The organism is Ruminococcus sp. D54t1_190329_F1, from assembly GCF_015551645.1.
Lineage (GTDB): Bacteria > Bacillota > Clostridia > Lachnospirales > Lachnospiraceae > Blautia_A > Blautia_A faecis.
Genome location: NZ_JADNDC010000020.1, coordinates 1 through 57,671 on the forward strand (window position 1 = coordinate 1; position 57,671 = coordinate 57,671).

Sequence of the window (57,671 nt, forward strand, 5' to 3'; positions counted from 1 at the left end):
CTCCAGAACTGTTTTTTGAATGGAGTATAGCAAAAAAGCAAGTAACTGTAAACTATTATTACTAGATGGATACTATACTAGAGCCTGTTTGAAAATCATTCCCGCAATCTGCACGCCCCACTTTGCGGGAGATTTCACCCGAATTCGGTTGCCGTAGCCCGCTACGGCGCCCTCATCCGAGCGAAATCTCCCACAAATTGTGACGCACATCTTGCAGAAAGCCTTTTTCAAACACGCTCTAGGAAGAGATGAATAGGATTGCAAAATCGGCATAGTATGATAAAATAATAGAAAAAAATTAAAAATAATCTGATTATAAGGTTCTTAGGAAGCCTGTTTTCCAGGCTGGTTATTACTAAGAAGTTACTAAATTTGGATAAGAAAATATACGAATTTATGCTGTGATATACAGGAAAATGACAGGATTGAGGATTATCGGAAAATACCTGTAAACAGCGTAAATACAGCATTTCAAGGAGTTTTAAGCAATGATAAGTGTGTTATTTGTTTGCCACGGCAATATACTAACCTTGATTAAAAATACTTGAGTTTACAGTGTTTTGGGGATGTTACAGTAGATTTTACCAACGATTTACCAAAGCTATTTGAGTAGTGGATAAACTACTCAGGATATGTAAAGAGAAGTATTATAAAAGAGTCCTAGCAAAGAAAAATCCGCAATTTAGCGGATTTTTTTAATACGTTCATTAAATAAAAGCAATCTGTTAATCTTATCATCATAAAATTCTTTTTGCTGTTCAATCACAGCTTTATCATTATCCTCATAGGAAATTAAATCCATCTGTTGTTTACAATTTAGATAAGAACAAATAGCTTCATTTATTTGTGAATCTTCAAATGTCATGTGTATGCTGCTGGGGATGTAGTTGCCATCTTTATCCTTATCAGCAGATATTTTCAATGAAGATTGTTCATTAAGCTTCATAACCAAAGAAAGAACATCACTAACGGTATTAATATCGTAATCAAGAAATACAGTTACGCTAATGCCAAGAGCTTCAGCTATTTTTTGAAGTTGATCTGGTTTTGGATTGCGTTCACCGCTTTCATATTTCTTTATGGTAGATAAATAAATACCGGACTGTTTTGATAATTCGTCCTGTGTCATATCTTTTAATTTTCTATATTTTTGAATTTTACTTCCAATTGAATGTCTATTATCCATTAATAATCACCTCAAACAAATTGATATGAATATTTTAACACAGAGTTCACAAAAGTGGTACATTATTTTGAAAATATATTGACAACCACAAATGTGGACTATATAATAAAAATGCGAACAGACCACAAATGAGGACTAACATAAAAAGAATAGATATGTTGAAAATACTTCTTTTGGCGAAGTTCAAGGATTCAAAATTTTGCTATATCATAATCCTGCGAGTTGCAAAGCAGCTCATACAATTGAATAACAATTACAGATATAGTGATAATTCCGGTTCAGATACCTGATGGAAATCAAATATACTTGCGAAGAGTGCTGAAGGATTGAGAAATGAAAGTGGAGCGAGTAAGGGTAGTCAATACTGTTGCGGAAGGATAATAAACTATGAAGGTGTTCAAAGGGAACTTCCTGGCTCTCGAAAAGGCGGTAGAGAGGATAGCATTATTTAATTTAACTTAATGCGTCGTAAACGCAGATGCGGCTTATCTGTAATTCCTATGTGTGCAGGCAAATGGGAAAAAAGCACACCTACATGGCATGAGCCGTGTAGAAAGCAGGTAAGTAGTGAATGAAATTAACTTTTAAAGGTGTGGATATAAGCACTGAGGAAAAGTTCGTCAGCTACATTAATTCACTGAACACAGCGATAATGAAGCAAAATGCCATGAATGAAATCAAGCAGGATTTATATGATGTTTCTTATTTGAAAAAGCGTTACCGAAAGATTGTAGCCAGAAATGAGAAAGCATTATTTATGGCAGAGCACGAATGTTTGAAATGTGTTTATTTCCAAAGACTGGCACGAAAATGTCAGGCAAATTGTAAGTGTCTCTTAGAAGAATCTACGGAAGGAGGCGTATTTACATGAAGCTATGTTGGATTGTAGTGTTGGTCGGAATAAGTATCATCCTGGTTTTTCTATATTCATTAGTTGCAATGTCGTCCAGAACAGAGAGGTTTATTGAGCAGCTTATGGAAGAGGAAGGGAGAAAAGATACAGATGAGCAGGATATGGAAGCAAATATTACGGAAGGGAAGGAGAGACAGGAACATGAATAACAAGTTAGAAGTAATCGGCATTGATCATGGATGGTCAATGATGAAAACAATCTCTCAGGTATTTGTCACAGGTGTTAAGGAGATTACAACAACTCCGGCACTTTTCGGCGATGTACTTGAGTATGAAGGAAAGTTCTATAAGGTTGGAACTGTGAGGCAGGAAGTAAAGGATACCAAGGTCGAAGATGACAGCTTTTATCTTCTCACTCTTGCAGCAGTTGCCAAGGAACTTAAAAGAAGAGGTCTTGCAGAGGCAAAGGTATTCCTTGCTGTAGGACTTCCACTTACAAGGTTTGGAGCTGAGAAGAATGATTTTATCAAGTACCTGACAAAGAATAAGCGGGTGAGCTTCAAATATGAGAATGAGCCGTATCATATCGAGATTGATGATGTGGCAGTATTCCCACAGTGTTATGCGGCAGTAGTGGACAAGATTCCTACAATGGCAAAGAAAACGCTGATAGTAGATATTGGTAGCTGGACAATCGACATTATGCCGGTAATCAACAAGTCACCGGATGAATCTAAGTGTGTGACGATTCCAAAAGGTCTTATTACCTGTATGCGTTCTATCAATGAGCAGTGTGTAAGACAGCTTAACGGAGAGATAGACGAGTCAGAGATACAGAACATCATGCGGTATGGCAGGTCAGATATTGATGATGAATACTTTGCCATTATTAAGGCAGAGATAGAGGATTTTGTTGATAAGGTATATAACTCAATCCGTGAGTTTGGGTATAACTTAAAGACTACACCGATTGTATTTGTCGGAGGCGGGGCAGTTGTGATGAAAAATTTTGGGAGTCACGATGCCAGGAACATTTCCTATAACCTTGATGTAAAGGCAAATGCAAGAGGATATGAGCAGCTTGCTACGATGGGTCTTAAAAGCACTAAGCGATTATCATAAGGAGGCAGATGATGGGAAGAAGACTTGAATATGAAGTAAAAACTTCTGTCCGCCTAAACATGAGCAATCCTCAGCATGTGAAAATCAATGATGTAATTCAGAACCTTGATCCGAAGATTTTCAAATCTAAGAACCAGTTCATTATAGAGGCGATTCAGTTCTACATTGATAATTATGGAAAAGAAACCTTTGTTATCAAGAAGAAGGAAAAAGAGAGGGCAGAATATATCCGGTCAGAAGATATTGATGACATTAAGGAAGAAGTCATTGAAGCAGCAACCAATGAGGCTAGGAAAGAGGTCATAAGGTTGTTAGGCGGAGTGATATCCGGGATGAATGTTGGTCAGCCGGTAATAAGGCAGGCAGCCAATAGTGAAGAGGAAGAACCAACAGAAGATGTTATGGATGATGAAGATGTTGCAGGACTTGCAATGGGATGGATGTCGAAAGGAGACTGATTATTATGAGAAGAGTTATGGGAGCCGTAGGAACAGTGATTTTAGAGATACTCAAGTGGATATTAAGGATAATTCTTGGAGCTTTGAAGCTGGTCTTAGGACTTGCCAGAATAATTCTTCTTCTATTCGCTATGGTGGCAAGGGTATTTCTTTCATTCGTAAGAATGGGCACATTCTGAGAGGAGGTGAGCATATATGCAGGCAAAGGGTTTATTCTTGAATTATAAGAAGAACAGACGACTTATGCAGTATTTCTTTAAAATAAGAGAGCTGGTGTAATGAAAGGAGTTTAAGATGCACAGAATACGGGACAGTCCTATGTGTCCCGTGCATTACAGATAAATAGTTCACCGCAAGGGTGGATGGCACGGAACACAAAGCCCGTCCCTCTTGCGGAGAAGGGATGGGTGATTACTATGAAGAAGATAAGTATTATCTTATTATCCGCACTACTGGTCTTTTCAATGGCTGCCTGTAATGGTGGTAAGGAAAAGGCTGATAATCAGACAGAGAAACAGACGGAAAGCGTAAAGCCAACTGAGGAAGCAGAAATGGCAACGGAAGCTGTCACAGAGGTCACAACCGAAGGTGGAAGTGAAGAGACAGACAAAGATATTGCCGAGGTTAAAGATTCAGAAGAGAAGAATGATAAGGAAGATAACCGGTCCGCTGATAATGAAACTGCTTCAAGGCAGGAAGAAAAGCCAAAGCAGAATGACGAGCCGGAACAGAAAGCTTCAGTAAATGATAATGAGGAAGCTGGCGGAAATCAGAGTAATGCAGGTAATGGTGGTCAGACTACAGACAGTCCGAAAGACAATGTGAGCAATCCACAGCCTGCATCCGTGGCATACAGTCCACAGAATGTTGTGTCACTTGCAACAGCAAAGTGTCAGGCAGGAGGGATGATTACCACACAGCAGAATTTACAGAATCATTTGAATGATGGCAGTATCACGCAGGAAGAGTACAATGAGTATTATCCTTACGATGGTATGGAAGGCTCTTATTATAGTGTGTTTGTAGAGACAGACCTCAACAAAGCAAGTACCATTGATGGACAGCGGTTATCCTCTGAGGATGCAATCGCAGAATATATTGCAAGTATGTTACTTTTGGAAACAGATCCGGTATTCTACATCAGTTATGATGGAGTTTACACGACAGGCGGCACAGACTATTACGAGTTTCGATGTCACAGATAAATAAAAACGAATAGAAGCAGAAGGAAGAAAGATGTAAGCCATAAACTTATGTCTTTCTTTTTTTATGCGTAAATTAAGGAGGAAAGAGCACATGAAACAGAAACTAAAGCGTTTTATGGCAGGATTTATGGCTATGCTCACACTGGTTGGAACACTCTTTGCGAATGGTACAACAGCATTTGCAGCCAGTCCGCAGGCAAATATTGCGTTCTGGAATGCGTCAGTCAAAAATTCCGGAGAAGTAAGTGAGCTAAAGCCCGGATTTAATCATGGCAAGATTCTGTATTCAATTCTTGACGGAAATTCGGCGTATTGTATGAATTTCGGATTGAAGGCAGATGGCGGTCAGCTTATGAACAGCTACGATGATGCGAGCACATCAATGTCAGCACAGCAGAGAAAGCTTTTAAGTTACTGCCTTTATTATGGGTTTAACAGTACACAAAAGGCGGCACCAAGCAACAGCCAGTGCGATGAGTATATCGCAACTCAGGCAATGGTATGGGTTATTGTAGCAGATATCTTTGGAACCGGAAGCGGTGATTCAGCAGCAAGAAAGCTCTGTAACACAGCACCAAGTCCTGATTCTTCATACAGCTATTATGAGAGGCTCAGAGACAATATCAGCAGTTCCTACAATGCAACGCTTCCAAGTTTTGCATCACGCAGAACCAGTGAGGCACCAACTTATGAGTTGAAGTGGAATGAGGGAAGTCAGAGATTTGAAACAACATTATCTGACAGCAATGGTGTCTTATCAGACTTTGATTTTGGCATCAGCGGATATTCTGTTGATAAGAATGGCAACAGTATTACAATCTCTTCAACGAGCGTGAATACCACAGCTACAACAGGAACATTCACATCCAATGCTGGCAAGGTTGAGACAACATCAAGCTGTGTATTCTGGCTTACAGGAAAGAGCGGATATCAGGAGTTTATTTCTGAAAGACCGACAGCAGATCCTATCAAAGCCTATATCAAGATCAAGACAGAGAACATCGGATATGGTGAGCTTACAAAGACAGATGAGTCAAGCGGAGTGAAGCTTTCCGGAGCAGTTTATGGAATCTATTCTGACAGCAGATGCACAAACAGAGTACAGACCATGACAACAGATGGAAACGGATATGCAAAGTCAGCTGCACTTGTTGCAGGCACTTATTATGTAAAAGAGATTACCGCTCCAAAGGGATATGTCCTTTCCGGTAAGGTTCATACACTTACTGTAAAAGCAGGACAGACAACGGGAATCTCTGCAACAGATAAAGAGCAGCTTGGAGCAATCACAATCTATAAAGAGGGTGAGGTTCTTAGCTCATGGAATGGAAGCAATTTCACTTATGAGAAAAAGAAGCTTTCCGGAGCAGCATTTAAGGTAACTGCCGGAGCAGATATCTATAAGGCAGATGGTACAAAGGTGTATAGTGCTGGCGATGTTGTGGCAGAAAGCCTTACAACAGGAACTGACGGACAGGTGGTATTATCTGACCTTCATCTTGGAACTTATGTGGTTACTGAGATTAAGAGCATTGACGGATATACAATCAATACCACACCTCAGACAGTTGCAGTTGAGTATAAGGACCAGACTGTGACAGTCCAGTATGAATCAACTACGATTGAGAATACAAGGCAGAAAGCGGATGTATCTGTCGTAAAGAAGGATTCTGACACAGAGAACCCTCTTGATGGCGGCAAGTACACACTTTATGCCGGAAATGACATTAAGAACTATGCCGGACAGGTTATTGTGACAAAGGGTACAGCTCTTGAGACAGTAACTACAGGTGAGGACGGAAAGGCAAGCTATAGCGTGGATCTGCCAATCTCTAATGGATATTTTATCTCAGAGACACAGGCTCCATATGCGTATATCAGAAACAGTAAAGATGTTTACAGCTTCAATTTCAATGTATTACCTGAAACACAGGCAAAGGCATCATTCAGTCACACATTTGCAAATAACAGAACTACAGCAAAGATTCATATCTACAAGGTAGACAAGGAATCAGGCAAGGCAGTTGCCCAGGGAGATGCAAGCCTTGAAGGTGCAGTTTATGGTCTTTATGCGAGAAACGATATCGTGCATCCGGACGGAGCAACAGGAGTCGTATTCAAAGCAGGTGACCTTGTAGCAACACTTACAACAGATAAGAATGGAGAGGCAGAGGTCAATAACCTTTACCTTGGGAATTATTATGTAAAGGAAATCACTCCATCAGAGGGGTATCTCTTAGACGAAGAGGAGCACGATGTAGTATGCGACTATGAGGGAGACCTTGTAGCAGAGGTATCAAGAAGCACAACCTCAGCAGAGCAGGTTATCAAGCAGCCATTCCAGCTTATCAAGGTATCGGACAATGGCGATGATACTGAAGCAGGACTTCTTGCAGGTGCAGAGTTTACAGCTTATTTGAAATCATCTTTACCTGTAAAGGCAGATGGAAGTTATGACTTTGACAAGGCAACTCCTGTGGTAATCGGGGAAAACGGAGCAACAACAATCACATCAGATGATAAGGGACATGCAGTTTCTATTGCAATTCCTTATGGAACCTATGTGGTAGTTGAGTCAAAGACACCGCATAACATGAAAACAATCAAGCCATTTGAGGTGAAAATCAGCGAGAATCATCCTGACAAGCCTCAGACATGGAGAGTATTCCTTGACAGGGAGTTTACTGCAAAGCTTCGTGTAATCAAGAAGGATTCCGATACAAAGCAGACAGTGCTTGTACCAAATGCAGAGTTTAAAATCTTCAATATTGATAAGAACGAATATGTGAAGCAGTACACAACTTATCCGTCAAAGGTAGAGCATACTTCATTCTTTACTGATGAGGACGGAGATTTAATCTTACCGGAGGCACTGAAAATCGGTAACTACCGCATTGAGGAAGTATCTGCACCATACGGATATGTTGTAAATGATAAGTATGTCAGCATATCTGTTGATACTGACACAGCATTTGAAACAGATGGTGATACAAATGATGCGTTCATCACCGTGGAATATTCAGATGCCCCTGTAGTCGGAGAGCTGACTGTAGAAAAGAAGGGAGAGGTACTTGACGGATTCAAGGGTGGACTTCTTGCAAGCTCATATGAGAAAGAGTTTGTTTATAAGGAAGGCTCACTTGGCGGAGCAAAATTCAAAGTTTATGCTGCCGAGGATATTTACACAGCAGACAACCAGAAGGATGCAGACGGAAACCGCATTAAGTATTACAGCAAGGGAGACCTTGTGACAACTCTTACAACTGGTAAGGATGGAAAGGCAACAGCTAAGAATCTTCCTCTTGGACAGTACAGGGTTGTGGAAGTGGAAGCTCCATACGGATATGTATTAAATCCGAATGAGCAGAAAGTGACATTCACATATGTGGATGATAAGACACCTGTTATCAAGGAAAGCCTTACTTTCTCAGATGACAGACAGAAGCTTGATATGTCAGTGACTAAGCTTGATTCAGAAGATAATACACCGATTGCAGGTGCAGTATTTGGTCTTTATGCAGACGAGGATATCAAGAATGTAGATGGCAAGGTAATTATCGAGAAAGGCACACTTCTTGAGAAGACAACATCTGATGAGAATGGAAAGATTGCTTTTGTTAAGGATTATCCATTTGCAAAATATGTTGCAAGGGAGCTTGTAAAGCCTGCCGGATATGTGACAAATGAGGAAGCAGTAAACTTTGATACAAAATATCAGGGACAGGATGTTAAGACTGCTGTATATAACAGCGAGTATAAGAACACTCCTACAACCTTTGAGTTTACAAAGACAGATATCACAAGCAGTGCAGAGCTTACAGGTGCAACACTTACTGTACTTGATAAGGATGGAAATGTGGTAGACACATGGACATCTGATGCTAAGGAAGCACATGTAATCAAGAGACTTGTAGTTGGAGAGACTTACACTCTTCGTGAAGAGTTTGCTCCTTACGGATACCTCAAGGCAACTGATATCCAGTTTACAGTGGAGGATACAGGAAAAGTGCAGCATGTAGAGATGAAGGATGAAGTTCCTACAGGTTCCATCGTTATCAATAAGGACGGTGAATTTGTAACAGACACTACTCTTATGAAGGGTTACTGGTACGACTTTATCTTCAATTTCTTCAAGGACAGCCTTGCAGGAGTAACTTTTGATGTATATGCAAAAGAGGATATCGTGAGTGCTGACGGACTTGACACTGTATATCACAAGGCAGGAGACAAGGTGGCAAGCATCGTGACAAATGATAAGGGGATCGCAAGAATTGATGACCTTCCACTTGGCAGATATTATCTTGTTGAGACAAAGACCATTGATGGATTTGTATTAGATGATACACCGATTGAGGCAGACCTTTCCTATATCGACCAGAATACAAAGGTTGTATTTGCAGGAACGGATGTGACAAATGAGCGTCAGAAAGTGCAGATTACTGTAACCAAGACGGATTCAGAGACTAAGGAAGCACTTGAAGGAGCAGTATTCAGTTTATTTGCGAAAGAAGATATCGTGAACAAAGATGGCAAGGTAATCGTAAAGGCTGATACACAGATTGAGAGAACAGTAACAGGTAAGGATGGAAAGGCTGCATTTACCTCTGACCTTCCGCTTGGACAGTATTATGTCAAAGAGATTGAGGCACCAAAGGGCTATGTGAAGTCTGATAAGATTTTTGATGTGGATGCTTCATATCAGGGAGATAAGGTAAAGGTTATCGAGTTTGAGGCAGCATTTGAAAATGCACCGATTAAGGTAGAGATTTCAAAGACTGATATCACAGGCGAGAAAGAATTACCTGGAGCAAAGCTTTCAGTTATTGATGCTGATGGAAAGCTTGTTGAGAGCTGGACATCAGAAGCAGGAAAGACTCATATGATTGAGAGACTTCCTGTCGGAAAGTACACACTCAGAGAGGAATCTGCACCATATGGATATAAGGTGGCAAGTGATGTAACCTTTGAAGTAAAGGAGACTGCAGAAATCCAGAAGGTATCCATGAAGGACGAGCAGGCAGTCGGAAAGATTGTCATTGAGAAAACTGAAAAAGTAACCGGAAAGCCGATCGAGGGTGTTGTATTTGAAGTAAGAGATAAGGACGGAAAGGTGCTTGACACACTCACTACTGACAAGAATGGTCATGCAGAGAGCAAGGAGCTTCCTATCTGTACTTACAACGAGGATGGATCATTCAAGGAAGATATCCATTATACAGTAGTTGAGACAAAAGCAGCTGACGGATATATCCTCGATGAGACAGCTCACGATGTAACTCTTCGATACGATGACAATGCACCGGATGTTGTTGTAACAACTCTTAAGCTTGTCAATGTACCGACAGAACCTAAGCTTCCACAGACAGGCGACAATGCAAATCCGCTTCTTTATCTTGGAATTGGTGCACTTGCACTTATTACAGGTGTTGGAGTAGGACTTCGTGGAAGAAAGAAAAAGAATAAGCAGTAACAATTAACCTTGCGGGGAATGTAAGCCAGTGACTTATGTTCCCCTGCTTTTTTTGATTTGGAGGACAAACAGTGGTAGGAGAAAGAATCAGATATTACAGAAAACGACAAAAAATGACACTCAGGGAACTGGGCGAGAAAAGTGGTTTTGAAAATAGAGGTGATGTAAGAATTGCCCAATACGAAAATGGTTCAAGAGTTCCAAGGACGGGAACGTTGAACAGGATTGCAAAGGCACTTGGCATTCCGCCGGAAGAATTATTCTGTGAGGACTGTAGAAAGTGCATGTTTCTCAAGAATTATTACAGAAAGAAAAGAAAATCTCATACCACTTTTGATATGGGAATCGAAGAAGACAACAGTTACAGAGAACACAAAAATCCCGAGGATGAAGGGATTTTGTATGACAATTTAGATTAAGGAGGAACCGTAATATGATGAATTACGAGATTTTTAAGGAAGTAGTAAAAGAAAAGTTTATGGATTATATGCCTGAGAAGTTCAAAGGAATGGAGCTTGTGGTAGAACCCGTGGAAAAGGTGAATGTGACTCTTGATGGCATCATCTTAAGAGAGGAAGGCAGGAATATTTCGCCTACGATTTATATCAATGACATGTATAAGAAGTATCAGAACTGTGGTGATCTTGAAGAAACACTTATGGCTGCATGTGACTTCATGGAAAGGGCATATGAGCAGGCTCCGGTTGTTGATGTGGACAGCATTATGAGGGATGCTAACGAGAAGATTGTATTCCAGCTCATCAATACAGAGCAGAACAAGACATTTTTGGAACAGGTGCCTCACAGAGAGTTCCAGGATCTTTCTATTGTGTATAAGGTAATTATCAGTGCCGATAAGGATGCGGTGCAGAGTTCAAAAATTACAAATGAATTTGCGAAAAGACTTGGAATGAGTGAGGAACAGCTCTTTAAGTGTGCTGCTGAAAACACAAGAAGAATCTTCCCACCTGTAGTACGAAGCATGAATGACATTATGAGAGAAATGTTCGCAAGGGATGGGATGCCACAGGAGATTGCAGAGATGATGATAGCCGAGATTCCACCGGAACAGACAATGTGGGTGATTTCCAATGAAAAGGGTATCAATGGTGCAGCATCCATGCTTTATGAGAATGAGCTTCATGAGCTGGCAGAGAGTTTAGAGAGTGACCTTTATATTCTCCCTTCGAGCGTGCATGAGGTTATTGCTGTATCTTCAGATATGGGAAGCCCTGAGATGCTTGCACAGATGGTAGTCGAGGTAAATATGCAGGAGGTGTCTTTGGACGAGAGACTTTCCAATCAGGTATATCACTATGATAAGGATTTAAGAAAACTTACCCTTGCAACTGATACACCGAACAAGAGACTTGATGGTATCGTTGCAGAACCTCCCCTTGTATATGATGCGAAGGAAAAGTCCAGATAGGAGGCAGTTATGGAGCAGGAACTTACAATGGAAGAATTCATTGCTCTCATAAACAGCCAGAAAGGTGACTTTGTTATCCGTGTCGAGTTTGGAGAGGAGGCGGTGTCTGATGCCAAAGAAGAATGACTTCAAGCTTGATGTGGTTTCGGTAAGACTTGTAAAGGATGCTCCGATTTATTCGGAGCACACCTTTAATAATCCAGCTGATATAGCTGCTGTCATGGGAGAATGTATGTGCCAGTTTGACAGGGAAGTAGTGTGTGTGGTCAATCTAAGGTCAGATTTAAAACCTATCAATGTGCATTTTGCAAGTGTTGGCTCTTTAAATGAGGCAATGGCACATCCGAGAGAACTGTTTAAATCAAGTATCTTAAGCAATGCCGCAAGCATGATGTTAATCCATTGTCATCCATCCGGGAACGTATTCCCAAGCAAGGCAGACACGATGATGACAGACCGCATGAACAAGCTGTGTGAGCTGATGGGAATACCGCTCATTGACCATATCATAGTCGGTGGAGACAATCGAGAATTTTTCAGTTTCAGGGAAAAAGGCATGATTGATAATCCTAAGATTACCCTGAGCACAGATTACCGGACACTTGATATCAAGTCACCGCTTGTAGCAGAACAGGGAAAGGCAAGGTGAGAGCATGGATGGAAGATTTACGGATGAAGAGCTTACCATAGCAAAGAGTGTTGACCTGTGTGCAGTGGCAGAAAGCCTTGGGTATACAGTAAAGAGGATTGGCAAATACCACACTTTAAAGGAGATGGATTCCATCCGTATCTATAACAGAAGCCATTGGTACAGATGGTCAAGGCAGTTTGACAAAGGCAACAATGGCGGCTCACAGATAGATTTCTTACGGGTATTTTGTGGAATGAGTGTAAAGGAGGCTGTGTTCTGGCTTTTAGATTTTGCAGGATACAGAAGAATCGAGAATCCTGTAAAGCAGCCACTTGTTCATCAGGTATCGCAGAAGCAGGCAGAGAAGAGAAAGCCATTTGTCCTACCGGAACCGGCAGGAGATAATTCCTATCTTATTTCCTATCTGAATCAGGAGAGAGGAATCAGCAGAGCAGTCATAGATTTGTTTTTAAAAGATGGACTGATTTATGAGAGCAGGCATTACCACAATATTGTTTTCAAAGGAAATGACAAAAATGGAGTGACAAGATTTGCAAGTATGAGAGGCGTGTTTGATAAGCAGGGCAAGCCATTCAAGTGTGATGTCACAGGAAATGATAAGAACTATGGATTTAATGTGGTAAATGAAAACAGTACAGAGCTAGTAGTATTTGAGGCTGCAATCGACCTTATGAGTTATGTGGATATCTTCACGGATTATGAATCAAATAAGCTGGCACTTGGGATGCTCGCAGATGCACCACTTGAAACATTTCTTCGGGAACATCCGCAGATTACTTCCATCCGGTTCTGCCTTGATGGAGATGAGCCGGGGAGAAATGCGGCAGCTGAACTTATGAGAAAGTATTATGAGCTTGGATATGAGGTAGAAGACTGCCCGCCTCCAGCCGGATATAAGGATTACAACGAGTGGCTTGTGGCGGCAAAGCATAATCTGAACCAGATGAATCAGAGAGTTGATGACCCAGTCAGGGCATGAGAAATCGGATTTTGATGTGTGGGGGCAGAAAGCGCCCCCAAAACAGCAAAGTGGGGGCAGAAAGCGCCCCCAAAATGTCAAAGTGGGGGCAAAAAGCGCCCCCGCAATTCGTACACGCCAGAGTCCGAACGAAAGTAAAAATAAAAGTGGGGGCAGAAAGCGCCCCCAAAATAACAAAGTGGGGGCAGAAAGCGCCCCCAAAGTAGCAAAGTGGGGGCAAAAAGCGCCCCCACTTCCATAAACAGAGGGTTTTAGGGAGATTTTCTCCCTAACTAGATGGCATTAGGACAGAGATGTCTCTAATGCGTATCTAGCAGTCGCCGGGGACTAACCGGAGACTGGAGCTTTGGTGAATATTTACTAAACACGGATAAGGAGGTGCAAGGAAGCAATGGATGCAGAAGTTACGTTATTTTCAAAACCAGAAGAACTGATTGCCTGGGCAGACACATTTGATATCTTACTTAACCCTTCGATAGAAGATGCTGCAATTCTGCTTAACTATATGGAAGGTCATGATTATGCTATTGGCATAGATACTGATGGGAAGATGTACAGACAGGATGTGGCTGAGGAGAATGGTGAAATTGAACCATACCCGATAGATGATGTTATAGATACTGTTTGTGAATGGAATTATGAACTGATACTTGATGCTGATGCACATAGGAATGATCCAAAGGATTTTAAAGATTACAGTGAGTATCAGGATAAGTATGACAGTTTGAAAGCAGATGAAAAGAGGCTGGACAGATTGTTTGAAAAGACCTGTTATGCAAAGGAGATTGATGAAATGGCAGCTGCTTTGGTGGAATCATTCATTAGTCATCTAAGTAGCAGGGATGATTTGGAAAAAGCTGCAGTGACAGTTGCAGAAGGAATTAAAGATTATAGTACGGGTAAGAGAGGAAGGTGAGTCTATGGCAGATAAAGTTCATTGTGTTAGGAAAACACTAAGACTAATGCCAGAGGAAGCTAAGATGCTTGCAAAAAAGGCATGTGATAATGGAATGAATGAGGCAGAGTATATCCGTCTTCTTATCAGTCAGAAACCAAATGATTATCCGGAAGTAAGGAAGATTCTGAAAGAACTCATCAATGAGGTCAACCGAATCGGCATTAACATCAATCAGATAGTATTTAACAGCAATGCCGGGCTGTATTCCAAGGAAGATAAGACACAGCTGATAGCTTATATGCGAAAACTGAATCAGAAGGTAGATGAGGCGGTGGTAAAGATTGGCAATCAGTAAAATCCTTAATATGAAGGATTGTGGTGGGCATTTTCACGGAAAACATCTGAAGAGATCTCTTGATTATGTGATGAATCCGGAGAAAACACAGGATGGAAGGCTTATAGGTGCAATCAACTGTCAGGTTGATTCTGCATTTGAACAGATGAAAGCGACCAAACGGAAGTTTGGAAAAGTTGATAAAAGGCAGGGATATCATATCATTCTCTCATTTAAGGAAGATGAAGTGAATCCTGATACGGCATTTGAGATAACCCGCAGATTCGTGGAAGAGTATCTTGGAAAATCATACGAGGCAGTATATGTGGTGCATGATAATACAGCACATGTTCATTCACACATTGTATTTAACAGTGTGAGTTTTGTGGATGGGAAAAAGTACCGCTATGAAAAGGGAGACTGGGCAAAGTATATCCAGCCAATCACGAATAAGCTGTGTCAGGAATATGGTCTTTCAATCATTGATGTTGATGATGGCAATAAGGAAAAAGAGCATGAAAGCTATAAGGACTGGAGCGAATATCGTGAAGGCAGTTTTGTGTGGGCAGATATGATTAAGAGAGACCTGGATTCCTGCATCCTGCAGGCTGGAAATTATGAGCAGTTTCTGGAACTGTTATCTGACAAAGGATATGAGGTCAAGCAGGGAAAGTATCTGGCGGTAAAGCCACAAGGAATGACGAGATTTCGTAGATGTAAGACATTAGGGGACATGTATTCTGATGAGGCAATCCGGGAAAGGATAGAAAAAGAGGATATTTCATTTTACAGGGAACAGCAGAAAGAGGTACAACCGGTCCTTTGTAAGTGTAAGGTGAGAAGATACCGAAGGGCAAAGATGTCGGGACTTCAAAAGAGATACTATGCAAAGCTATACCGGATAGGAAAGCTGAAAAAGAAGCCATACAGTCAGGTATGGAAGTATAAGGAAGATATCCGTAAGATGCATAAACTGCAGGAGGAGTATTTGTTCCTTGTCAATCATGACATTCATTCAGCGGAGGAGCTTGTCAGTGTAATCAGCTCATTGACAGATAAAAGAAAAGAAGTCTCAGCAGAGAAAAGCCGCATTTATAAGGCTAGGGAGAGAAGTCGAGAACTTTTTGATATAGCAGATGATATGAAAGAGTTAGAACCTGCTGAGAAGTCTTTCCTTCAGGGAGATGAATTTTTTACGGATGAGCATCTGCAATGGGAAACATTGAAACAAAAGCTTTTATCACAGGGATATAGCCTAGAAGAGGTGGAAGCATTGCGTAAACATTATAAAGAGGAGTATTCCAAAACATGTGCAAAAGAAAGGGCAGTATTCAAAGAGTTGAATATTGGTAAATCTATATGGAAGAGTCTTATTCCAGACAGCGTATCAGATGGAAAAGATGCACAGTACAACAAAGAGACAATACGAGACAGGAAAGAACAGCCAGAACGTTAGACTGTTTTTTTAGTAGTTAGGAGGCATATATGGAAGAAAACAGAGAACCGCTTAGTGCAATAGCAATCGAGAAAAAATTGCAGCTTCTCCGAAATAAGCATTTCAGCGAGGATACGATTGCTCTTGTAAAAAGTGATTATGAATATGGACTGACAGAGGAGGAAATCAGCCTTTATCTCAATAAGTCCTACGACATTGAACAGATGAAGATTTTATCGGAGTGTCTGCATAAGGATGTTCCAAAAGATGTGATTGATATTATCAAGAATACCAAGTATTCGGTTCATCAGATGCAGGTGTCTCTCGAATTTTATGAAAAGGGTGTACCTGTTCAGACAATTAAGGAGGTCATGGACAAAGGGGAAAAACCTATCACCATGCGCCGATTATATGAGGAAGTTCTGGAACAGCTGAATAAAGTCAAGGAACAGATTCCGGAAGAGTCTGAGTATGTGAAAGCACTCATTTCTCAGATGGATGAAGTGGTTGCAAAGATCAATCATCAGAATGAAAGGTATGATGCCCTGAATAAGAAACTTTCTGAAATAGAAACTTCCAAAGATGATGAGGAAGTCAGGGGGCGTCTGGTCAAGGAGAACCAGGATAAGGATGCTCTTATCAACAGCCAGCAGAATGAACTGAATAAGGCAAGCAGTACGATTGCAAGACTCAGGGATGATATTGAGAAAAAGGATAAGGAGATGAAGCGTATGGGAGACAGAATAGAGTCATTGGAAGATAAGATCATAAGTGTTGCCACAGAGAATAAGAAAGAGGCAGAAAGTAAGGCAGAGCCGCAGGAAAGCCAGTCCGTACAACAGGCAGATAAAAAGATGGTAGATACAGTTGCAGTTCCGCAGAATATGCAGGCTGTGGCAAACGGGATTCCGGTCTATTATCAGATTCCGGTAGTTGATGGCTCTGGAAATGTGGTGCAGAGACTTCCGATTGAGCGAAGTGTGAGAAAGAGCAGCAACAGCGGAGTGGCGAGCTTTTTTGCAAGGCTTTCTTTTAAGAAAAAGTCAAGAGCAGACATTGTAAAGCTGGTTGCATCGGGAGACCTTGTTCCGGCGCAGCTTGTGCAGATTAAGAGTGCAATTGAAAAGGGACTTACTGAGTCGCAGCTTGTAGAGCTTATAAACAACAACATTTCAGCGGAAAAGATGAAGGAAATCATTGAGATTGCTGTGCTTGAAAACAGTATGGCAGATTAGGAGGAACTTATGAATTTAGCAGTAGTAAATGAAGCAGTAACAGAGATGAATGGTGTGGAGCATCAGTTTACAGAGGAAGAGAAAAACTTTGTTGTCCAGTTCGCATTCAGAAGCGGCAGCAAGGAAGATACGATTTCTCTTATTGAAGCATTGGCACATTCAGCGGATAAGGCTGATTCGGACGAGATTATGGTCACATACAGGTCTAAATATGATATGAAGCCTGCATGGGTGGAGCAGGTAGAAAACCTGCTTGTGGCACTTGAAATGTACCGGATCGAGGAGGAAAAAGCAATCAATCATCTGGCAGATATCTTAACTGCTTATGGTATTGATGTATCAGCAGAAGAAATCCGTACTACAGAGACAGAAACACTTAAAACAACAGTCAGAGAGAAAGTGGAGGTGCGATAATGGCAGAAGAGATTCAGGAAGCGGTGCAGATCATCCGTGTTGCTTATGATGGCATTGAGATTGCCATGAAGGTAGGAAGTGGCGGAATAGCTGCCATGCAGAAGGCAATAGATTTCTTAAAAGGAATGCTTGATTATGAAAAGTCACTTGGAAAGACATCCATGAGAAAGCTCCTTTTAAAAGGTGGAGATTTACAGGTGCTCCAGTTTAACACCCAGGATATGAAAAAGGTTGAAAAGATGGCAAAGAAGTATGGAATACTCTATTCAGTACTTCCGGACTGTAACAGGAAAGACGGATTGAGTGAGGTAATCTTTCATACAGAGGCAGTTCCACGTGTGAATATGATGATACAGAAGCTCAAGTTTGGCAAGATTGCCACATTTGACGATTATCTGAAGAATGGAGATGAAAAATCCCTTGGCAAGCTGATGGATTTTTTGAAGAAACAGCAGGGAAACGAGAAAAGCCACACGATAGAAGGGGATAGGGTTAATTCCGCTATTGATGGACTGATCGAAAAGGTCGGAATGTTTGCAATGGAAAAGAAAGCTATCAGTGTGGATCAGGTCAAGGAGAATTTCAGTATTAATGGAGAGCAGGCTGAAAGTGTTATCAGACAGCTAGAGACAATCGGTGTGCTTGGCAGTAAGAATGAGGATGGCACCCATACAGTCATGATGGACAAGGATGCATTTATCAATCGTGTCAGAGGTTATCAGGACCTTGCTGAGAGAATGAGGGCAGTTGCAGCATCAAAGAATGCGAACCTGTCAGATGTGACTATCAGCAAGAAACTGATTATCGAAGAGAATGACCATGCTGTTAAGACCAGAGTTCCAGGCACATGGGGAGAAGAGGCAAGATATGTATGGCTCCGTAAGGAAAACATCATGGAGATTCATGGTGGAAAGACAATGCTTACCTTCCTTGATTCCACCAAGGATTATAAGCTTTACGATGAGCAGAATCGTGTGGTGACAACCCAGAAAGGAACCGAGCTTTATACTCACTATGACAAGGTGGAGTCATCTGTCAGGGAGCGTTACGAGAAAGTGCAGAAGCAGCAGAAAAAGACCACACAGAAGAAAACTGTTACCACAAAGAAAGCGAGGTAGCAGCCTATGCAGACAACAAAGAAAAAGCCGTCACTGATATTCATTCTTGTGGGTGCAGTGTTAGCAGGGTATCTTGGTTATCTGATAAATGGTGCGTGGGTAGAGGGAATAGCCTTTAATGCCTTTATGGACAGATTCAATGAAGTATGTGCTGTTCCCTTTGCCAACTATTACAATTCCAATACAGTAAAAGCAGTAGCCATTGCATTAGGTATCTATGCGATGGCTATTGTCATGTATTACACCAGTCAGAGAAACTATATGCCCGGTAAGGAATTTGGTACGGCAAGATTTGAAAATCCCAAGCAGGTCAACAAGATACTTGCAGATAAGGATGAGAATTTCAACCGGATACTCAGCCAGAATGTGAAGATGTCGCTGGATTTCAGAAGGCTCAAGCTCAATGGAAATATCCTTATCTGTGGTGGTTCCGGAGCAGGAAAGACATTTTATGAAGTAAAGCCGAATCTTATGCAGATGCCGCATAACTGTTCCTTTATCTGTACCGATCCAAAGGGAGAAATCCTTAGAAGCTGTGGGCAGATGCTAAAGAATAACGGATACAATGTGAAAGTCATAAATCTGTTAGAGATGGATAAATCAGACTGTTACAATCCGTTTTCCTATATCAGAGAGGAAACAGATGTGGTCAAGCTGATTACAAACCTTATCAGCAATACGACACCAAAGGGAGCAACACCAAGTGATCCGTTCTGGGAAAAGGCGGAAGGATTGTTCTTACAGGCTATCTTTTATTATGTGTGGCTGGAGGTACAGCCGGCAAAGAGAAACTTCGAGACAGTACTGAAGCTTCTTGGAGAGGCAGAGGTTACAGAGAAGGGAAAAGCATCGAAGCTGGATGTGCGTATGAAGTTTTTAGAGGAGAGTTCTCCGCTTGGAGCCAATCATCCGGCGGTAAAGCAGTACAACAAATGTATGAGAGGTGCAGGAGACACAGTCCGTTCCATTATCATCAGTGCCAACTCAAGACTTGCATTTCTTGAGAATAAGCAGGTCTTGCGATTACTCTCAAAAGATGAGCTGAATCTTTCCGATATAGGTATTGGAGTCAATGGTGATGGCGAGACAAAGACAGCACTGTTTTGTGTAATCCCGGATAGTGACAAATCCTATAACTTTATTATCGGTATGCTTTATACGCAGATATTTCAGGAACTGTACTATCAGGCAGATTTTAACTGCGGAGGCAGACTACCAATCCATGTGACATTCATGTTAGATGAATTTGCGAATGTCGCATTGCCGGATGACTTCTGTTCGCTGTTAAGTACTATGCGAAGCCGTGAGATTTCAAGTATTATCATTATTCAGAACTTTGCCCAGTTAAAGGCACTTTTCAAAGATACCTGGGAGACAATTCCCGGCAACTGCGATACGTTCATCTATCTTGGTGGCAACGAGCAGAGCACGCACAAGTATGTGTCGGAGCTGCTTGGAAAAGGTACGATTGATAAGAAATCAAGCGGAGAGACAAAGGGCAGACAGGGAAGCTCTTCAAGGAACTATGATGTATTAGGAAGAGAACTGTTTACACCCGATGAGGTCAGAAAGCTGGATAACAAAAAGTGCATTATCTTTATCCGTGGTTTTGATCCTATCATGGATAATAAGTTCATACCATTCAATCATCCGATGTTTAACCAGACAGCAGATGGCAAGGGAGAGCCTTATGTCCATCAGATAAGGGGAGCAGATAATCTTATCGGTCCGCCATTTGAGATTCTGACAGATAAGGCAGTTAAGTATTATGAAAAGCTGAAGGACAAGGGCGAGAATGTGTATATAGATTCTCTTACCTATGAGCAGTTTATGATGCTTGGTGATGCGGAATTAAGCAGAAGATTCTCCATGCAGGATGAAGCAGAGCAGAAGGCAAAGATTGACAGGGAGCAGGCAAATGAGCTTGAGTATGTTGATGAATCACAGAAGTCTGATGCTGCAGAAAGTGCTAACGCTTCTAGTGGAAGTGCTGGTGCTAAGCCAGTAAGGAATCCAGAGAGGGAAAAGCCTAAGTGGGAGGATACCATCACAAATCGAATGCTACACTGGTCATATACGCTGGAGCAGAAAGAAGAGGTGAAGAAGGCATTAGCTGCAGGAGTTCCCAAAGCAACGATTCTTACTTACTTCTATCCGGAGGTTACTGTGGAGAAGATGAGTTCATATCGGAAGAAGCAGTAAGTAAGTTTAAGGTGCTTTTTTGCACCTTAAAAGGAGGTGGTTGAAGCATACCACATCGGGGAAAGCCCGATTTAATCATTACAACAGGCATTGCCTGATCATATATAGTAACTTTTAACAGCCAGTTAGGGATTATCCCTGCTGGCTTATTTTTTTATCAAAAAGGAGAGACACAACATGAGAAAAGAACAGATTATTACAACTAACAATAATCAGATGGAGGAGAAAGGCATGAAGAGTAGATTCATTCACTTTAAGAAGAGATTCGTTCCGGCATTATCTGGAGCACTTATGGGAGTAATGCTTATGAGCACTACTTGTTTTGCAGCAGGTACAGGTACTTCCGCAGTAACACAGCCGCTTGATAACTTAAAGACACTTATCATTGCAGTCATTGGTGCGGTTGGTGTCATCATTCTTGCAAAGAATGTCATGGAGTTCGCACAAGCCTATCAGCAGCAGGATTCATCTACTATGAACTCCGCTCTGAAAGGAATTGTAGCAGGTGTCATGATGGCTGGTATTTCAACAGTTCTGACATTCTTAGGCTTCTAAGATTGGGAAAATGCATTTCCCATTTTAGTAAAAGGAAAGAGGTGAATAACAAGTATGGATATTTTTAAGCTTGGAGACAAGATCCTTGCACTTCTTGAGGCGGTGTTTGGATTTTGGAACAATCAGATATCCCTGGTCTTTGCAATGCTTGGACAGTCACCGGTCAGTTTCAAGGGCGGAGGGCCCTGGGCGGTCATTGAGGGCATTGAGCCGGTCTTTGTAGCGGTCGGCTCATCCCTTGTTGTGCTGTTCTTTGTTATCGGTTTCTGTTCGGAAAGCATAGATGTAAAAGATGAGATGAGGTTTGAGTCCATATTCCGTATGCTTATCCGACTGGGACTTGCGGAATGGTTTGTTGCAAATAATGTCACGATCATGAAAGCATTTTTTACTTCCATAGGAAATCTGGTGGGACTTATATCTGCCGGAACAACGACGCAGCTTGCTATTGACAGTACACAGGCAGACATCATTAAAGGACTTGGATTTGGTGAAAGTCTGGTAATGCTGATACTTACAGCTTTGCTTGCAATCATCATTATTATCTGTGGATTTTTTATCATCTATACAGTGTATTTCAGGTTTTTGAAGATTCTGATTATTGTGCCGCTTGGTGCGATTGCCTGTTCCACGATGGCAGGAAACAGAATGGTCAGTCATACAATGGCTACCTACTGCAAATATTTTCTTTCGTGTGTATTTGAGGCAGTAACGATGGCACTTGCGATTGTGGTATGTAATGCATTTATCAATGCAGGGCTTCCGGCATTTACAGGAAGTTATGCTGACTGGGCACAGACGCTTATATATCTGTGTGAAATGACATTTACGATAGCAATGACTGTCGGAAGCGTGAAGGGTGCACAGACACTTACAAGCAAGGCATTTGGACTGTAGAAGGGAGGAAAGACAATGGTAATCGAAGTAAACAAGGATATTGACCGCTATCAGGAATCGGTTGCGATGGGACTTACAGCAAGGCAGCTTATATTTTCCATTGCAAGCGTAATAGTCGGTGGCGGTATCGTCCTTCTTCTTTACAAGTATATCGGTCTTACGGGTTCTGCTTATGTGGCAATTCCCTGTGTGGCGCCGATTGCTCTTGGCGGTTTCTATTCCTTTAATGGGATGAATTTCTACGAGTATATGGGAAAGAAACTGCATTTTATGTTTGGAAACAGGGCACTTACCTATGTATCAACAGAGGGAGAGCCTGCAATAAAGCAGTTAGAAGCAGAGCAGAATGAGCAGGTAAAGAAGAAAGGCAGAAAGGCTGAACCGGAGACTGTAACAGCTGATTCGGCTGTAAAGAAGCAGGAGGAGTTTGAAGCGATGAAGAAAAAGACGAGAAACATGCTGCTTGGACTTGTCGCAGTCATTGTGGCGACAGTAACAGGCATTGCAGCATATAAGGCAATGCATTAGAAACGAATAGTATCTGACCGCAAGGTCGGGAACACAGCCCGCAGGGTGAAGTTCCCGGCGGGCTTTCATTATAAGAAAGCGAGGTTAGAGACATGGGTTTATTTACAGACGGATTTAAGTTATTAAAGAAGGCGAGTGAGCCTTTGTATAAGACACCTAAATCCATTCAGGAAACCATAGAGATTATGGCGGTGGCTGAAAACGGCATTTTTGAAGTAAGCAAAAATAAGTATTCCAAATGCTACCGCTTTCAGGACATCAATTACACGACAGCAACCGAGGATGAGCAGATCGGTATTTTCGAGAGATACTGTAAGTTCTTAAATTCGCTGGACTGTAATTATAAGATTACAATCAACAATAAGAACAAAAACATGGATGAACTCCGTGACAAGGTTCTGATTGCTGAGAAAAATGATGGCTTCAATAATTACAGAAGAATCTACAATGACATCATTGAGGAGAAGATTATTGAGGGCAGACAGGGGATTGAGCAGGAGAGATACCTGACAATCACGATTGAGAGAAAGAACTTCGAGGAGGCAAAGGCACAGTTCGCAACCCTTGAGGCAACGATACACAAGGCTTTCATTGAGCTTGGCGCAGAGATTGTCCCGCTTAATGGCAATGAGAGACTGAAAGTGCTCTATGACTATTATCATCTTGGAGATGAGGGCAGTTTTGATTTTGATATCAAAAAGGCAAAGAAGGTAGGGGTAGATTTTAGAAATGATCTGTGCAATGGGATGGTGAAATATTTTCCGGACCATTTTGAGGATGAGAGTAAATTCTGCAGGGCACTTTTTATCAAAAAGTATCCGAGCAGTTTGTCAGACAGATTCATCAATGAGATTACTTCCCTTCCGGTTCATTCCATCACGAGCATTGATGTGGTGCCTGTTCCAAAGGATCTGACCACAAAGGTGCTTCAGAAGAAATATCTTGGAATTGAATCGGATATCATCAAACAGCAGAGAGTCCGTAATAAGAATAACGATTTTTCTACGGAAATCTCATATGCCAAGAGAACGGAGAAAAAGGAGATTGAGGAAATCATGGATGATGTCCGTGAGAATGACCAGTGCCTTTTCTTTGTGGGAGTTACAATTATTCTTATGGCAGAAAGCAAGAAGGAGCTTGAGAGTGTATGTGAGACAGTGGAGACTATCGGAAAGCGTAACAGCTGCACGATTGACACACACTACTTAAAGCAGAGGGAAGCACTCAACACAGCACTTCCCATTGGAGTAAGACAGGTGGAGACAATGCGTACACTTCTTACCCAGTCACTTGCGGTGCTTATGCCATTCAATGTGCAGGAGCTTAATGATAGCACGGGCAATTACTATGGTATCAACCAGATCAGCAAGAATGTAAATATCGGCAACAGAAAGAAGCTGATAAACGGAAATGGATTCGTATTCGGAGTGCCGGGTTCCGGTAAATCCTTCTTCTGTAAGATGGAGATGGGCAGCGTATTCTTGTCGGGAGATGATGAGATAATCGTCATAGATCCAATGAACGAATACTTTGATATTGCCGAGACTTATGGCGGAACAGTAGTAAATATGTCAACCTACACGGATAACTATGTGAATCCGCTGGAGATGGATGTATGGAGCCTTGATCCGAATGATTCAAAGGGAATGGTAAGAGAAAAGGGCGAGTTCATGCTTGGTCTTTGTGAGCAGTGCATCGGTGACAGCTTAAATTCGAGACAGAAGTCAATCATCGACCGTTGTGTTAGAAAACTGTATATCGACATTGCAAGAAGCAAAGAGAAGTATATTCCGGTGATGAGTGATTTTTACGATATCCTTATGGCACAGCCGGAGGACGAGGCAAAGGACATTGCATTGTCATTGGAGCTTTTTGTAAATGGTTCGCTTAACATTTTCAATCACCAGACAAATGTGGATGTTGATAACAGATTTACAGTCTATGGCATCAGGGACTTAGGTACAGAACTTAGTCCTATCACAATGCTTGTCATGATGGAGTCCATTCAGAACAGGATTGTTGAGAATGGTAAGAGAGGCAAGGCAACATGGCTCTATATTGATGAGTTCCATGTCCTGCTTAATTCGGAGTATTCTGCAAAATATCTGCAGCAGCTCTGGAAGAAGGTAAGAAAGCAGGGAGGTCTTTGTACCGGTATCACGCAGAATGTTGTCGATCTGTTGCAGAATTACACAGCAACCACAATGCTTGCAAACTCTGAGTTTGTGGCACTCTTGAAGCAGGCAAATACAGACAGTTCAAAGATGGCGGAGGTTATCGGGGTATCAGAGGCACAGCTTCGGTTCGTAACTAATACCGCCTCTGGAATGGGACTTATTAAGTGTGGTTCGGTAGTAATTCCCTTTGATAATCAGATCAGCAAGGATACGGATTTGTACAGGCTGTATAATACCAACATTCATGAGAAGATTGCGGAACAGAAGAAAAAAGAAGCAATGCTGCAGTGATAACAGATGAATTTTTATAGAATCTATAGTATAATCAAGAGGTCGGATGAATGTCCGACCTTGATGATAATAAATTAGATATTCCCTATTTTTAAGAAGAAAGCATATAAGATTCGATATGAAAAATAAATAAGGAAGCAGTTCTAAAATGTATCATTTGTACCGGAGAACATGTGGCTGGATTTTAAGATATGCTTATCGTACACTTTGACGAGAATATGTTGATTGGGGATGCAGCGGACCTGGATGCATTTATGGAAATGTATGGTGTGGAAGCAATTTCCAAGGAATATTTGTAATTATTAGGGAAAAGAAAATTTGAATTTTACGCACTATTAACTTTTGGATATAAAGTGCCGATATTACAGATATAGAAACGGATTTCTGTATCAATTTTCAAGGAGGATGATACCATGATTAGAGCAGCTAATTTAACACAGGTAACAGATTATTATAAGAGCAATACTGTTAGTAAGCAAAATAACACAGAGAAAGCAAAAGATGTGCAGCCCAATGCACAGAAAATAAAATCCAGCGAAGATAAGTTATCTTCTAAGGCACAGAAATATCTGGAAACATTGCGTAAGGATAATGCGGATTTCGATTTTATTATTGCTGATAAAGGCGATGATTTCAGAGGATTAGTAGACCAAAGCGATAAGGAATTTACAGTTGTTTTTTCAAGTGCTGAACTTGAAAGAATGGCATCCGATGAGAAATATGCACGGGAAAAATTGTCTACGGTAAAAACTGCAGTTGAGATGTCAGATAAAATCAATGAACAGTTTGGGTTTGAACGTGCTTGGGGAACGACAGACAATAGTGGAACTGTATTAAATAAGTTAACTATGTCCTTTGATGATGATGGAAAGATGACACTTTTTGCTGATTTGGAGAAGATTACAGAAAAGCAGAAAGAACGGCTTGAAGAATTAAAGGAAAAACGTGCAGAGGAGAAAAAGCAGGAAAAGAAGGATGTAACTGTTAAGCGGACTACAATTCAGGCAAATTCAAAAGAAGAATTACTTGAAAAGATTTCTGAACTGGATTGGAGTAAGATAACAGAAGAAAAGGCAACACAGGGTATGAAGTTTGATATCACTATTTAATCGTAGCATTAACCGGGAATTGGAGGTGTGCTATGATTGCAGGTACAATACGAAACGCTGTGAATCAGATGCAGTTAGTAAATGATTGGGAGCAAAAGAAGGCTACCGGGGATGTTGTAAAGAAGCAAGAGGGTATGACTGTAACAAGTCAGGAAGAAAGCATGATTCAGCATTTCCGAGAGCAACTTGAGCGAGACAAAGAAAGTTCTGCATATAGTCAGATTTATAACAAGATTGCAAGCGGTCAAGAATTAACAGCTTCAGAAGAAGATGCTATTCGTCAGAAAGACCCTAAAGCCTATATGGAATATAAAGCGGCAAGAATGGAACAAGAAGCTTATGAGCGTAGGTTGGAGAGATGTAAGACAAAAGAAGAGGCTCAAAGGCTTCAAGTAAATGAGATGAATGGAAATTTGGCAGAACTAAAAAGTATCGTGAATAATCCAAATATTCCAAAGAGTGAAAAGCTTAAGGAAGCTCAACGTATCATGGGAAATACTTTTAGAGCTGTAGAGTCATTCACAAGATTTGTAAAAAGTACAGAATATAGGGATTTGCCAACAGAAGAGGAAATTGTAGAGACATCTATAGAAAAGGGGCAGGTTGCAGAGGATTCAAACGATACTGAAATGTCTGAACAGTTAACATCAGATACAACTGTTTCAGTAGATGAGGCAGCAAAAATAGTAAATGATTCGAAGCGAGATTTACAATTAAGTGATGTTCACCAAATTGAAAAAGATGTTATAGAGGAAATGAAGGATATCGAAATAAAGCATTTTGGTGAGAAGAAATCATCGGTCAGAATAGACATTACGGTATAGGAATAGTCTGCGTGAAATTTCAGTTTCATGTTGCTTTTAATAATTGAATATTGAATGATTTTACATAGCCGTTAAGGAGTAATTTTTGCTCCCTAGCGGCTTATTTTATTTTTCAAAGTAGGAGGTGAGAAAATTGAAAATTAGAAAGGTTGATGACAAACCGATGGTCATTCACACCAAGGAGAAAGCCAAGATTCATGCCCACGAACCGAAGGAAGCCAAGATTAAGGGGAGTAACATCTATACAGTAGAGAGAGGTCCTAAGACAGCTGGTGCAAAGGTAACTGATACGGATAGAAAGAAGTCCTATCGCAAGAGTACCATTCATCAGTCGGAGCCGAAGAATAAGGGATTATCAAGATTCAAGCAAAACCTTAAGGAATCAAACACTTCCATCAAGACCAAGAACACGAATCTTCACATTGCAGGAAGAACTGGAGCACTTGTAGCCGGGGCAGTAACAGATCAGGTGGAAGGCGGTCAGGAGGTATCGCAGGCAGCATATCTTGCATATGAAGCAAGCCGCCCTGTTACCGGAACTGCTTCTAAGGGTGCAACACTTTTCAGGAAAAAGGCGGCAGCCGAGGCAAAGAAGCGTATCAAGAAGGTAGAGGCAGGAAAGAAGCTGGCAAAAAAGACAGCAAAGAAAGCTGCCAAAGATACTGCTAAGGCGGTAGCTAAAGAGACAGCAAAAGAAACAGCCAAGACTACTGCCAAAGTTGCAACAAAAACTGCTACAAAGGCAGCTGCTACAGCGGCAGGAACAGCGGTTGCACCGGGAGTTGGTACTGCAATTGGCATGGCAGCCGGATATGCTGCAGGTGTGTCCATAGAGGTCAAGGATGAAAAGATGACCAACCGGAGCAGGAAGATAAAATTCTTTCTTGATAAGATGAAAGCACAGGAGAATCAGACGGACAGCGTGGCAAAGCTGGTAAAGGATCTGATTGTGCGAAAAGCGATTACCTGGGTAAAGGCAGCTGCACCGATTATCGGACTGGTGCTGTTGTTACTTGTTCTTGTAGTTACCATGATTGCGGTTCCGGTTATAGCGGTGATAGCAATCCTTTACAATTCTCCATTTGCTTTATTTCTGCCACCACTTGAATCAGGAGATACAGTGCAGACAGTAACGAGTGCTTATGTGCAGGAGTTTAACCGGGATGTGAACACGAAAGTGAATGAGCATACCGGATATGACCTTGGAGAGCTGGTATATGTGGATTATGAAGGTATGGAAGAAAACCCAAGCAATTACTATGACATCATGGCAGTCTATATGGTCAAGCATGGTGTCGGAGATACAGCAACAGTCATGAATGACACTTCAAAAGGCTGGCTGCAGGCAGTTGTAAATGATATGTGTTCATACACCACAAGCACCGGAACAAAGGATGTGGAAGAAACGGATGCAGACGGCAATGTAACTACTGTCACAAAGTCGGTTCTGTATGTGAATGTCACACTAAAATCGTACAGGGATATGATTTCGGTCTATGGATTTAATTCTGATCAGGTGGAAATGCTTGAGCAGATCATGAGTCCGGAGTTTATGGGACAGCTTGGATATGCCGGAAGCGGAAGTGGCGGCGGAGGCGGAAGTCCGGGAGTAAGCTCCATGACTGAGGATGAAATCAATGCCATCCTAAACGAAATTACAGACAGCAGGCAGAAAACAGTCTGCTCCTATGCACTTCATAGAGTTGGCTTCCCTTATAGTCAGGATTTAAGGGACAGCGGTAACTATTATGACTGCAGCTCCTTAGCCTATTATTCATGGAAGGATGCAGGCGTGGATATTAGTTACGGCGGTGCAACTACAGCGGCAGCGGAGGCACAGGGACTGGATGAAGCCGGAAAGACAGTCTCCTTTGATGAGTTACAGCCGGGAGACCTAATCTTTTACAGTTTTACAAGCAACGGAAGATATAAGAACATCAGCCATGTGGCAGTATACGTCGGAAATGGCAAGGTGGTAGAGGCACTTAATGAAAGTCTTGGTGTGGTCTACAGGGATGTGGCAAGCACAGGGAAGATAGTTGTGATAGGAAGACCATAACAGGAAATTTACAGAGAGGGCATAGTCCCTCTCTGAGACTGGAGGTAAGAATGGATTTAAAAGATATGATACTGGTAACAGAAAACGATAGGGGAACGGAGACAAATATGCTGATGACTCTGGATGATTATAAGAGTTTTATAGCAATTGATGACATGTCAGAGCTTGCAGACAATTTGTTGCAGCTGGGAAGGACGCTTGGTGATGCTGATAACTTCGCAGAGTATTACAGGGCAGCAAATGTAACTGTATCTGCGAGATTCTGTCTGGATGATATTCAGCTGGGACATTTTCTTCAGGGATTTTATAACGATTCCAAAGAATTTCGGCTTGATAAAGAAGCCTGTTCTTCTGAATGTGTTGCAAAGCTTAAGGAGATTGGAATGACCGATAAGGGCTGGGTGGATGATTTTAACCTGCATTATGAAATGGAGAACCGCTCATTTGAAAGGGGACAGACATTTCATAACTTCAATGATCATGATTACATGGTGCTTGAAGCATTATCACCAAGAAATCTTGTGGTGATGGATATGAAGTCAGGTTCTCTTACAATCGCCCTTGGTGCGACAGAGTATAAGCGTTATCCGAAGGATGAGAAGCCTACAAAGGACAATACCACAATCGGAGTATCGTGGGAGCATGGCATTTATCTAGGTTCCACACTCTCAACTACGAACTTCAAGGCATACAAGAGGGAGTATGGCACACCGGAAAAGATAGAGGATATCTATGATTACAGGGCAAAGCTAAAGCAGAAGTTCTATTTTTATCAGGATATGTCAAAGGATGATGATGTACCAAAGAAGCTGCAGAATGACTTCCTTCACCAGATGTATGAGGATTTTGGAACGATTGAAGAGGATTGTTTTTACGACAGGCTGGAAGATGGAAAGTACGATGAGGGCTTTAAGAAAAGACAGGTAAAGGAAGAAAAGAGCCGGTGATGAGATTTTTACGGGAGGCGATATCATATGGAACAGGAATTTGATGTTGAGATAAAGGAAGTGCTTTCACGAGTGCAGAAAGTAAAGGCAGAGTCGCTTGACGATGCCATCAATAAGGCAATGGATATGTATTATGCAGAGCAGATAGTCCTTGGAGCAGAGGACATGAAGGGAGTTGATTTCTCGCCATTCAGCGAAGGTCAGCTCCTTTCTTCATTAAAAGAAAACGGAGGAAGAACAAGATGAAAAGTGATTCAACAACAGTAATTAAGAACATGGAGTTTTTAGTAAAGGAACTTCATAAGGAGTGGGACAGATCGGGTGCTTCTAAGGCATCCGTTATTATTTCCCTTGAGGAAGTAGATGGTATCAATGATAAGTTAAAAGAGATTATCTATCAGACACAGAAGTCAGTCGATGAGGATGAGCTGACCTTTAAACAGAGCATTGCAAAGTCCAAGGAGTGCTATGTGCTTCTTCGTGTGGTGCGTAAGATTGCAAAGAAAAAGGATAAATGCGAAAAACAGGCAATCGACAATGAATTTGCAATCGAGCTGGATAAGGATGAGTTAAAGCTCTTTAAGGGATTGTTTGCAGAGATGTTTAAGTAGAGGAGGACAAAGGTATGGGCGTTGATATGAAGGTCAAAGCGATATACGATTCTGAGATTGGTAACATCACCAGATCAGAAAAGAACTGGAAAGATGTGTTAAAGGTCGCAGGTCAGTTATACCGCTATGAATTTGACAATATCGTTATGGTAACAGCGCAAAGACCTCCGGAAAAAAGCACACTCATGGCAGATTATGATACCTGGAAAAAGGTGGGAAGATATGTAAAGCGTGGTGCGAAAGGCTGCGCCATCTTCCCGTCTAGGGCACTGAATCCACGCATGAGGTATATCTTTGATATCAGTGATACCGGAGGGAAGAATGTTAAGCTGACATGGGACCTTGAGGGGGAGAATCTTAAGGATTATGTGGATTTTCTTGTGTCAGAAGGTCAGATTGAGCAGTACGATAACAGCGACAGGGAGTCTCTAAAAAATATATTAAAACAGTTTACAGGAACAGATGTTTGGCTTATAATAAAAGAAGAGTTCGGAGACCGAATGACCGAGCTTATGCAGCTATCAGGTAGTGTGATAAAGGAAGAAAGTAAGAAACGCAATGGCTTACAGCAGGAAATGGACATGGAGCAGCTTGTATATGCAAGTGTCATGTATGCTGTAGGGACGAGATGCGGATTTGACTTATCTGTGCAAGAACAGGATTTTAGTCAGATCGTAAATATTAAAGACGAAGAGATCATTTACCGTCTTGGTTCCATTGTATGCGATGTCTCCTGTAGTGTTCTTAGAGAATTTAGTCGTAACTTAAAGGCAATCGAGAGCGAAAGGAGAATTGGATATGTTAGAAGAAATGACTTACAAGGAAGTGGACGGACTGCTTTATCCACAGATAGAGATGCCGGACGAGACCGAGGAACTCATGAAGCTGGGCAAATACGGGAGGATGGCGATGAACTATCTAAAGGAGAACGAGCCGGCAAGATACAAGACGCTGATGAGATTCGGGAAGATGTACGAGAAGATGTCAGCGGTAGAGGAGGAAGCGAACCAGCTGTACGACCAGTTAGAGATGCAGTATATGGCGAAGCACAAGCCACAGAATCCGTCATCGACAATGGAGATGTGGAAGATAAGAGAGCAGGCGAGGATGCAGGCAGAGGAAGTGGTACTCCATCAGATAGTGATGCGATTCCACTAGAATCAGATGATACAGAACTGAATAGGGAACTTGATGAAATCAATTCATTGGGTGTTAGTAAGGAAGCCGAATATACGCAGGCTTCCTTTTTTTTCGACCAGAATGGGCAGGCAAGCATTGGCACCATTCATACTGAGGATGAAAACAATAATCAGTTTATGCGTCAGTTCGAGCAGGACAGAAAAGCTGCATTAGCAGGTAAATACAATTACCTGAATCCCAAAAAGTCTGCAACAGTACCAGGTGAGTATATCAAACAGGTGCTTATGAGAGGTACAGGTTTTATCGGTGGCAAGGGCAGGGTATGCAAGATTTTTGAAACAGAGATTGATGCAGGAACCAGAGCAAAGCGTATCAAAGCAGAGTATGGTCAGGGAGGTGCAGGCTGGCCGATTGACGGACTGGGACTGCACGGATATGACACATTTCATGGGAATGGACTGCGTTTTCAGTGGCGGGATGAGGATGGAGAGGTTGAAGGATATGTTTCTTGGAAAGATATCGAAAAAGAGCTTGGTGTCCTTATTCTTACAGGGGAATACCAGCCTGAGACACCTCGTATTGATGAGCTTGCGATGGACGGACTCCGTGAGGACGATGAGGTTATTGATGCCGAATATCAGGAAGTGGAACCGGAAGAAGCAGAATCAGAGATTGATGATTATGCAATACCGGATGAGCCGGAGAGCTATGCTTCTAACCGAACTGTAAAAGTAGCAAATTCGCATGAAGATGCACATGAGGAAAGTAATGAAGCATATGTATCTGCATATGGCATGACACCACAGGAAGCTGCCGATGAAGACCGCATGGTAACACAGGCAGAATATGGTGCCGAGATAGAAGCTGAAACATCTGAAAAAGATCCATCAGAGCTTCAGTATATTACACCGATTGATTATGCCAAGCGTATTGAGGAGCTTGATGAAGACCTGCGTGATGCGGCGGAGATTCTTGTAACAGATTGCAGCTGCTACACTCCGTTTAGGGCATTCCTTATGGATGTGGTGCAGTCTGATTTTGCATTTATACCCAATAAACTTGACCTTATCAGGGATATCGCATTAGGGACAGATAATGCAGAAAGAAAGGCATATTCCAACAATAAGTATGGTCTTGTGGAGTACTCAATCAGAAGCGGATATGTGAAGATCAGCTATAAGAACAGGAATGGTGTGCGTAAGGAAGGTGCACTTGACTGGCGTGAGTTATATGAAATCTTATCTTATATGGTAAAACAGCCATTTTACTGCGGAGAAGACCAGAAAAGGTATTATCAGGAGACAAAGCAGAAAGCTGACCGGGATAAGATGAATCCGGTCTATAAGAGATTCTTTGATATCGAGGATAGTGTAAAAGCCAATCGTCTTGAAACCAGGGAAAGAGCAATAGCGAATGGCTGGGATACCAAGATTGATGAGAATGGACATGTAGTTTCAGATGATGCGGCGCAGAAAAAGCACAACTTCCACTATAACCTCTGGGAAATGGAAAAAGGCGGAGCCAAGACCAGATACCAGTGGAATATGGATGCAATCCGCACTCTAAAGCAGATTGAATCAGGAAACAGGCTTGCCACACCGGAGGAGCAGAAAGTTCTGTCGAAGTTTGTCGGATGGGGCGGACTGTCACAGGCATTTGACGAGGAAAACGCAGGCTGGAGCAAAGAGTATGCAGAGCTGAAAGAACTTTTATCTGATGAGGAATACAGTGCTGCCAGGGCAACAGTAAATAACGCCTTTTACACTTCACCGGAGATTGCCATGTGCATAAATTCGGCACTTGTCCAGTTTGGTTTCAGAGGCGGCAATGTATTAGAGCCATCCATGGGTATCGGTAACTTTTTTGGAAGTATGCCGGAAACAGTGCATGAAGCAAAGCTGTATGGAGTGGAGCTTGACAGCATTTCGGGAAGAATCGCAAAGCAGCTTTATCAGAATGCCAATATCAGTATCACAGGATTTGAGAATACCACATATCCCGATAACTTCTTTGATGTGGTTGTCGGAAATGTGCCATTTGGAGATTATAAGGTATTTGATCCGAAGTACAACAAGTATAACTTCCGTATCCACGATTATTTCCTTGCAAAAGCACTTGACCAGGTAAGACCGGGAGGCATGGTTGCAGTAATTACCACAAAGGGAACTCTTGATAAGGCAAATCCTACTATCCGAAAGTATCTGGCTGAAAGGGCAGAGCTTGTGGGAGCGATAAGACTTCCGAATACTGCATTTAAAGATAATGCAGGAACCGAAGTGACAGCAGATATCCTGTTTTTGCAGAAGAGGGAGAGAAAGATTGATATTGAACCTGACTGGGTACACCTTGGTGTAACTGAGAATGGCATTGCAGTCAACTCTTATTTTGCAGAGCATCCGGAGATGATGCTTGGATCTATGGAATATGACACAAGGATTTACGGACAGGACAGCAGATATACAGTCTGTGTGAATAATGATGAGAACTTCAATATGTATGAGACTCTCAATAAGGCTATCGGTAATATCAAAGCCCAGATGACAGATTTTGAGAGAGTGGCAGATGAGTCGGAGCAGACGGAGGAAGTTATCCCGGCTGATCCGGATGTGAGAAACTACACTTACACATTTTTTGAAGGAAAACTCTATTACAGGGAAAATTCCGAGATGGTAAAAAAAGAAGTATCACAGACTGCCGAGGAGCGAATCCGAAGCCTTGATGAAATCAGACAGATAACAAGAGAGCTGATTGATATCCAGATGGATGGCTGCAGCGAGGAGGAGCTTTCTGATAAGCAGAGACTTCTTAATGTGAAATACGATGCCTTTATAAAGCAGTATGGAGCCATTACTTCAAAAGCAAACAGAATAGCATTCAGGGATGACAGCGATTATCCACTTCTTTGCAGTCTTGAGGAAGTAAACGAAGATGGGGAGGTGAAAAAAGCGGATATGTTTTATAAGCAGACGATTAAGGCAAAGACAGTCATAGACAGAGTGGAGACCGCTGTGGAAGCATTAAATGTATCCGTCAATGAATTTGGATATGTAAATCTTGCCTATATGCTTTCTATCTATGAGCCGGATATTACAAATGCAAAGGAAGAACTTGCAGAAAAGTCCGGACAGACAGTGGATGAGATAACGCTAAGTGATGATGCATTAGCAGAGCTTAGAAGGGCAGTCCTTGTGGAAGAGCTGGACGGACTGGTTTTCCTAAATCCAGACCGCTACAACGAGAACAATCCCGACATCGGCTGGGAGACAGCAGACGAGTATCTTTCGGGAAATGTGAGAGACAAACTTCGTGTAGCAAAGGCTATGGCGGCTGATACAGACAATCCGCAGGCAGAAAGATTTGCAGGAAATGTGGCAGCACTTGAAAAGGTGCAGCCGGAATGGATTGAAGCCTCGGATATTGATGTAAAGATTGGTACGACATGGATTGAGTCGCTTGATTATGAGCAGTTTATCTATGAGCTTCTCAATACACCAAGAAGAGCAAGGGCAGTCAGAAGCCAGTTTTACAATACAGGCATTCAGGTACACTTAAATAAGATGAGCATGGAATGGTTCATCGAGAATAAGAGCATGGATAAGCATTCAGTGGCAGCTACTAAGACTTATGGTACAAGCCGCATGGATGCTTATTCTATTTTTGAGGATACGCTGAATCTTAAAACTGTAACAGTAAGGGACAGGATTGATGACGGTGATGGCAAATATCATTACGAAGTCAATAAGAACGAGACAATGCTTGCAAGGGAAAAGCAGAACATGATCAGGGAGAAGTTCAAGGAGTGGCTGTTTGCAGAGCCGGAGCGTAGACAGAAGTATGTGGAGTATTACAACGAGACATTCAATAACATCCGTCTGCGTGAGTATGACGGAAGCCACTTACAGTTTCCGGGAATGAATCCGGCGATTGAGCTAAAGCCTCATCAGAAGAATGCGGTGGCAAGAATCCTTCTCGGAGGAAATACACTGCTTGCACACTGTGTCGGTGCCGGAAAGTCATTTGAGATGATGGCTGCCTGTATGGAGCAGAAGAGACTAGGACTTGCCAATAAGACAATCATGGTTGTTCCAAAGCCGCTTATCGGGCAGACTGCATCAGAGTTTTTAAGGCTTTATCCGTCAGCAAATATCTTAGTTGCCACAGAGCGTGATTTTGAAAAGAGCCGCAGGAAGCAGTTCGTATCAAGGATTGCAACAGGTGACTATGACTGTATCATCATGTCGCACTCGCAGTTTGAAAAAATCCCGATCTCAGCAGAGAGAAAGGAAAGAATGCTCAATGAGCAGATTGATGAAATCAGCTATGCGATTGATGAGATGAAGGAGCGTAACGGGGAGCGTTGGACTGTAAAACAGATGGAAAGCCAGAAGAAAAAGCTGGAGGAGCAGCTGAAATCCTTATCAGATGAGAGCAGGAAGGATGACCTTATAACCTTTGAGGAACTTGGTGTGGACTCTATCATGGTTGACGAAGCGCACAATTTTAAGAACCTTGCGATTTTTTCCAAGATGAATAATGTGTCAGGTATCAGCAGCAGTGGAGCGAAGAAGTCAACGGATATGCAGCTTAAATGCCAGTATTTGTCTGAGATAAATGATGGCAGAGGCATTGTGTTTGCGACAGGTACGCCAATATCCAATACCATGTGTGAGATGTATGTCATGCAGCTTTACTTACAGAAAGCGGCACTTGAAGAGATGGGGATTTATCACTTTGATTCCTGGGCAGCGAACTTTGGTGAAGTGACAACAGCACTGGAGCTTACTGTAGAGGGAAGCGGTTTCCGTTTTAAAAGCAGATTCAATAAGTTTACGAATCTGCCGGAGCTTATGAATATCTTTCGTGAAGTAGCAGATGTGCAGACCGCAGACATGCTTGACCTTGATGTGCCGGCTCTTCGTGGCGGCAAGCCTATCATAGTGGAGTCAGAGCCTGACTGGTATGTAAAGCAGGTTATGGAAGACTTTGTTGTGAGGGCAGAGCGTATCAGAGGTGGTGGAGTTGATCCAAGTGTGGACAACTTCCTAAAGATTACTCATGAGGCAAGATTACTCGGAACAGATGCAAGGCTGATTGATAAGGACGCACCAAATAATCCAGATGGAAAGCTCAATAAGGTAGCGGAGAATGTATGGAAAGAATATGAGAAAGGAAATGCCAACGGTCATATAGGCTGCCAGCTTATTTTTTCGGATATCGGCACACCGGGACCGGATAAGGATTTTACCATCTACGATTATCTGAAGGAAACACTGATACAGTATGGTATTCCGGCAGAGGAGATAGCATTTATCCATGATGCAAAGACCGACGCACAGAGGGATGCACTATTTAAGGAAATGAGAACAGGTAAGAAAAAAGTGCTTATAGGTTCTACAGATAAATGTGGTACTGGCGTTAATGTTCAGACACATCTGGTTGCAATGCATCATGTGGACTGTCCTTGGAAGCCAAGCTCCATTGAACAGAGGGAAGGACGAGGCATCAGGCAGGGCAACGAAAATGAAGAGGTGGCAATCTATAGATATGTCACCAAAGGAACTTTTGATGCATACAACTGGTCGCTTGTTGAAAATAAGCAGCGATTCATCAGTCAGGTCATGACAAGCAAGGCTGTAAGCCGAAGCTGTGAGGATATCGATGAGGCAACACTTTCCTATGCAGAGATTAAAGCGGTTGCCACAGGCAATCCTTTAATCAAGGAAAAGATGGAGATTGACAATGATGTCCAGAGATTAAAGCTCTTAAAGGCATCCTATGACAATCAGAGATATGGATTGCAGGATAACTTTATGATTAAGTACCCGAAGCTTATTAAGACAGCAACAGAAAAGCTTGCCAATGTAAGAGAGGATGTAAAGGCAAGGGATAAAGAGCTGATTGATAATCCGGAATTTGCCATTACCATAGGCAAAGCGACTTACACAGAGCGTGTGGATGGCGGAACGATGATGCTTGAAGCAATCAGTAAATGTAAGACCGGAGAGACAACTGCAATCGGCAAGTTCCATGGATTTGAGCTGCTTGTGGAAAAGAACTTCCTTGGCATCAATTATATGGTGCTTCGTGGAAAGACTGAGTACAAGGCAGAACTTTCCACAAGTCCTGTCGGCAGCATGGTAAAGCTGGAAAACCTGTTCAATGGACTCCATGAGAACATTGATTTCTTGGAAAAGAAGATTGAGCAGTACCAGAATGACCTTGAAGCATCAAAGGCAGAGTATGACAAGCCATTTGCGTACAATGAGGAACTGAATGAGAAGCTGGCTAGGCAGTGTGAACTGAATGCCCAGCTTGACCTTGAGAACGCAAAGGCTGTGGATGCAGACCTGAGCGGACCGGAGGAAGAAAGAGAAGCTGATGACAGAATGGAATCTGCAGCAATTGTTGCAGAGGATAAAGGTGCTTATCAAGCGGACAGAGAGGGCAGAACACGATAGGAGAGTGAATAATATGAGCATAAGAAAAGTGGTCGCAGGACTACTGATTACAGCGGGGATTGCCATTATGGCAGTCCCTTTTTTCTGGCGGGCAACCGGAGAAAAACAGACAGAACAGCTCATAAGTGAATTTGAGCAGACATTGGAGGATGATTACGATGAAGAAACAGATGTGGAGGAAGAGCAAACCTCCATTAGTAAAGAGGATGAAGCCATTCTTAAAGAAGGCGGTGTTATCGGCATCATTGAGATATCGGGCTTAGATATCAGGTATCCGGTAATGGAAGGAACCACAAGTAAAGTACTTAATGCCGGGATTGGTCATATAGAAGAAACAGCAGGAATCGGTGAGAGTGGCAACTGTGTATTGTGCGGTCACAACGGCAGCAGATATGGCACATTTTTTACACCACTAAGTCAGATATCCATAGGCGATGAAGTGATGATAACCGACAAAAATGGGCTGAAGCATATCTATGAGGTAACAGAGACAGAGGTAGTAAATCCGTATGATAACAGCATCAAGACACAGGGCAATGAAAAAGAACTAACTCTTTTTACCTGTTCCCAGAAAGGAAGCATGCGTTTTGTGGTCAGATGCATTTATAAGGAGGTGGTGATGGATGAATAAGAGATATCGGCTAGGTGATATAGAAGAGGCAGTATCGGAGATGGAAGAGCTAATCGACATAGAGGATGATATTGCTGAGATTGATGATGACTTTCAGATAGTCGTAAGCGGCTGGTCTGTGTATGTCGAAAGCCTGAATCTGACACTCAGACAGGGGATAGCCTGTGTATGGGATGATGAGGAAGGATTATTTATGCCTGATTTTGATGTGACTATTGTATATGAGGGGAACATCGAAACACAGGAGTGGCTCTATTACGAGCAGGACGGAATGGTTGTTACACTTGGCAACTGGCTTAATGGCAGATTGTCTTGTGAACAGATAGAACAGCTTTGGTGTGAGCTTATCATACCGGAGCAAAACAAAGAACAAAAAGAAAGCGAGGAATAGCATATGAAGTATTCAATTAAAGTAAACGAAGTAAGAGCAAAAGAGGGCAGCAACATCAAAGGATTTGCAACAGTAGTATTCGGTGATTCATTTAAGATTACCAATATTGCAATCCTTGAGAATAAGGACAAGGGAGAGCTTTTCGTATCAATGCCAAGATACCGCTCCAATGAGCGTGATGAAAGCAACGGTGTGATCTATAAGGATGTGTGCAATCCTATCACAGCAGAGTTTCGAGAGGAACTCTATACCAATATCCTTGATACCTATGCAAGAATTAAGGAACCGGAGAAAGAGGAGACACAGAAGCAGGAGCGTACACAGGAAATGCCGGAGTTTTCCGTAACTGTGACACCTTATGAGAGGGAAGGCAGTAACATCAAGGGACTTGCACGCATTTATTTTGAAAACAGTTTCATCGTAAATAATATCAATATCGTGCAGGGTAAAGAGAAAATCTTTGTATCAATGCCTTCTTATAAGACAAAGCAGGTGGATGAGCAGGGTAAGCCAATCTATCAGGATGTCTGCTATCCGGTCACAAAGGATTTCAGGGAAAAACTCTACAATGAGATTATCTCTGAATATGAGAAAGCAAAGGATAAGAGCAACGAAAAGGCGAGGGAGAGTGCCGAGAAACATCATGGCAATCCCGATAAAGAGAAGGACAAAGAGGCAACGCCCTTTCGATAATTAGTAATCATGTTACAGGGGCGGCCAAGGCTGCCCCATTTACAGAATGGAGGAAACAGAATGGATATAGAAGCAGGAAAAACACTTACCAATGAGGAGGTTATAAGGGAACTTCTCGACTTATTAAAGAAGAATGCCATGAAAGAGCAGGCAAATGATGTATTTGAGATATGCAGCTATGTGGATGGACTGGAGAAAAAGATTGATTCCATGACGGAAGAACTCACCAATATGCAGAATCAGATCAAAGAAATGCAGGAGGATACCCTTGTCAATAATACTAAAAAGGCATTGTCGGAAGCACAGGAGCGACTTAATGCCAGATGTGAGCAGATAAAATCACAGGTGTTTCAGGTGAAAGTGCAGGTGAAATATACTGCAAAAAGCATTGTAGATGAAGCAAAGGTAAAAGGCAGAGAAGCATTATACAGAGTATCAGAGTTCTTAGAAATAAAGAATAAACTTCTTAATATCCGGGAGAATGTACGAGGAGCAATCAGAACTACGGATAAGGATATAGCTAAAACTGCATTTCTTGGAAAAGGACTTCGTGAGGCAGGACAGACAGCAGCCAATGTATTCCGTACTTTTGCGGATAAGCCGGAAGTGGATTATTCTCAGAAAGAGCAGAAGCATATGATAACAAAAGCGGTGCTTGCTCCGATGAAAGCGGTAAAGCATACGCTTTTATCAATGGAGCTTCATCTGGATGCTTCGATTGATAAGCTGGATAATCTGGCTATGAATGTGCAGATTGATAAGGAAAAGCATATGGAGAATGCTAAGGTGCAGGAACAGACGGAACCGGAGAGGGCAGAAGCTGAGCGAGTGGAAGCAGAGATTGTATATTCACCGATGGTCGCTGAACCGCAGGAGTATCAGTATAATGCAGATGCATTTGAAAATTATTTGAGAGATAATGCTGCAAATGATAATAAGAACAAAGAAATAATAATGCAAAAGGATAAAAATGTACGATGAGTAGGCATAATTCGTAAATTAATTGCCACTACGTTTTTGAAATAGCATTGAAGTGGTATCTACGATGTTTTGATGTGAAATGGATTCTGCGGTATACACAAGGAATACAAATTGACTTTTCCAGGTTGGTGTTGTAAACTATGATTAGCATTGACTAACCATAAGGAGGGCGCTCATACATGACAAATCAATACATGAATAATCTTTATCGTGATCTGCTCTCTAATTCACCGCAGACGATCACCATAGATATTCCGGCAGACATGGGAACCGGTCAGATTTCGCAGATCGTCACGAAACAGGGAGCAGTTGTTTCAGACTGGAGAATGAATTACTTTTCGGATATGAACGTGCAGGGAGTGAGCAGTGAAGAATACATACAAATGCTGTTCTGCTTCAATGACGGTGTTTCCTGGAATATTGCAGACAACCGGCAAAGTGCCAGCATACAAAAGGGTGAATCCTGTATTTATCGCGGCCACGGGAAAATGGAATATATGTGCTATTCTAAAAAGAGCGATTTCCTTTTCAAAAATGTGAAAATACCTCTATCCTATTTCTATAAGATTCTGAATGACTACTTTGAGGCTGGTGAGATCGAGGTCTATCGGAAAAAATTATTGGACGGCATATCAAAGGTGAATATCACGCCCTATATGGAACACATTTTTGCGGAGCTGCAAGACTTCACGCAATATCGTGGCGGGTTGGGATACCTGTTTCTGGAAAGCAAGGTCTTTGAGCTGCTATCGGTATATTTGAGCGAGGTCCTGGAGCTGAGTATTCTCGCGTCAACCTACGTTGCAATTTCCAGAAGTGACCGAGATTCCATCATAGAGGCAAAGCGAATTATTGACAGCCAGCTTGCCCTGGCTCCGAGCTGCGAGGAATTGGCGCGGCAGGTCAATATCAGCACTTCAAAATTGACGAAGGGCTTTTCCTCCCTGTTCGGAACATCGGTTCATGCGTATGTCATCGACCAGCGGTTAGAAAAGGCGGCAAGCCTGCTGTTAGAAAGTAATTTGAATGTCAGCCAGGTGGCTATACTGGTGGGATATTCAAAAGCGAGCAATTTCGCAGCGGCGTTCAAAAGGAAATACGGAGTGAATCCGAAAAACTATAAAGCAGAAGCTACGATTGGATAAACGCAAAAATACTGATTTTGGGTAGAATAAAATTGGTTTTGGGTTGGAATCGTGGGTGCAAATTGTTATTATATGTGGTGTGGTTAGAAGAAGCTAACCACACCACATTTTCATTTTCTCAGAGATAAGGAGGATACTGGTATGAGTTCCCAGAAAAAAAGTTCCCGGCTTGAGGGAAAAGATTTAATTACTATCGGCATCTACACCGTCATCTATGTCGTGATTGTTATGCTGGTGGCGATGCTTGGCTTCATCCCCATTTTTATTCCGCTGATGGCGGTGCTGTGCCCTTTGATTGGCGGCATCCCCTATATGCTGTATGTTACAAAGGCTAAAAAATTCGGGATGACTGCAATCATGGGTTTCCTGATTGGCCTAATCATGGTGTTCTTCGGCAACGGCTATCTTACCATGGTAACTGGTCTCGTTGGCGGCCTGTTGGCCGACGTGATCCTGAAAAAGGCGGACTACAAAAGTGCAAAGAGTACAGTTCTTTCCTGCGGTGTGTTCAGCATCTGGGTGTTTGGCAACTTTGCTCCCATTTTCCTGAACCGTGAAAGCTATATGGTAATGTTGACTGAAGGATACGGCGCTGAATATGCAGCTACCCTTAATACATATATGCCTATGTGGATTGCGCCTATTCTGCTGGTTGCCTGCTTTGCGTTTGGCCTTGTCGGAGGTATGATTGGGAAAGCCATTTGCAAAAAGCACTTCCAGCGTGCCGGTATTGCATAATGGCGCGGGAAATTCTGCTCAGCAAAAAAACAGAACAAGGGTTACGGCTCGATCCGCGTACAAAACTGTTGCTCATCTTCATCATAAGCATTTTTGTCATGGGCGGAACAGGCGGAGAAGCTATGGGGCTGATCCGCCTTGCTCTTTGTACGGTTCCGGCTATATTGCTGCTTACCTCGAAGCAATGTGTAAAAGCTGTGGGCTATATTGCTGTGTTTTCTGCTTTTTATGCTGTTCAAATTTATGTTTTGCCGCACCTTACGGGGATATTGAATTTCCTCGTTCTGTTTACAACCGGATTCTTCTGCCGAATCCTTCCCAGTGTTGCGATTGCTGCCTATGCAGTGAAAACAACAACGGTCAGTGAATTGATTTCCGGCATGGAAAGAATCCATATGCCTAAAGAAGTGACGATCCCCTTAACGGTCATGTTCCGCTTCTTTCCAACTGTCTTTCAGGAGTCAGAAGCAATCAGTGACGCTATGAAAATGCGTGGGATTAAACTTGGAGGGAAAAAATCTTCAAAAATATTGGAGTATAAGCTGATCCCGATGATTACCTGCTCCGTGAAAATCGGTGAGGAACTTTCCGCTGCGGCAATTACCCGTGGCCTCGGCGCTCCTGTCAAACGCACAAACATTTGCCAGCTTAAATTCAATTTTGCCGATGTGGTTCTGATCTTGTTTTGTTGCTTTGTAGTGTTTTGGGCGATTGCTTCCCCGATAATTTCCGCAGGAGGGATTTTGCCATGATAGATTTTCAAAATGTTTCTTTTTCTTATGGTGAAGAATCCAGCGGCGGAGGGATTAGAAATGTCAATCTCACCATAAACACAGGGGAATTTGTTTTACTCACGGGAGAATCCGGCTGTGGGAAAACAACGATTACCCGTTTGGTAAACGGGCTGGTGCCTCATTATTACGAGGGCAATTTAGAGGGCGATGTCCTTCTGGACGGAAAAAGCGTATCAGATACGCCGCTTTATGAATTGGCTGCTATGGTGGGATCTGTATTCCAGAATCCCAAAAGTCAGTTTTTCAACGTGGATACGGATAGTGAATTAGCCTTTGCTTGTGAAAATTTAGGCTATCCTCAGGAGGATATCCTGAAAAGGATTGACCGGACAGTTTCCGATTATCATATTGAAGATTTGATGGGGCGAAGCGTGTTTGCTCTGTCCGGAGGCGAAAAGCAAAAAATAGCCTGTGCTTCATCAAGTGTATTGCTGCCGGGAATTATGGTCCTGGACGAACCATCTTCTAATTTGGATATGGCTGCTATTGATGACCTGCGGCAGGTCCTGAGCCTCTGGAAAAAGCAGGGCAAAACAATTCTGATTGCAGAACACCGCCTCTACTACCTTCACGATCTTGCAGATCGTGTGCTGTATGTAAAAGATGGGGAGATTGAACGGGAATACACGCCTGCTGAATTTGACAGCTTATCGGATGGCACTCGAAAAGAAATGGGGCTGCGGCCGTTTTCTCTCTCGAAGTTGAAGCCTGCGAATCAGTATCAGGCGCATACAGCTAAACATATGGAATTTCAAAATTTTTGCTTTGCGTATAAAAAGCGGGAACCGGAAAGTCTCCATATTCCGAGTGCAGAACTGCCTGTTGGAGAAACGATTGCCATTATCGGTCTGAATGGCGCTGGAAAATCTACTCTGGCCCGCTGTATTTGCGGACTGGAAAAGAAGTGTGGCTTTTTGCAGGTTGCCGGGAAAACCCTTGATTGGAAAGCCCGGCTCAAACATTGCTACATGGTAATGCAGGATACCAGCCATCAGCTATTTACCGAAAGCGTGGCGGATGAAGTGCTTCTGAGCATGGACAACAAGGATGAAACTGTTGTGGATAAAGTCCTTAAACAGTTTGATCTGCTGGAATATAAAGACAGGCACCCGCTTTCTCTTTCTGGCGGGCAAAAACAGCGGGTAGCGATTGCGTCTGCCATTGTGAGTAACCGGGAGATCATTGTGTTTGACGAACCAACAAGCGGGCTTGATCTCAAACATATGCGGGAAGTTGCGCGGAGTTTGAAGTCACTCGCGGATCAGGGCAAAACGCTTCTTGTTATTACGCATGATCCGGAGTTGGTGATGGCGGGATGTTCGTATGTAGTCCATATGGAAAAAGGGCAAGTAAAAGAAAGCTATCCATTGGACGAATCCGGCAGTAAAAAGGTTTTGGATTTTTTCCGAATCCGCCAGTGAATTTTAGAAATTATGAATGTCAGGGCCGCCTTGACTGGACAGAAAGATAATGATAAGAGGCCGCTTTACTTTGGCGGCCTCTTGTTTTTGAAGCACAGACAGTACGGCTCAATATAAGGAGGGCTTATGTTCAAAAAAATCTTTGAGTACGCAGGGCCATATAAGAAAAATATGTATGTGGCCACGGTTGTCGTACTGGTCAGCGTTCTTATGGGCATCCTGCCTTTTGTGCTGGCCTATCAGGTCATTTCGCCATTGGTTATTGGCGATTCTGTTGAAACAGAATTTGTTTTATTCCGTGTTATAGGGGTTTTGATCTGTCTTGTTTTGCAGGCGTTTTTTTATGGATGGGGATTATCAATTTCTCATAAAGCAGCATATAACACATTGTTCCGGCTGCGGGTATCTCTGCAAAAGAAGTTTGAGAAACTTCCCCTTGGCATTGTGGAGGAAAAAGGGACAGGGACAATCAAAAAGCTGTTTGTCGATGATGTGGACAGCTTGGAATTGCTCCTTGCTCATTCAGTCCCGGAGGGTATCGCAAATTTACTGATCCCGCTGATGATTTATGTTGCTATGTTTTGTGCGGACTGGAAACTGGCTCTTATGTCTTTGGCCTCTATCCCGATCAGCCTGCTCTCCATGGTCATTATGTACTCTGTTGGAATGAAGCGCATGGGTCCCTACTATCAGTCTGCACAGAAAATGAACAACACGATCATTGAGTACATCAATGGTATGGAGGTTGTCAAGGTTTTCAACCGGGAGAGTGAATCTTACGAGAACTTCCGCAAGGATGTAACGGACTATCGGGATTATACCTTGGCATGGTATAAGGCCGCCTGGCCCTGGATGGCGATATACGGAAGTCTACTGCCCTGCACTGTTATTCTGACTTTGCCTCTTGGGGCATGGTTTGTTCTCTGTGGCATAAGCACTTTACCTGATTTGATTTTAGTCCTCTGCCTTTCCCTCAGCATTGGGATTCCTCTCCTGAAAGCACTGGGCTTTATGGAGACGATTCCGAATCTGAATTATAAGATCACGGCACTTGAACAGATGTTAAATACGGCACCGCTGCAAGCTGCTGAGGATGATTTCCACGGACAGGATTTTAACATTTCTTACGATCATGTTTCCTTTGCGTATCAGACGACACAGCCTGGCCCAGATGGGAAACCGATAATAGCGGAAAACGAAGTCCTCCACGATATTACCTTTGTGGCACAAGCAGGACAAAAAACTGCCCTAGTTGGTGAATCCGGTTCTGGCAAGAGCACCCTTGCAAAACTGTTGATCCACTACTATGACCCGCAGAAAGGGAGCATTTCCATTGGCGGGCAGAAACTTTGTGATATGAGCCTGGAGACATTGAACAGCCGCATTTCCTATGTGGCTCAGGATCAGTACCTGTTTAACACCTCCCTGCTGGAAAATATCCGTCTTGGACGTTTGGATGCTACCGATGAGGAAGTAATGCAGGCGGCGAAGAAAGCCCAGTGTATGGAGTTTCTGGAAAAGCTGCCGCAAGGTATTCACTCCATGGCGGGCGATGCGGGGAAAATGCTTTCCGGGGGGCAGCGCCAGCGGATTTCCCTGGCGCGGGCAATATTGAAGGATGCCCCGATTGTAGTGCTTGACGAGGCCACGGCCTATGCTGATCCAGAAAATGAGGAAAAAATGGAGGCTGCTATTGCGGAGCTGGTGGAGGGAAAAACCTTGGTAGTTATCGCTCACAAACTTCCCGCTATAATGAACGCAGATCAAATATGCGTTATGGATCACGGAAAGATGGTGGCAACCGGAAAACATCAGGAGTTGATTCAAGCTTGCCCAGAATACCAAAAGTTGTGGAAAGCGGCTCAGGACAGCACCGAGTGGAAAGTATCTACTGCAAAGGAGGGAAGATAAATGTTTGCATTGATTTCAAGAATCCTGAACCTCTCCGGGAGGTATAAAAGCCGTATTCAGGCTGCATTTCTATGTGCATTTGTCGAGTCCATTCTCTCCAAAATGCCGATCTTCATGGCGTTTATCGTCTTGGCCGGGTTTGCTGATAATACGCTGACTGGAAAGACCTGTCTGTTTGTCGGACTTGGATTATTAGCTGTTGTAGTGGTTCAGACAGTGGTTCACTATTTGAGCGACCGTCTGCAAAGTGCCGCTGGATTTATGATCTTTGCTGATAAACGGATGGAGTTGGGAAATCATTTAAGAAAAATGCCGATGGGTTACTTTACATCGGGGAATATTGGCAAAATCAGCTCTGTTCTCAGTACGGATATGGTATTCATTGAGGAAGTTTCTATGAGTACCATTGGCAACATGATGAGCTATATGCTGTCTACTTTGGTTTTAGCTGTTTTTATGTTCGTACTGGATTGGAGACTTGGGCTGATTGCGGTAATCATTACCTTGCTGGCATCACTGGTTGCAAAATATATGAATAAGGTTTCCTTCAAGGAGGCTGTCGGGCGTCAAAACCAAAGCGAGAATTTGACGGATGCGGTCTTGTCTTTTGCTGAAGGAATTGGGGTTATCAAAAGTTACAATCTGCTCGGAGAAAAATCTGACGAATTAACGGAAAACTTCAAAAAATCAAGGGATGTCAATACGAAGTTTGAGCAGAAAATGACACCGTGGACCACTGGCTTAAACATTCTCTATGGCGTGGGTATTGCCGCTATCTTCGGTTTATCCGTTTTTTTACATCAGGAAGGCGTACTCTCCCTGGCTTATCTTTTGGGCGTGCTGCTGTTTGTCTTTGATCTCTTTGGACCTCTGAAAGCTCTTTATGGAGAAGCAACCCGACTGACCGTGATGAATGCCGCATTAGACCGCATTGAAGCTGTTTTGGACGAGCCCGAACTTCCCGATAACGGAAATCAACATATTCTGTCACAGGCACAGCCAGATCAGCCAGAAGTACAATTTAGCGATGTGGGCTTCGCCTATCAGGACAAGGAAGTCCTGCACAACATCAGCTTCTCTATGCAGAAGAATACCATGACCGCACTTGTGGGACCGTCTGGCGGTGGCAAATCCACGATTGCGAACCTTCTGGCGCGGCTGTGGGATGTGAAATCCGGCAAAGTGACAATCCGCGGTACAGATATTCGGGATATACCTCTCGCCGAACTGATGGAACAGATCAGCATGGTTTTCCAAAGGGTGTACTTGTTCCAGGATACCATTTACAACAATATCAGCATGGGTAAACCGGACGCTACCGAGGAAGAAGTCTATGAGGCTGCAAAAAAAGCCCGCTGCTATGATTTTATCATGGCGCTGCCAGATGGATTCCAGACAGTCATAGGTGAAGGCGGCGCTACTCTGTCCGGCGGCGAAAAGCAAAGAATCTCTATCGCCCGATGCATTTTGAAGGACGCACCGATTGTCATTCTGGATGAAGCGACTGCAAGTGTTGATACCGATAATGAAAGCTATATCCAGGAGGCAATCAATGAGCTGGTAAAGGGTAAAACATTACTTGTGATTGCACACCGCCTGAATACCATCCGTCAGGCAGATCAGATTTTGGTGATCTCTGATGGACGGATCAGCGAACAGGGAACCCATGACGAGCTTATGGCAAAAGCCGGGATTTATCAGGATTTTGTAAATATCCGTAAAAAGGCTTCCGGCTGGAGCCTTGCATAAAGGAGGAACCGATGAAGATTCATGCGTCCGGGGAGGATTATCTGGAGGCTGTGCTGATTCTTCAAAAGAAGCAGGGCATGGTCCGCTCCATTGATCTTGCTCGGCACATGGGCTTTTCAAAGCCGAGTATCAGTCATGCGGTGGGCGTTCTGCGGGATGGCGGCTTTCTGACAATGGACGAGGATGGATTTCTCCACCTGACCGATATAGGCCGGGAGGTGGCAGAGAAAATCTATGAACGCCATCAATTCTTTACGGAGCAGCTTGTGGCTGCTGGCGTAGACAGAGAAACGGCGGAGCAGGACGCTTGCCGGATAGAACATGTAATCAGTGATACATCCTTTCAGAAGTTAAAGGAAAAAATGCGGGGAACCGATTAGCGCACACCGGCTCCGCTCTGCATAATAAGTTATCTGCCCCGTCCGGGGAAAGAAAAAAACCGTTGACTGGGGCAGATAATTTCGTGCGCTATTTTAAGGTTTGAACTCAATCGGCGGTTTTGAAGGACAATTTCAGAGCCGCCGTTTCTTTGCGTTTACACAAACTAATGACGACTTGCAGGGACACGGTAGCCGCTTGGAGGTTATTTGCCGTGTCTCTTTTGCTTTTTCAAAGCTCCCATGATCTACATCAATTAAAAAAAGCATTGCCCCTCCTCCGGGCAAGTATAGCATTGCATCGGCATTATCGTTCCATGTGATTCAGCATAATAATGACTGTTCTTGTTGCGCCAGTTTCCCATTGTGTGGAGCTGGCGCTTTTTGCTGTCGATTTTTCGGGAAAGTTCCCGAAGTACGTCGCTGCCGTTCCCCACCTCCATTCGATTCACCCGTCAATCACCCGTGAATCGAAATGGAGGTACATAATGAAGAAAATTAACCTTCGGGAGCTTTATCCTGATGTTTATACAACAGACTTTTTTGTAGATGTGACAGAGGAAGTAATGGAGACTATTCGAGCAGCTGAACGTGCGGAGGCTGCGTATGAGCGAAAGATGTATCGTTATAAAGCACAGTATTCTCTGGATTGCGAGAATGGCATTGAAAATGCAGTGCTGTTGAAGCCGCAGACACCGGAGATGCTTCTGGAGGAAAAACAGTTTCAGGAGCAGGTCTATGCCGCTGTGATGAAGCTGCCGGAGAAACAGGCAAAGCGAATTTATGCCCGATACTATCTGGGAATGACGGTAAATGAAATTGCCGAAGTAGAAGGTGTAGATTCAAGCCGTGTTCGAGACAGTATCCGCCGTGGCTTAAAGCAGCTCGGAAAATATTTTTGATAAAGTTTCATTTGATGCGCCTGTTTTTTGCTTTTTTTGTCAGTGTTAATAAGAAGGACAAGTTTTCCTCCTTCATCAAGTACATTGACAATCGAATAGGGAGGCTAGCAGTTTTATCCGCTCATCTATGAGCCGTTTTTTATTCTCTGTGACATAAAAATTCATCTGGATATTCCGTTTCCGGTTCGCCATGCGCTGCCTCCATTCTTCATAAGAGTTTGAGATTATCTCAACAAACATTTTTCATTTTCGGTCAAGAGATCTGAAAATACGAAAAATCGCAAGCGGGTACTCGCTTGCTGTGCTTGTTATCAAGCCTTACCTTCTATTTTTCTCTCTACTAATACTACAATTTGGAAAGGGGAAAATGGCTATATCCGTAAAGAAAAGCAGAAAAATGCCACGACTGAAACTCCGTTGTAGAGTGATCTGTCGTGGCATTACATTGTGAATTTATTTTTGCTGAGCCATTTTCCGATATTCAATCGGCAGGAGGCCTGTACTCTTGCGAAATAATTCCGCAAACCGGCTAGAAGTAGAGTAACCGATCATTTCCGCAATCTGTCCCATTGTGAAATCCGTATCGATCAGCAAATGCTCTGCCTGGCTCATGCGGCGCTGTTGAATGTACTCTGTGATCGTGCAGCCTTGCAGCTGCTTAAAAGATGTTTTCAGCTTAGTGGTTCCCATACAGGCGATTTTTGCAAGACGTTCTAATGGAATATCAAAAGCATAGTGGTCATTGAGATAAGCAATCACATTTTTCAGTTGCGCCACATCCTGCTCGGACAAACGTTTCTCTTTACGGGACAGAATTTTTTTCTGTTCTTCCACGACAAGAGATACGGCCTCGGCTACTTTCGCTTCATAGAATAATCCTGCGGCAATCCCATCCCCACGGTAGACCTTTACTTCATGGAGCAATTTAGCCATAGCTGGGAAATCTGTTGTCTGATCGATCTGCCGGAAAGCTGCAAGCGGGCTGATATAATCCCCTGGATATTGCTTTTGGAGATAATCCTCATAGTATGCCGGCATGACTTCGATACCGATGGAACGGATGGGGATTTTTTTGTGGATCAGCGCCTTGTATGGCTTATAACCGCCGATAAAGGCTTTAATACATCCGGCAGACATCCGCCGATAGGGATTTAATTCCTCCCCGGAGATAGATTCATACTGGGTAATGCTTAAGGCTTCTGGCAGGTTAAATTCCATGAAGAAATCTTCGTGAAAATAGAAATCGTGGATTTTAATGTCGTACAGGTCTTTTTTCGCATAGACCCAGTAAAGGCCTTCCCCAAATTCAGGCGATAACCGCCAGCATTGTCCGGCAGAATTGAAGCGGTTATTGCTATCTACCGGGATAAAATGGTTATCTGTTAAAAGCGGCTCATAGTAATCCGCAATAATGCTATTGTTCAAATGACGGCCTCCTTTGAAACGATTGGACGGAGCTTTGCAATGAAAGGACGAAGATGCCCGGAACGTATTGCAGACCGCCCGGAAAGTTAGTATCATATAGACCGTGGTTAGCAGCAACTAATCATAATATAACAGATTTCAGGCGGTAGGTCAACCGTTCTTGAAGCAGGAGGAAAAAATATGAGTAATCAAGTAAATGCAAAGGCAGGATTGTCCGTCAAGGACTTAGTAACAACAGGGATTTTCACCGCACTTTTGTTCGTATTCATCATGGTGGGTGGCGTCTTTTTTGCTACCAACCCGATGCTGACCTTTTTCATGCCCGCCGGGAGTGCTCTGCTTGCCGGGCCGGTTTATCTGCTGATGATCGCAAAAGTACATAAGCGCTGGAGTATCACGATCATGGGCGTTATAATGGCCATCATCTGGTTTGTCACCGGTATGCACTGGGCGTTTGCGCTGGGCTATCTCATTATGGCCGTCGTAGCGGATTTTGTCGCCGGTACAAAGCAGTACAAGAGCAAGAAAATCAACAGCCTGTCCTATATCCTTTTCTCCCTGGGCGGAACAGGGTCGTACCTTGTTTTCTTCGCTGATCCCCAGGGCTGGGCACAGACCATGTTGGGAAATGGAACCGAGCAAAGCTATATCGACACCATGCAGGCGACCGCAAACGCGGGAATCTTTATTGCCATGTTTGCCGCTCTCCTTGTAACAGCTTCTATCAGTGCATTTGTGGGCTGCAAAATGCTGAAGAAGCAGTTTGAAAAAGCAGGTATTACAGCATGATGGGTAACACCGTCCAGAAAGGGCTTTGGCTTGACCCGCGGGCCAAGCTCTTTCTTATTTTAATGTGCGTACTGTGTTCCATGTTCGCACCTTCCCTTTCGTATCAGTTTGCACTTGTCCTGCTGATTGCTGTATTGGGAGTGCTTTGCGGAAAGTGGAAATATTCCATAAAAGGGGTTTGCTTTTATGCCGTGGTCTGTGTACTGACGGTCTGGATCATGGCGGCCATGACGGGGACGCTACGGACCATGTTTGTTGCGTTCCTTGGACTGTACCATAAAGTTTATGCTTGTGGGATGCTGGCAGGGATTGTCCTGTCCACAACGAAAGTCAGCGAGTTTTTATCTGCCATGAACCGCATCCATGCCCCGAAAAAATTTGTCATTACATTTGCGGTCATGCTGCGCTATATTCCAACTATCCAGGAGGACTGGCATTTTGTTAAGGACGCCATGCGGATGCGGGATGTATCGCCCTCCCTGGGCGGATTCCTTTCCCATCCGGGGATGACGGTAGAGTGTATTTATGTGCCGCTGATGATGATGGCCTCCAAAGCAGCGGACGAGCTTTCCATTGCCTCTGTTACTCGCGGGATTGAGAATCCCAATCCCCGGACCTGCCTTGTCCAGATAAAATGCGGGATTGCAGATTGGATGGCGATGTTGATTGCTGTTGCTTTCTTTATTTTTGAATTATGTATGCGGGGAGGTGTGACCGGGTGATTGAATTTGAAAATGTATCATTTTCTTATGAGGGACAGGAGCATGGCGGTCTGCATGGAATCAGCCTGAAAATTGCAGACGGGGAATGTGTCTTGTTCTGTGGCCGTAGCGGGTGTGGAAAAACAACGGTCACAAGGCTGGTAAACGGCCTGATTCCACAATTTTACCAGGGAGAACTTCAAGGGCGTGTGCTGGTGGACGGACAGGAAATCAGCAACCTGCCCATGTATCAGATCGCCGCAAAGGTGGGCTCCGTCTTTCAGAATCCCCGGACGCAGTTTTTCAATGTGGATACGGACAGTGAGATTGCGTTTGGAATTGAAAATGAAGCCAGGCCGGTAAAGGAACTGGAGGAACGGGTAGAACAGACAACAAAAGATTTGCATATTGAAAAGCTACGGAACCGCAATATTTTTGAATTGTCCGGTGGGGAGAAACAGAAAATCGCGTTTGCGTCTGTCTATGCCATGAACCCGGAAATCTATCTGCTGGACGAACCATCCTCGAATCTGGACATGGCTTCTATCCAGGAATTGAAAGAACATCTGCGGCTGATAAAAAGCCAGGGGAAAACCATTTTGATTGCGGAGCACAGACTCTATTATCTGATGGAGCTGGCAGATCGCATTGTTTATCTGGAAGATGGAGAAATAGCAAGGATTTTCACGCCGGAGGAATTTCTCCGGCTGCCCGAAACCGAACGGGAACACATGGGGCTGCGGGCGGTTGATCTGGCAAGGGTGCTCCCTCCGGCCAGTCATCCGCCTGTTTCCTCTCCCACATTAGCACTCCATGATGTTACTCTGCGCTATAAAAAACGGACGATTCTACACCAGATTGCTCTTTCTGCGGCAAAGGGGGAAGTCATTGGGGTGGTCGGTCATAATGGAGCCGGAAAGACCACGTTTTCCCGCGCCCTGTGTGGGCTTCATAAAGACTGTGAAGGCGCGTTCCTTTGGGACGACCAGCCGATGGAACACAAGGCGAGGTTGAAACGCTCTTATATGGTTATGCAGGATGTGAACTATGAATTGTTTGCGGAGAGTGTGGGGGCAGAATGTTCCTTCGGAATCCGAAACCCGGATCAAGATTTAGTAGAGGAAACCATGAAGGAATTGGGGCTTACAGCCTACCGGGAACGCCATCCCAACACGCTTTCCGGTGGACAGAAGCAACGTGTGGCTGTGGCAGTCAGCATGATCTGTGGAAAAGATTTGCTGGTGTTCGATGAACCCACCAGCGGCCTGGACTTTGACAGCATGGCGCAGGTAGCAGGTCTGATAAAACGGTTATCCGAACAGGGGAAAATCATTTTTATTGTCACCCACGATTTTGAATTTGTCTGCCGTACCTGCTCCCGTGTCCTGCATTTTGATGAAGGGGAAATGCCGGATGACATCCCTGTTGTGATGGATTCCCTTCAAAAGCTCCGGGAACTGTTCTCTGTTTCAGAGAGAAAGGAGATGTGAAGTGATGAAACAGAAAAAAGAAAACAGGATTGCACTGCTGCTTCAATGGGCCGGTGAGCAAAAAATCTGGCTGCTGCTGGCAATCCTGCTGGCCATGGCAAGCGGCCTGTGTATCATTGTCCCGTATATCGGGATTTATCGCCTGATTGATGCCGCTTTCCAGCATATCTGCACAAAAGAGCTTGTCGTACAGACGGTAATGATGATCTCCGTTTCTGTGGCCCTGCGCTTTGTTTTATTCGGGTGTTCCGGTGTGGCGGCCCATAAAGGTGCTTACGGTGCTTTGTTCAAGGTGCGCTGCATGGTGGCGGAACATCTGGCAAAAGTCCCCCTTGGTACATTGAATGAGCGGCGGACCGGGGATATTAAAACGGTTCTGAATGAAGATATTGAAAAGCTGGAGTTGTTTTTAGCCCATAACCTTCCAGACCTTGTGTGCTATATGGTAGGGCCGGTAGCAATTTTCATTTATTTGATGACAGTAAATATCCCATTGGCACTGGTTTCCCTGGTGCCGTTGATTTTGGCCGTTGTGGTAATGGGGGTTATGTTTCGGAATACGGACGATTTGATGGACCGGGCGAACCGATCCATTACAACGCTCAATTCCGTTATGATCGAGTATATCAGCGGTATGAAACTGATTAAAGCGTACAACATGGGGAGCAAATCGTTCCAGAAATTTTCCGGTGCGATCCAGGAAGAGAATGCCATGTGGAATGAAACCTCCCGGAGAATGGGGCCTCCTTACGCAACCTTTGTGGTTCTGATCGAATGTGGGATGTTGCTGATGGTTCCCCTGGGCGGGATGTTCTTTCTGAAAGGCTCCCTGGCGGCCAGTGCATTTTTGCTGTTCGTCTATGTCGGCTCCATGTATCTGACGGAGATCCGGCCTTTGCAGGAATTGGGGACAAACTTTGCGAATGTCCTGGGTGCCATTACCAAAACAAAAGAAATATTGGACGTTCCTGTTTATGAAGGCGGAATGGACTTCCCGGAAAACCATGATATTGAGCTTAAGAATGTGCGTTTTTCCTACGATGGGAAAACGGATGTCCTGCAAGGCGTCAACCTCAAGATCAGGGATGGGGAACGCATGGCACTTGTGGGACAGTCCGGCGCGGGCAAGAGTACCGTGATTGAACTGATCTCCCGGTTTTATGATGTGCAGGAGGGGGAGGTGCTGATCGGCGGGATCAACGTGAATGAACTGAACTACGATACCATCCTGAAGAATATTGCCATTGTATTTCAAAAGACATTCCTTACCCGTGACAGTGTACTGGAAAATATCCGCATGGGTTCAGACGCCAGCCTGGAGGAAGTACGGGCTGCCGCCAGGGAGGCGCAGATTGATGACTTCATCATGTCGCTGCCGGATGGTTATGACACAAAGGTAGGCAGCTTCGGCTCCCGTTTCTCCGGTGGGGAAAAACAGCGGATTGCTATTGCAAGGGCGATCTTGAAAAATGCTCCCATCCTGATTCTGGACGAAGCGACAAGCGCCTCTGACCCGGAAAATCAGATGGAAATTGATAAGGCCATTCAGAACCTCTGCAAAGGCAGGACGGTCATTGTGGTAGCGCACAGGCTGAGCGCCTTGAAAATGTGCGACCGTGTGGCGGTGGTAGAGAATCATACGATCACCAGCGTCGGTACCCATGAGGAAGTGCGGAAAGAGAACGCTTATTATCGGAAAGCATGGGAGGACTACGAAACAGCGAGGGGAATTACTTATCAACTGGAAGGAGGCGGGCAGAATGAATCCAAATAACGTATGGAAGAAGAACCGGGAGTTTTATATTGGCGTTGCAGGGACTGTCCTGGAGGGACTGTTCTCTGGTAGCCTGTTTATGCTGCTTTATTCCGTCATGCGGTTTTTATGGGACGGTCAGTTTGATATGAACCGTGTACTGGTCCTGACAGGTGTTATTGCATTTATCTTTCTGCTCCGTATTTTGATATACAGCTATGGCTATACCAAAGCACAGATCGGCGGCGCAAAAGTCAGTAAAAATATCCGCTTGTTTATGGGCGACCATCTCAAGCGTATCCCGCTTTCCCGGTTTACACAAGGGCAGACAGGCGATTATATCAACACCATTACCAGTGATGTAAATAACTATGAAAAAATTCTGACCCATAAGATCGGGGACATTGCAAAGAGCTTTGCCCTGTCGCTGATGTTGATTGTTTTTGTGATGACGATCTACTTTCCAGCCGGGCTGATCCTCCTGATTGCCGACCTGCTTTTGATCCCCGGATTGTGGCTTTCTTTCCGGCAGGTAGCGAAGTATGGCAAAGAGAAGAACGATATTTGTGCAGAGAATGTCAGCAGCATTGTGGAGTATGTATCCGGTATCCAGACTTTCCGGGCCTATGGCGTTGGCGGTCTGAAAAACAAAACCGTGATCCATGCCATGCAGGAGTTTAGCAGGATCAGCTTTGTGTATGAAGCCAAGGTTCTCCCGATAGGTGCGGGATTTGGTATTTTGAGCTGGCTGTCCTGCCCGGTTGTGATCTGGACGGCCTATGGCCCCTGGGCAGCCGGAACTTTAGATACCGTGTCCTATCTTTTGATTTGTATGCTGCCTTTGTTCTGTGCGAAGCTGGCAAATTCCATTTTTGTAGACCTCACCAGCTATAAGAATCTGATGATCTCGAAAAATAAAATCATGGCTGTGATGAAGGAACCGGAAGAAACCGGCAGCATGGAGCCGCTACAGGCAGCCTCCCATGAGATTGTATTTGACCATGTGAACTTTTCTTATGTTCCTGGGGAACCGGTGTTAAAACAGGCTTCCTTTACTGTGCCGGATCAGAAGCTGACCGCCATTGTGGGGGATTCCGGCTCCGGCAAGTCTACCATCCTGAACCTGATTGCAAAATACTATGAAGTATCTGGCGGCACGATTTCCATAGGAGGCAGACCGATCAATCATATAGC

At 43.4% G+C, this 57,671-nt stretch carries 48 protein-coding genes and 2 pseudogenes (1 of these 50 running past the window's edge); 47 read left to right on the forward strand and 3 right to left on the reverse strand.

Annotation, left to right across the window (positions count from 1 at the left end; translation table 11 throughout):
• Positions 1–84: 84 nt before the first annotated feature.
• Positions 85–186: pseudogene (locus tag I2D69_RS21050) on the forward strand (DUF6783 domain-containing protein); the annotation flags it as partial.
• Here I2D69_RS21050 and I2D69_RS21055 read toward each other — a convergent pair.
• A pseudogene (locus I2D69_RS21055) lies at positions 148–273 on the reverse strand (DUF6783 domain-containing protein); the annotation flags it as partial. The pseudogenes I2D69_RS21050 and I2D69_RS21055 overlap by 39 nt on opposite strands.
• Before the next feature lie 409 nt (positions 274–682).
• Positions 683–1,186: a helix-turn-helix transcriptional regulator gene (locus I2D69_RS10610; protein ID WP_015516962.1), complete on the reverse strand. Its 504-nt coding sequence runs from the start codon at positions 1,184–1,186 to the stop codon at positions 683–685.
• A gap of 571 nt (positions 1,187–1,757) precedes the next feature.
• Here I2D69_RS10610 and I2D69_RS10615 point away from each other — a divergent pair.
• The 41 genes from I2D69_RS10615 to I2D69_RS10815 all read left to right on the forward strand — a co-directional run bounded on the left by I2D69_RS10615 (position 1,758) and on the right by I2D69_RS10815 (position 50,319).
• The gene (locus I2D69_RS10615; protein ID WP_015568851.1) at positions 1,758–2,057 is read left to right on the forward strand and encodes a hypothetical protein; all 300 of its coding nucleotides are present in this window, start codon (positions 1,758–1,760) and stop codon (positions 2,055–2,057) included.
• Positions 2,054–2,248, forward strand: coding sequence for a hypothetical protein (locus tag I2D69_RS10620; RefSeq protein ID WP_015568850.1), 195 nt, complete (start codon positions 2,054–2,056; stop codon positions 2,246–2,248). The genes I2D69_RS10615 and I2D69_RS10620 overlap by 4 nt, the downstream gene beginning before the upstream one ends.
• On the forward strand, positions 2,241–3,161 hold the full coding sequence (locus tag I2D69_RS10625; protein ID WP_195379880.1) for a ParM/StbA family protein: 921 nt from the start codon (positions 2,241–2,243) through the stop codon (positions 3,159–3,161). Before I2D69_RS10620 ends, I2D69_RS10625 begins: the two co-directional genes overlap by 8 nt.
• Positions 3,162–3,169: 8 nt before the next feature.
• On the forward strand, positions 3,170–3,619 hold the full coding sequence (locus tag I2D69_RS10630) for an ATP-binding protein (RefSeq protein WP_195379881.1): 450 nt from the start codon (positions 3,170–3,172) through the stop codon (positions 3,617–3,619).
• Positions 3,620–3,624: 5 nt separating this feature from the next.
• Complete coding sequence (locus I2D69_RS10635; RefSeq protein WP_172622380.1) at positions 3,625–3,798, forward strand: hypothetical protein; 174 nt, start codon at positions 3,625–3,627, stop codon at positions 3,796–3,798.
• 237 nt (positions 3,799–4,035) lie between these two features.
• Positions 4,036–4,824 carry a hypothetical protein gene (locus I2D69_RS10640; RefSeq protein ID WP_243243800.1) on the forward strand — a complete coding sequence of 263 codons (789 nt, stop codon included), beginning with the start codon at positions 4,036–4,038 and terminating at the stop codon, positions 4,822–4,824.
• A 91-nt stretch (positions 4,825–4,915) separates the two neighbouring features.
• Positions 4,916–10,294 carry a SpaA isopeptide-forming pilin-related protein gene (locus I2D69_RS10645; RefSeq protein WP_195379883.1) on the forward strand — a complete coding sequence of 1,793 codons (5,379 nt, stop codon included), beginning with the start codon at positions 4,916–4,918 and terminating at the stop codon, positions 10,292–10,294.
• Between the two features lie 71 nt (positions 10,295–10,365).
• Entirely contained in the window at positions 10,366–10,713 is a 348-nt protein-coding gene (locus tag I2D69_RS10650) for a helix-turn-helix transcriptional regulator (RefSeq protein WP_055306798.1), read from the forward strand.
• Between the two features lie 14 nt (positions 10,714–10,727).
• A complete protein-coding gene (locus I2D69_RS10655; protein WP_195379884.1) occupies positions 10,728–11,723 on the forward strand; it encodes a DUF5688 family protein in 996 nt (331 codons plus the stop codon).
• A 109-nt stretch (positions 11,724–11,832) separates the two neighbouring features.
• Positions 11,833–12,372 carry a JAB domain-containing protein gene (locus I2D69_RS10660; protein WP_178742034.1) on the forward strand — a complete coding sequence of 180 codons (540 nt, stop codon included), beginning with the start codon at positions 11,833–11,835 and terminating at the stop codon, positions 12,370–12,372.
• Positions 12,373–12,376: 4 nt separating this feature from the next.
• Complete coding sequence (locus I2D69_RS10665) at positions 12,377–13,354, forward strand: DUF3991 and TOPRIM domain-containing protein (protein ID WP_178742036.1); 978 nt, start codon at positions 12,377–12,379, stop codon at positions 13,352–13,354.
• A gap of 391 nt (positions 13,355–13,745) precedes the next feature.
• On the forward strand, positions 13,746–14,270 hold the full coding sequence (locus I2D69_RS10670; RefSeq protein WP_178742038.1) for a multidrug transporter: 525 nt from the start codon (positions 13,746–13,748) through the stop codon (positions 14,268–14,270).
• Positions 14,271–14,274: 4 nt separating this feature from the next.
• The gene (mobC, locus tag I2D69_RS10675; protein WP_055216197.1) at positions 14,275–14,607 is read left to right on the forward strand and encodes a plasmid mobilization relaxosome protein MobC; all 333 of its coding nucleotides are present in this window, start codon (positions 14,275–14,277) and stop codon (positions 14,605–14,607) included.
• Positions 14,594–16,042 (forward strand): relaxase/mobilization nuclease domain-containing protein, encoded by a 1,449-nt coding sequence (locus I2D69_RS10680; protein WP_243243801.1) that lies wholly within the window; start codon positions 14,594–14,596, stop codon positions 16,040–16,042. Before mobC ends, I2D69_RS10680 begins: the two co-directional genes overlap by 14 nt.
• 29 nt (positions 16,043–16,071) lie before the next feature.
• Positions 16,072–17,256 (forward strand): hypothetical protein, encoded by a 1,185-nt coding sequence (locus I2D69_RS10685; protein ID WP_195379885.1) that lies wholly within the window; start codon positions 16,072–16,074, stop codon positions 17,254–17,256.
• 9 nt (positions 17,257–17,265) lie between these two features.
• The gene (locus tag I2D69_RS10690; RefSeq protein WP_015521662.1) at positions 17,266–17,670 is read left to right on the forward strand and encodes a hypothetical protein; all 405 of its coding nucleotides are present in this window, start codon (positions 17,266–17,268) and stop codon (positions 17,668–17,670) included.
• Positions 17,670–18,788 (forward strand): PcfB family protein, encoded by a 1,119-nt coding sequence (locus tag I2D69_RS10695; RefSeq protein ID WP_195379886.1) that lies wholly within the window; start codon positions 17,670–17,672, stop codon positions 18,786–18,788. Before I2D69_RS10690 ends, I2D69_RS10695 begins: the two co-directional genes overlap by 1 nt.
• Before the next feature lie 6 nt (positions 18,789–18,794).
• Positions 18,795–20,990, forward strand: a complete 2,196-nt coding sequence (locus I2D69_RS10700) for a VirD4-like conjugal transfer protein, CD1115 family (RefSeq protein ID WP_195379887.1) — start codon at positions 18,795–18,797, stop codon at positions 20,988–20,990.
• 177 nt (positions 20,991–21,167) lie between these two features.
• Positions 21,168–21,545, forward strand: a complete 378-nt coding sequence (locus tag I2D69_RS10705) for an electron transporter RnfA (RefSeq protein ID WP_195379888.1) — start codon at positions 21,168–21,170, stop codon at positions 21,543–21,545.
• A gap of 54 nt (positions 21,546–21,599) precedes the next feature.
• Positions 21,600–22,442, forward strand: a complete 843-nt coding sequence (locus I2D69_RS10710) for a hypothetical protein (protein WP_004611540.1) — start codon at positions 21,600–21,602, stop codon at positions 22,440–22,442.
• A 15-nt stretch (positions 22,443–22,457) separates the two neighbouring features.
• A complete protein-coding gene (locus I2D69_RS10715) occupies positions 22,458–22,970 on the forward strand; it encodes a PrgI family protein (RefSeq protein ID WP_055273067.1) in 513 nt (170 codons plus the stop codon).
• A 92-nt stretch (positions 22,971–23,062) separates the two neighbouring features.
• A complete protein-coding gene (locus I2D69_RS10720; RefSeq protein WP_195379889.1) occupies positions 23,063–25,438 on the forward strand; it encodes a VirB4-like conjugal transfer ATPase, CD1110 family in 2,376 nt (791 codons plus the stop codon).
• Positions 25,439–25,851: 413 nt separating this feature from the next.
• Positions 25,852–26,547: a DUF6033 family protein gene (locus I2D69_RS10725; protein ID WP_015521659.1), complete on the forward strand. Its 696-nt coding sequence runs from the start codon at positions 25,852–25,854 to the stop codon at positions 26,545–26,547.
• 32 nt (positions 26,548–26,579) lie between these two features.
• Positions 26,580–27,371 (forward strand): hypothetical protein, encoded by a 792-nt coding sequence (locus tag I2D69_RS10730; RefSeq protein ID WP_012740998.1) that lies wholly within the window; start codon positions 26,580–26,582, stop codon positions 27,369–27,371.
• Positions 27,372–27,495: 124 nt separating this feature from the next.
• A complete protein-coding gene (locus I2D69_RS10735) occupies positions 27,496–29,430 on the forward strand; it encodes an NlpC/P60 family protein (protein WP_347708393.1) in 1,935 nt (644 codons plus the stop codon).
• Positions 29,431–29,480: 50 nt separating this feature from the next.
• Positions 29,481–30,377, forward strand: coding sequence for a hypothetical protein (locus I2D69_RS10740; RefSeq protein ID WP_195379890.1), 897 nt, complete (start codon positions 29,481–29,483; stop codon positions 30,375–30,377).
• Positions 30,378–30,404: 27 nt separating this feature from the next.
• Positions 30,405–30,623, forward strand: coding sequence for a DpnD/PcfM family protein (locus I2D69_RS10745; RefSeq protein ID WP_195379891.1), 219 nt, complete (start codon positions 30,405–30,407; stop codon positions 30,621–30,623).
• Positions 30,620–30,988, forward strand: a complete 369-nt coding sequence (locus I2D69_RS10750) for a hypothetical protein (RefSeq protein WP_055062784.1) — start codon at positions 30,620–30,622, stop codon at positions 30,986–30,988. The genes I2D69_RS10745 and I2D69_RS10750 overlap by 4 nt, the downstream gene beginning before the upstream one ends.
• Before the next feature lie 14 nt (positions 30,989–31,002).
• On the forward strand, positions 31,003–38,586 hold the full coding sequence (locus tag I2D69_RS21060; protein WP_195379892.1) for a helicase-related protein: 7,584 nt from the start codon (positions 31,003–31,005) through the stop codon (positions 38,584–38,586).
• Between the two features lie 13 nt (positions 38,587–38,599).
• Positions 38,600–39,217 carry a class D sortase gene (locus tag I2D69_RS10760; RefSeq protein WP_154266621.1) on the forward strand — a complete coding sequence of 206 codons (618 nt, stop codon included), beginning with the start codon at positions 38,600–38,602 and terminating at the stop codon, positions 39,215–39,217.
• On the forward strand, positions 39,210–39,608 hold the full coding sequence (locus tag I2D69_RS10765; RefSeq protein ID WP_195379893.1) for a hypothetical protein: 399 nt from the start codon (positions 39,210–39,212) through the stop codon (positions 39,606–39,608). The genes I2D69_RS10760 and I2D69_RS10765 overlap by 8 nt, the downstream gene beginning before the upstream one ends.
• Before the next feature lie 3 nt (positions 39,609–39,611).
• Positions 39,612–40,301 carry a SpoVG family protein gene (locus tag I2D69_RS10770; RefSeq protein ID WP_195379894.1) on the forward strand — a complete coding sequence of 230 codons (690 nt, stop codon included), beginning with the start codon at positions 39,612–39,614 and terminating at the stop codon, positions 40,299–40,301.
• 60 nt (positions 40,302–40,361) lie between these two features.
• The gene (locus I2D69_RS10775) at positions 40,362–41,282 is read left to right on the forward strand and encodes a DUF6674 family protein (RefSeq protein WP_195379895.1); all 921 of its coding nucleotides are present in this window, start codon (positions 40,362–40,364) and stop codon (positions 41,280–41,282) included.
• Between the two features lie 179 nt (positions 41,283–41,461).
• Positions 41,462–42,427, forward strand: coding sequence for an AraC family transcriptional regulator (locus I2D69_RS10780; protein WP_138304174.1), 966 nt, complete (start codon positions 41,462–41,464; stop codon positions 42,425–42,427).
• A 141-nt stretch (positions 42,428–42,568) separates the two neighbouring features.
• Positions 42,569–43,165, forward strand: a complete 597-nt coding sequence (locus I2D69_RS10785; protein WP_138304171.1) for an MptD family putative ECF transporter S component — start codon at positions 42,569–42,571, stop codon at positions 43,163–43,165.
• A complete protein-coding gene (locus I2D69_RS10790; RefSeq protein ID WP_008395312.1) occupies positions 43,165–43,917 on the forward strand; it encodes an energy-coupling factor transporter transmembrane component T in 753 nt (250 codons plus the stop codon). Before I2D69_RS10785 ends, I2D69_RS10790 begins: the two co-directional genes overlap by 1 nt.
• Positions 43,914–45,380, forward strand: coding sequence for an energy-coupling factor ABC transporter ATP-binding protein (locus I2D69_RS10795; protein WP_195379896.1), 1,467 nt, complete (start codon positions 43,914–43,916; stop codon positions 45,378–45,380). The genes I2D69_RS10790 and I2D69_RS10795 overlap by 4 nt, the downstream gene beginning before the upstream one ends.
• A gap of 126 nt (positions 45,381–45,506) precedes the next feature.
• Complete coding sequence (locus I2D69_RS10800; protein WP_138304167.1) at positions 45,507–47,291, forward strand: ABC transporter ATP-binding protein; 1,785 nt, start codon at positions 45,507–45,509, stop codon at positions 47,289–47,291.
• Positions 47,292–49,040 carry an ABC transporter ATP-binding protein gene (locus I2D69_RS10805; protein WP_055941747.1) on the forward strand — a complete coding sequence of 583 codons (1,749 nt, stop codon included), beginning with the start codon at positions 47,292–47,294 and terminating at the stop codon, positions 49,038–49,040.
• 11 nt (positions 49,041–49,051) lie between these two features.
• A complete protein-coding gene (locus I2D69_RS10810; protein ID WP_008395306.1) occupies positions 49,052–49,420 on the forward strand; it encodes a metal-dependent transcriptional regulator in 369 nt (122 codons plus the stop codon).
• 485 nt (positions 49,421–49,905) lie between these two features.
• A complete protein-coding gene (locus I2D69_RS10815; protein ID WP_044930365.1) occupies positions 49,906–50,319 on the forward strand; it encodes a sigma-70 family RNA polymerase sigma factor in 414 nt (137 codons plus the stop codon).
• Between the two features lie 453 nt (positions 50,320–50,772).
• Here I2D69_RS10815 and I2D69_RS10820 read toward each other — a convergent pair whose 3' ends face one another.
• A complete protein-coding gene (locus I2D69_RS10820) occupies positions 50,773–51,744 on the reverse strand; it encodes an AraC family transcriptional regulator (RefSeq protein ID WP_008395299.1) in 972 nt (323 codons plus the stop codon).
• A gap of 180 nt (positions 51,745–51,924) precedes the next feature.
• Between I2D69_RS10820 and I2D69_RS10825 the strand changes: the two genes are divergently transcribed.
• The 5 genes in view from I2D69_RS10825 to I2D69_RS10845 are tightly spaced (at most 4 nt apart) and all read left to right on the forward strand, a layout consistent with a single transcriptional unit that may run on beyond the window.
• On the forward strand, positions 51,925–52,533 hold the full coding sequence (locus I2D69_RS10825; RefSeq protein ID WP_008395298.1) for an MptD family putative ECF transporter S component: 609 nt from the start codon (positions 51,925–51,927) through the stop codon (positions 52,531–52,533).
• Positions 52,530–53,255 carry an energy-coupling factor transporter transmembrane component T gene (locus tag I2D69_RS10830; protein ID WP_117485010.1) on the forward strand — a complete coding sequence of 242 codons (726 nt, stop codon included), beginning with the start codon at positions 52,530–52,532 and terminating at the stop codon, positions 53,253–53,255. Before I2D69_RS10825 ends, I2D69_RS10830 begins: the two co-directional genes overlap by 4 nt.
• Positions 53,252–54,724, forward strand: a complete 1,473-nt coding sequence (locus tag I2D69_RS10835; RefSeq protein ID WP_118711467.1) for an energy-coupling factor ABC transporter ATP-binding protein — start codon at positions 53,252–53,254, stop codon at positions 54,722–54,724. Before I2D69_RS10830 ends, I2D69_RS10835 begins: the two co-directional genes overlap by 4 nt.
• Before the next feature lie 4 nt (positions 54,725–54,728).
• Positions 54,729–56,498 carry an ABC transporter ATP-binding protein gene (locus tag I2D69_RS10840; protein WP_138304163.1) on the forward strand — a complete coding sequence of 590 codons (1,770 nt, stop codon included), beginning with the start codon at positions 54,729–54,731 and terminating at the stop codon, positions 56,496–56,498.
• Positions 56,485–57,671 carry the 5' portion of an ABC transporter ATP-binding protein gene (locus I2D69_RS10845; protein WP_117908549.1) on the forward strand. Its footprint extends 523 nt past the window's final position, so 1,187 of the gene's 1,710 nt are visible here — the first part of the coding sequence; its start codon is at positions 56,485–56,487; its stop codon lies beyond the right edge, outside the window. The genes I2D69_RS10840 and I2D69_RS10845 overlap by 14 nt, the downstream gene beginning before the upstream one ends.

What these genes read in the sequence shown, in the direction of transcription:
- I2D69_RS10610 (WP_015516962.1), bottom strand. Translation starts at nt 1,186, where the DNA reads ATGGATAATAGACATTCAATTGGAAGTAAAATTCAAAAATATAGAAAA.
- I2D69_RS10615 (WP_015568851.1), top strand. Translation starts at nt 1,758, where the DNA reads ATGAAATTAACTTTTAAAGGTGTGGATATAAGCACTGAGGAAAAGTTC.
- I2D69_RS10620 (WP_015568850.1), top strand. Translation starts at nt 2,054, where the DNA reads ATGAAGCTATGTTGGATTGTAGTGTTGGTCGGAATAAGTATCATCCTG.
- I2D69_RS10625 (WP_195379880.1), top strand. Translation starts at nt 2,241, where the DNA reads ATGAATAACAAGTTAGAAGTAATCGGCATTGATCATGGATGGTCAATG.
- I2D69_RS10630 (WP_195379881.1), top strand. Translation starts at nt 3,170, where the DNA reads ATGATGGGAAGAAGACTTGAATATGAAGTAAAAACTTCTGTCCGCCTA.
- I2D69_RS10635 (WP_172622380.1), top strand. Translation starts at nt 3,625, where the DNA reads ATGAGAAGAGTTATGGGAGCCGTAGGAACAGTGATTTTAGAGATACTC.
- I2D69_RS10640 (WP_243243800.1), top strand. Translation starts at nt 4,036, where the DNA reads ATGAAGAAGATAAGTATTATCTTATTATCCGCACTACTGGTCTTTTCA.
- I2D69_RS10645 (WP_195379883.1), top strand. Translation starts at nt 4,916, where the DNA reads ATGAAACAGAAACTAAAGCGTTTTATGGCAGGATTTATGGCTATGCTC.
- I2D69_RS10655 (WP_195379884.1), top strand. Translation starts at nt 10,728, where the DNA reads ATGATGAATTACGAGATTTTTAAGGAAGTAGTAAAAGAAAAGTTTATG.
- I2D69_RS10660 (WP_178742034.1), top strand. Translation starts at nt 11,833, where the DNA reads ATGCCAAAGAAGAATGACTTCAAGCTTGATGTGGTTTCGGTAAGACTT.
- I2D69_RS10665 (WP_178742036.1), top strand. Translation starts at nt 12,377, where the DNA reads ATGGATGGAAGATTTACGGATGAAGAGCTTACCATAGCAAAGAGTGTT.
- I2D69_RS10670 (WP_178742038.1), top strand. Translation starts at nt 13,746, where the DNA reads ATGGATGCAGAAGTTACGTTATTTTCAAAACCAGAAGAACTGATTGCC.
- mobC (WP_055216197.1), top strand. Translation starts at nt 14,275, where the DNA reads ATGGCAGATAAAGTTCATTGTGTTAGGAAAACACTAAGACTAATGCCA.
- I2D69_RS10685 (WP_195379885.1), top strand. Translation starts at nt 16,072, where the DNA reads ATGGAAGAAAACAGAGAACCGCTTAGTGCAATAGCAATCGAGAAAAAA.
- I2D69_RS10690 (WP_015521662.1), top strand. Translation starts at nt 17,266, where the DNA reads ATGAATTTAGCAGTAGTAAATGAAGCAGTAACAGAGATGAATGGTGTG.
- I2D69_RS10695 (WP_195379886.1), top strand. Translation starts at nt 17,670, where the DNA reads ATGGCAGAAGAGATTCAGGAAGCGGTGCAGATCATCCGTGTTGCTTAT.
- I2D69_RS10700 (WP_195379887.1), top strand. Translation starts at nt 18,795, where the DNA reads ATGCAGACAACAAAGAAAAAGCCGTCACTGATATTCATTCTTGTGGGT.
- I2D69_RS10705 (WP_195379888.1), top strand. Translation starts at nt 21,168, where the DNA reads ATGAGAAAAGAACAGATTATTACAACTAACAATAATCAGATGGAGGAG.
- I2D69_RS10710 (WP_004611540.1), top strand. Translation starts at nt 21,600, where the DNA reads ATGGATATTTTTAAGCTTGGAGACAAGATCCTTGCACTTCTTGAGGCG.
- I2D69_RS10715 (WP_055273067.1), top strand. Translation starts at nt 22,458, where the DNA reads ATGGTAATCGAAGTAAACAAGGATATTGACCGCTATCAGGAATCGGTT.
- I2D69_RS10720 (WP_195379889.1), top strand. Translation starts at nt 23,063, where the DNA reads ATGGGTTTATTTACAGACGGATTTAAGTTATTAAAGAAGGCGAGTGAG.
- I2D69_RS10725 (WP_015521659.1), top strand. Translation starts at nt 25,852, where the DNA reads ATGATTAGAGCAGCTAATTTAACACAGGTAACAGATTATTATAAGAGC.
- I2D69_RS10730 (WP_012740998.1), top strand. Translation starts at nt 26,580, where the DNA reads ATGATTGCAGGTACAATACGAAACGCTGTGAATCAGATGCAGTTAGTA.
- I2D69_RS10740 (WP_195379890.1), top strand. Translation starts at nt 29,481, where the DNA reads ATGGATTTAAAAGATATGATACTGGTAACAGAAAACGATAGGGGAACG.
- I2D69_RS10745 (WP_195379891.1), top strand. Translation starts at nt 30,405, where the DNA reads ATGGAACAGGAATTTGATGTTGAGATAAAGGAAGTGCTTTCACGAGTG.
- I2D69_RS10750 (WP_055062784.1), top strand. Translation starts at nt 30,620, where the DNA reads ATGAAAAGTGATTCAACAACAGTAATTAAGAACATGGAGTTTTTAGTA.
- I2D69_RS21060 (WP_195379892.1), top strand. Translation starts at nt 31,003, where the DNA reads ATGGGCGTTGATATGAAGGTCAAAGCGATATACGATTCTGAGATTGGT.
- I2D69_RS10760 (WP_154266621.1), top strand. Translation starts at nt 38,600, where the DNA reads ATGAGCATAAGAAAAGTGGTCGCAGGACTACTGATTACAGCGGGGATT.
- I2D69_RS10765 (WP_195379893.1), top strand. Translation starts at nt 39,210, where the DNA reads ATGAATAAGAGATATCGGCTAGGTGATATAGAAGAGGCAGTATCGGAG.
- I2D69_RS10770 (WP_195379894.1), top strand. Translation starts at nt 39,612, where the DNA reads ATGAAGTATTCAATTAAAGTAAACGAAGTAAGAGCAAAAGAGGGCAGC.
- I2D69_RS10775 (WP_195379895.1), top strand. Translation starts at nt 40,362, where the DNA reads ATGGATATAGAAGCAGGAAAAACACTTACCAATGAGGAGGTTATAAGG.
- I2D69_RS10780 (WP_138304174.1), top strand. Translation starts at nt 41,462, where the DNA reads ATGACAAATCAATACATGAATAATCTTTATCGTGATCTGCTCTCTAAT.
- I2D69_RS10785 (WP_138304171.1), top strand. Translation starts at nt 42,569, where the DNA reads ATGAGTTCCCAGAAAAAAAGTTCCCGGCTTGAGGGAAAAGATTTAATT.
- I2D69_RS10790 (WP_008395312.1), top strand. Translation starts at nt 43,165, where the DNA reads ATGGCGCGGGAAATTCTGCTCAGCAAAAAAACAGAACAAGGGTTACGG.
- I2D69_RS10795 (WP_195379896.1), top strand. Translation starts at nt 43,914, where the DNA reads ATGATAGATTTTCAAAATGTTTCTTTTTCTTATGGTGAAGAATCCAGC.
- I2D69_RS10800 (WP_138304167.1), top strand. Translation starts at nt 45,507, where the DNA reads ATGTTCAAAAAAATCTTTGAGTACGCAGGGCCATATAAGAAAAATATG.
- I2D69_RS10805 (WP_055941747.1), top strand. Translation starts at nt 47,292, where the DNA reads ATGTTTGCATTGATTTCAAGAATCCTGAACCTCTCCGGGAGGTATAAA.
- I2D69_RS10810 (WP_008395306.1), top strand. Translation starts at nt 49,052, where the DNA reads ATGAAGATTCATGCGTCCGGGGAGGATTATCTGGAGGCTGTGCTGATT.
- I2D69_RS10815 (WP_044930365.1), top strand. Translation starts at nt 49,906, where the DNA reads ATGAAGAAAATTAACCTTCGGGAGCTTTATCCTGATGTTTATACAACA.
- I2D69_RS10825 (WP_008395298.1), top strand. Translation starts at nt 51,925, where the DNA reads ATGAGTAATCAAGTAAATGCAAAGGCAGGATTGTCCGTCAAGGACTTA.
- I2D69_RS10830 (WP_117485010.1), top strand. Translation starts at nt 52,530, where the DNA reads ATGATGGGTAACACCGTCCAGAAAGGGCTTTGGCTTGACCCGCGGGCC.
- I2D69_RS10840 (WP_138304163.1), top strand. Translation starts at nt 54,729, where the DNA reads ATGAAACAGAAAAAAGAAAACAGGATTGCACTGCTGCTTCAATGGGCC.